Origin of the sequence: Amycolatopsis sp. NPDC004079 (genome assembly GCF_040610415.1) — a bacterium.
Lineage (GTDB): Bacteria > Actinomycetota > Actinomycetes > Mycobacteriales > Pseudonocardiaceae > Amycolatopsis > Amycolatopsis halotolerans.
Window position 1 is genome coordinate 1 of record NZ_JBEXMH010000071.1, and the last position, 44,014, is coordinate 44,014.

A 44,014-nucleotide genomic window follows, 5' to 3' on the forward strand; every position below is an offset into this window, starting at 1 on the left:
GAGGGGCAGTGCACCCGGCCCTGGGGGGCCGTGCGCACTGCCCCTCCACACGCCGACGCGATCCCGCGTTGTGGTTGGGTCAGCGCTTGGCCCGGTAGCGGAGCAGCACGACCGTGTTGTCGAAGGTGCGGGTTTCTACGAACTGCAGTTCTGCGCGGTCGGCACCTTCGGCGAAGGGGCGTTTGTTGCCGCCCAGGATTACTGGGTGGATGCAGACCAGGTATTCGTCGATGAGGCCTCGGCGGCCTAGTTCGGCGGCTAGGGCGTAGCCGCCCATGAGGATTATGTCGCCGGTTGCGGTGGCTTTGTGGTTGGCGACTTCTTCGGTCAGGTCGCCGTTGGTGACTGTGGTGTTCCAGTCTGCCGACGTCAGGGTGCGGGAGAAGACCAGTTTCGGTTTTTCTCGCCAGATCGGGGCGAAGGCCAGGTCGTGGGGGTGGGTTGAGATGGACTCCACGTCGGGCCAGTAGCTTGACATCATTTCCCATACTCGGCGGCCGTAGGCGAACATGGCTGCGCGGTTCGACAGTTCGTTCGCGTAGTCCGAGAGTTCCGGGCCCATGTGGGGCCAGTCGAATTCTCCGGCGGGGCCTTCGATGCAGCCGTCCAGTGAGGTGTGGACGAGGTAGACCAGGTCGGCCATGGCGGGCTCGCTTCCGGTGGTGAGGGGTGGTCACCAGGAGGTCGGAGTCGTCATGGCCGACTGGACATCAGTGCGCGAGAAAGTTTTCAGTATTCGTCGTGGCGGCGCCACCAGCTGCCGGGGGCGTCGTTGCCGCGGGGCTCTTCTTCCCATGCTTCTTGGCGGCCGAACGGGGTGACGTCGAGGTATCGCAGCGTGCTGATGAACTGGTCGCCGCCGCGGCCGTCGGTGAAGTAGGTGCGGTAGACGTCGTCGCCGTCGCGGAGGAAGACGCTTACGCCGAAGCCGCCGTCGATGCCGCAGTCTGCGGGGAAATCCGTGCCCGCGGCGGAAACCCAGGGGATCGTCCAGCCCATCCTGGTCCAGTAGCGTTCGATCTCCGGCGCTGTTGCGGGGGCGACGACCTTGAGGGTTACGTCGCGGGCGTTCAGGTGGGCTGGGTGGCTCATGTTGTCTACTAGCAGCGAGCAGCCGGGGCAGCCTGCTTCGTCGCCGGGGTACAGCATGAAGTGGTAGACGATCAGCTGGCGGCGGTCGTCGAAGAGGTCCAGCAGGGTTTGGGTGCCAGCCGGGCCGGTGAATTCGTACTGCTTCGCGAATGGGGCCATGGGCATTCGGCGGCGTTCGGCGGACAGCCGGTCGGCCGCGCGGGTGTGTTCTTTTTCCTTGCGCAGCAAGGATTCACGGGCGGTGGCCCATTCTTCCGGGGAGACGACGCGGGGGAGTGCGGTGGTCATTTCATTTCCTCCAGAGTATGGGTGAGATCTTCGAAGCTGGATTGCCAGCCGTCGACGTGGCCGTCGCGCTCGGCTGTGTTCGGGAACGGGGCTTGGTGGAACGTCATCGAGGTTTTTCCCGCCAGCTCGGCGAAATCGATGGTCACCAGCGTTTCGCCGACTTCGTCTTCCGGGTGCTGCCAGCGGAACGTGAACACGAGACGGGACGGGGCGGCGACTTCGCGGTAGGTGCCGGACACTCGGCGGTCGACGTCGTGTTCGGTGCTCGTGATCCGGCTGTGCCAGGTGCCGCCGGGGCGTGGGTCGGTGCGGGTTTCGGACGCGACGACGCCGTGCGGGCCGAACCAGGCGGCCAGGTGTGCCGGGTCGGTCCAGGCTTGGAACACCAGTTCTCGCGGGGCGTCGAAGACCCGCACGATGGTCAGTTCGGTCATTCCGTCCCCTCCTGAAGCTGCCGCAGGTGTTCGTCCAAGCGGTCGAAGCCGGTTTCCCAGAAGCGGCGGTACTCCGCGACCCAGCCCGCGACGTCCTCCAGCGGTGCGGCTTCCAGGCGGCACGGGCGCCACTGGCGGGTGCGGCCGCGGCTGATCAGTCCGGCTTGTTCCAGCACTTTCAGGTGCTTGGACACTGCTTGCAGGCTCACCTCGAACGGGGCGGCCAACTCGTTGACGGTGGCCTCGCCGCGAGTCAGTCGGGCGAGGATCGCGCGGCGGGTCGGGTCCGCCAGCGCGGCGAAGGTGGTGCTCAGCTGGTCTGTCGGCATCGGTGCTCAATCGCTTGGTTAATTAACTGATAGGTTGAATATAGCGCGCACGTCAACCCTTGAGAGCCGGGTCACCTTGGGCTCGGGTTTCCAATAGTAGGAAGTCCTAGTAAATTGGGAGGATGAGCGGCAGCGACCTGTACCGTCCCGCGAACCCGGTCCGGTTCGTCACGGCGTCCAGCTTGTTCGACGGCCACGACGCCTCGATCAACATCATGCGCCGGATCCTGCAGTCCCAGGGCGCGGAGGTGGTCCACCTCGGCCACAACCGCTCCGTCGACGAGGTGGCCACGGCCGCGATCGCCGAGGACGTCCAGGGCGTCGCCATCTCCGCTTACCAGGGCGGGCACGTCGAGTACTTCAGCTACCTCGTCGAGCTGCTGAACGAGCGCGGCGCGGGGCACATCAAGGTGTTCGGCGGCGGCGGTGGCGTCATCGTGCGCGAGGAGATCGACCTGCTGCACTCGCGCGGCGTGGCGCGGATCTTCTCGCCGGAAGACGGCTACGAGATGGGCCTGCCGGGCATGATCAACATGATGATCAAGGCGTGCGACAGCGACCTGTCCGCGCAGCCGCCCGCCTCGGTCGACAAGCTGCTGTCCGGCGACGTCCAGGCGCTTGCCCGGGTGATCACCCAGCTGCAGCGCGAAAACCTGCCCGCCGAATGGCTGTCGGCGATCACCGAGGCTGCGGGGCAGAAGCACGTGCCGGTTCTCGGCATCACCGGCACCGGCGGGTCCGGCAAGTCCTCGCTGACCGACGAGCTGATCCGCCGCTTCCGCCTCGACCAGGAAGACAAGCTGCGCATCGCGGTGCTCGCGGTCGACCCGTCGCGGCGCAAGGGCGGCGGCGCGCTGCTCGGCGACCGGATCCGGATGAACTGCCTCGACGGTTCGCCGGTGTACTTCCGCTCGCTCGCCACCCGCACTACCAGTGGGGAGATTCCGGCCGGGCTGAGCGAGTCGATCCTTGCTTGCAAGGCTGCCGGGTTCGACCTGGTGATTGTGGAGACGCCGGGTATCGGCCAGGGCGACGCGGGCATCGTCGACTACGTGGACGAGTCGCTGTACGTGATGACGCCGGAGTTCGGCGCCGCGTCGCAGTTGGAGAAGATCGACATGCTCGACTTCGCCGACGTGGTCGCGATCAACAAGTTCGAGCGTCGCGGCGCCGAGGACGCGCGTCGCGACGTCGCGCGCCAGATGGTGCGCAACCGCGAGGCGTTCGGCTCCGCGCCCGAGGAAATGCCGGTGTACGGCACGAGCGCGGCGAAGTTCAACGACGACGGCGTGACCGCGCTGTACCAGCACCTGCGCGACATGCTCGCCGACCGCGGGCTGTCGGTGTCGGCCGGTACGCTGCCGGCGGTGTCGGGCAAGGTCTCGACGGACGCCAGCACGATCATCCCGGGCAACCGGGCGCGCTACCTCGCCGACATTTCCGAAACCGTGCGCGGATACCACGAGCAGACCGAGAAGCAGGTCGCCGCGGTCCGCAAGCACGAGCACCTGGCCGAGGCCAAGGCCGCGCTGTCCGAAGTGGACGCCAGCACGGACGCGCTGGACGGCCTCATCGCCGCTGCGGAGTCCGATGTGGACGGCGAGTCGACAAAGCTCCTCGAACGGTTCCAGGCGCTCGCCGCGGAGTACCGGCAGGACGAGCTGGTGGTGAAGATCCGGGACAAGGAGCTGCACACCCAGCTGTGGCGGGAAACCCTGTCCGGCAACCGGATCCCGCGCGTCGCGCTGCCGCGCTACACCGAGTCCGGCGAGCTGCTTTCCTTCCTGCGCCGGGAAAACCTGCCCGGCTACTTCCCGTACACCGCGGGCGTGTTCCCGTTCAAGCGCGAGGGCGAGGACCCGGCGCGGATGTTCGCCGGCGAGGGCGACGCGTTCCGCACCAACCGCCGGTTCAAGCTGCTGTCGGCCGATTCCGAGGCCAAGCGGCTGTCGACGGCGTTCGACTCGGTCACGCTGTACGGCCACGACCCGGACACCCGCCCGGACATCTACGGCAAGGTCGGCACCTCCGGCGTCTCCATCGCGACGCTGGACGACATGAAGGCGCTCTACGACGGCTTCGACCTGACCGCGCCGAACACGTCGGTGTCGATGACGATCAACGGCCCCGCGCCGACGATCCTCGCGTTCTTCCTCAACACCGCGATCGACCAGAAGTTCGCCGCGTTCCGCGAGGAGCACGGGCGCGAGCCGTCCGAGGCCGAGGCCGCGCAGGTGCGCGAATGGGCGCTGAAGAACGTCCGCGGCACCGTGCAGGCGGACATCCTCAAGGAAGACCAGGGTCAGAACACCTGCATCTTCTCCACCGAGTTCAGCCTCCGGATGATGGCCGACATCCAGGAATGGTTCATCTCCCACGGGGTGCGCAACTTCTACTCGGTGTCGATTTCCGGCTACCACATCGCCGAGGCCGGGGCGAACCCGATCTCGCAGCTGGCCTTCACCCTCGCCAACGGGTTCACCTACGTGGAGTCGTACCTGGCGCGCGGCATGGACATCGACGATTTCGCGCCGAACCTGTCGTTCTTCTTCTCCAACGGGATGGACGCGGAGTACTCGGTGCTCGGCCGGGTCGCGCGGCGGATCTGGGCCGTGGCGATGCGCGAGCGCTACGGGGCGAACGACCGGTCGCAGAAGCTCAAGTACCACGTGCAGACCTCCGGCCGGTCGCTGCACGCGCAAGAGATGAGCTTCAACGACATCCGCACGACGCTGCAGGCGCTGTGCGCGCTGTACGACAACGCGAACTCCTTGCACACCAACGCGTTCGACGAAGCGATCACCACGCCTTCGGAGTCCTCGGTGCGGCGCGCGATGGCTATCCAGATGATCATCAACAAGGAGTGGGGCCTGTCGAAGAACGAGAACCCGCTGCAGGGTTCGTTCGTGATCGACGAGCTGACCGACCTGGTCGAGGAGGCCGTGCTCACCGAGTTCGACCGGATCTCCGAACGCGGCGGCGTGCTCGGCGCGATGGAGACCGGCTACCAGCGCGGGCGGATCCAGGACGAATCGCTGCTGTACGAACGCAAGAAGCACGACGGTTCGCTGCCGATCATCGGCGTCAACACCTTCCGCAACCCGAAGGCGGGGGAGGACGACGTCGAGGTGGAGCTGGCCCGTGCGACCGAGGACGAGAAGCAGTCCCAGCTTCGTCGGCTCGCCGATTACCAGCACGGGCACCGCGAGGAAGCCCAGCAGGCGCTCAAGGCGCTGCGGGACGCGGCCACCCGCGGCGGCAACCTGTTCGACGTGCTCATGGATGCCGCGCGGGTGTGCTCGCTCGGTCAGATCACCGAGGCGTTCTTCGAGGTCGGCGGCCAGTACCGGCGCAACGTCTGACCCGTCAGGCCCGGGTGGCGGCCAGTCGCCACACCGGGGCGAGGACCCGGCCCTGCTCGTCGACGTCCAACGCGTCGAGCGCGGTCGGGTCCGGCTTTTCCTCCTGGGAGACGGCGGCGACCGCGGCGATGAGGCCTTCGCGACTCATCGCGGTGGTGTAGACGGCGGGTTCGATCACGCTGATCGTCCAGCCGTTGCCGACCGTTTCGCGCAGATTCTGCTCGGTGATCCGGTACGGGATCGGGAAGTTCTCCGGTACCTCGTCGGAGAAGCAGAAGATGTTCAGCTGCGCGCCTGGCTTGGTCGCGCGCACGAGCGCCGCTACGTACGCGTGCCGCTGTTCTTCGTCGAGACAGTGGTAAAGCGCGCTGTCTAGGACTGCGTCGAAGCGGCCTTCGTACCCCTCGAGCCGGGTTGCGTCGGCCTGGGCGAAGGTGATGTCCAGGCCGCGCTTCGCGGCCGTTTCGCGGGCTCGCCCGAGCGCGGTCGGCGCGCCGTCGAGACCGGTCACGCGGTGTCCGCGAGACGCGAGGAACATAGCGTTTTCGCCGAGGCCGCAACCGATGTCGAGCACGTCGCCGTGGAATCCGCCGCCCGCTTCGAGCGCGACCACCGCGGGCTGCGGGCCTGCGATGTCCCACGGGATCTTCTCCCCGATCGGGGTCTTGCCTTGGTACATCTCCTCGAAGTCGACGTCCGTCACGTCCATCCGGAGCCTCCTATTCAACGTGTGATGATTTAACGCTAGCGGACGGGGCCGGTGATCTGTCAACAGCCCGCGGGAATACTTGCCCGTTCCCCGGAGTAGAAGGAGGCATGGATTTCGGCATCTCGACGTTCGTGACCGACGAAGGCATCCGGCCCGACGTGCTCGGCGAGGCGGCGGAGGAGCGCGGTTTCGCGTCCCTCTTCCTCGCGGAGCACTCGCACATCCCGGCGAGCCGCGAAACGCCGTACCCCAGCGGGGGCGAGCTGCCGCGGGTCTACTACCGCACGCTTGACCCGTTCGTGGCATTGACCGCGGCCGCGGTGAACACTTCGAACCTGGTGCTGGGCACCGGCGTCGTGCTGCTGATCCAGCGCGACATCATCCACACCGCGAAGGAGGTGGCGTCGCTCGACCTGATCTCGCGCGGCCGGTTCGCCTTCGGTGTCGGGGCAGGCTGGAACCGGGAGGAGATGGTCAACCACGGCACCGATCCGAAGACCCGGGGCGCGCTGCTGAACGAGCAGATCGCCGCGCTGAAGGCGATCTGGACGCAGGAGCAGGCCGAGTTCCACGGCAAGCACCTCGACTTCGACCCGATCTTCGCGTGGCCGAAGCCGGTGCAGACGCCGCACCCGCCGATCCTGGTCGGCGGCTCGAGCGACGCGGCCCTGAAGCGCCTGATCGAGCACGGCGACGGCTGGATCCCGAACCCCGCGGTGACGCCGGACGTGGTGCGGCGCGTGCGCCAGCAGCTGGCTGAGGCCGGTCGCGGGGACATGCCGTCGACGCTGTTCGGCGGACCGGCTGACGCGGACGCGATCAAGCAGTACGCCGACGCCGGGCTGAACCGGTACGGGTTCATGCTGCCGACGCTGCCGGAGGCGGAAACGCTGGCGCTGCTGGACGAATACGCCCGCCTCGCCGCTGCTTTCCGGGCTGAGTGACGTTCCGTGAAGGGCTCCTTGGGGGAATCTGATTCCCTCAAGGAGCCCTTCACGGAGGTTTAGCGCGGCAGGCCGAGCACGCGTTCGGCGGCGGCGGACAGCAGGACTTGTGTGGTTCCGCCTGCGATGGACAGGCAGCGGGTGAGCAGGAACTCTTGCGCTGCTGGGGTTTCCGCGGTCAGTTCCGGGGCGAGGTCGAGGGCGAATTCGGCGGTTTCCTGTCGGTGCCGTACCCCGAGCAGCTTCGCCACCGACGATTCCGCACCTGGCCCTAGGCCGTCGAGCCGTCGTAGTGTCGCTCGCAGGTCGAGCACCGAGCACGCGCTGCCTTGGCCGATCAACGCGCCGAGCCGGTCGCGGTCCACGTCCGCAGGTGCCGATTCCAGCAGTGCCTCGACGTTCTCGCCCACTGCCGAGCCGCGGCCGAGTGCGACGCGTTCGTTCGCCAGCGTCGTGCGCGCCAGTTTCCAGCCCGCGCCGGGTTCGCCGACGACGTCCGCGTCCGGAACGAAGACGTCGTCCAGGAAGACCTCGTTGAACACGCTCCGCCCGGTGATCTCGCGCAGCGGCCGCGTGGTGATCCCGTCGGCGCGCATGTCGACCAGGAAGTACGTGATTCCCTTGTGCTTCGGCACATCCGGGTCGGTGCGCGCGAGGCAGATCGCCCAATCCGCTTCGTGGGCGAGAGACGTCCACACCTTCTGCCCGGTCAGCAGCCAGCCGCCGTCCGTCCGGCGCGCCACGGTGCGCAGCGACGCGAGATCCGAGCCAGCGCCGGGCTCGGAGAACAGCTGACACCACGTCACCTCGCCGCGCAGCGTCGGCTTGGCGAAGCGTTCGCGCTGGTCGTCGGTGCCGTGCGCGAGAATCGTCGGCACTGCCCAGCCGCCGATCACCATGTCCGGCCGACGGACGTCAGCCGCCGTCAGCGCGGCGTCGATCCGCAGTTGCGTCGCCGCGTCCGCGCCCATGCCGTACGGCTGCGGCCAGTGCGGGGCCAGCAAGCCCGAGTCCGCGAGCGCGTTGCGCCGACTTTCTTCAGGCAGTGCAGCGATTTCCGCGACCAGCCGGGTCACCTCGGCGTCCTCGCCGACGTTCACTCCGAGAGTCCGCCGTTTCCCGGCCAGCGCCAGGTCCGCAGCCCGCTTGCGCCACCGCTGCGAACCGCCGAGCCACTGCCGCAACGCCAACGCGCGACGCAGGTACAGATGCGCCTCGTGCTCCCAGGTGAACCCGATCCCGCCGAGTACCTGGATACAGTCCTTCGCGTTCTCGACGGCAGCGTCCAGCGCCACCGCCGCGGCGCTCGCGACGGCCAGCGGATCCCCGACCGACGAAGCCGCGTCCCAAGCCAGCGCCTCGGCGGCTTCGGTGCGGCACAACATCTCCGCGCAAAGGTGTTTCACTGCCTGGAAAGCGCCGATCACCTGTCCGAACTGCTCCCGGACCTTGGCGTACTCGACGGCCGTCGTCAGGCACCAGCGCGCGACGCCCGCCGCCTCCGCGACCGCGAGCGTCGCCGCGAGATCGCGGACGTCCGGCAGGTCGAGGGCCTCGCCCGGCAGTTCGGGCTTGACGCGGCCCAGTGAGCGGGAAAAGTCGAAGGGGGCCAACGGTTCCACTGCGGTCCCAGGCGGTACCAGGACGTACTGCTCGCCCCGACGCGCGAGCAGCCAGGACCCAGCGTCCGCACCGGGTACGGTCGCCGATTCGTCCAGTTGCACCGCGACCTGGGCGGTTCCGTCGGCGATCTCGGCGGCGAGTTCCTTCGCGTGCTCGGCGAGCAGGAGCCCGGCCAGCGCGGTGCTCAGCAACGGCCCGGGCACCAGCGCTTCCGCCGCGGCGGCGAGCCCGGCCGCGAGATCCGCGACGGTTCCGTCCGCGCCGTTCACCGACGCGGGCAACGCGATGCCGGTGAGGCCCAGCGCGGCGAACCCGTCCGGCAGGCCGGCGCCGACGGTTTCGGCCGCACGCACAGCGGCGACCGGATCGTGTGCCGCCGCCCAGGCCTGCACGGCGGCAGCGAGCGCGGTTTGTTCCTCGGTGAGCGCGACCGGCATCGGTCTCCTCCTCGCGGGGTACAGAGCTACTGGCGAGTGTAGAACGTGTTACAGTTTTTCCGCCAGGTGGTCGAGAGTTGAACCTTTCTCCAGGGCAGGTACGCTTAGCCGGAAACTGGAACGAGTTCCGCAAAGACAGAGGGGAATGCGATGCCGGGGAAGGCGAAGACGCCGGCGGCGAAAACGCGGGCGAACGGCCTCGGCGCGATGGGCGAGGAACTGGGCTCCGCGGCCCAGCGGGACCGCCGCCGCCGCATCATCGACGCGACGCTCTCGCTCGCCTCCAAGGGCGGCTACGACGCGGTGCAGATGCGCGCGGTCGCCGAGAAGGCCGACGTCGCGCTGGGCACGCTGTACCGGTATTTCCCGTCGAAGATTCACCTGCTCGTGTCAGGTCTGGCGCAGCAGTTCGAGGCCGCGCACGAGAAGATCCAGCGCAGCGCGATCCCCGGCGAAACCCCCGCCGAGCGGCTGATGTTCGTCCTGGGCCGCAACACCCGCCTGATGCAGCGCGATCCGCACCTCACCGAGGCGATGGTGCGCGCGTTCATGTTCGCCGACACGTCCGCGGCCGCCGAGGTCGAACTGGTCGGCAGGCTGATGGAGGACATGTTCGCGAGCGCGATGGGCATCGACGACCCGACCGAGGCGGACCGCGACATCTTCCACGTGGTGGCCGACGTCTGGATGGCGAACCTGGTCGCCTGGGTAACCCGGCGCGCCTCGGCCGCGGACGTGGCCAGCCGCCTGGAACTTTCGGTCCACCTGCTGCTGGACAAGTAGCCGTACGTGAGGGGAACCCTGAGGGACTCAGAGTCCCTCAGGGTTCCCCTCACGTACTTTGCGGCCCCCGCCGCCGGCCCAGCCGCTGCCGCCGGTGCGCCCCAATGCCACATTGGGTGCGTCAGACGCACCGAACGCCACATTGGGTGCGTCGCATGCACCCAATGCCACATTGGGGCGCTGGGCCCGCCGCCAACCGCACCGGCGCATCCGGCTGACCGCGCGCCCGCGCGACCCCCGAACGCAATGTCGCCGCCAGGCGACGAGCAGAACTGTCGGACCCACGCGTTACCGTGCCCAGGTGGAGTTCGACCAGACCACCCAAGCCACCTACCTCCCCTCGGATCCCCCGCGAGAGGGAGTTCTGGCGCTGTGGGGCGACGAGATCGAGGGGGACACCCCGATCCAGCTCGTCCTGCCCGGCGGCGGGAAGTTCGCCCGCACCGAGGTAGTGGCGCGGCTGGTGCCGCTGGCGAACGCCATCCCGCGGCTGCTCGTCGTGCCGGACGAGACGAGTCCGGCGCTGGCCGCGTGGTCGGCTGTGGTCAACGCGGGGGTGAATCTCGTGGCGCGCGGGCGGTTGCGTCCGGCGTCCACTCCGAGCGGGCTGGGCACCTGGCGAGTGGGTCCGCTCGACGCCGCCGACGAGGAGCTCCTGCGCGGGCTCGCGGCCGCGTTGCCGCCCGAAGCGCATGCGTTGCCGTTGTCCGGAGTCAAGCGAATCCGGCTGCACTCGCCGGAATCGCTGGTTCGCGCGGTGTGGGACGCGGCGGCGGACGTGCTGGTGCGCAGTCCCGCGGCGGCGGTCGGATCGGGCGGGGCGGCGTTCGCGGAATCGCAGCCCACGCTGCTGGATCCGGACGGCGCGGCCTGGCTCACCGAACTCGAAGCCAGACGTCCGGACGGGGCACAACTGCTGTTGCGGATCGAAGCGACTGACGAGGAATTCGCCGGGGTCCTCGCCGTTCGCTCCACTCTCGAGCCGAGCCTGGTGGTCGAAGCGGCCACGCTCTGGGACGCTCCCGAAGCAGTTCTGCACCGGCTCGGCGACCAGGTGGAAACACAGCTTCTGCTGGGGCTCAGGCGAGGTGCGCGGGCCTGGCCGCCGCTGGGCCGAGTCCTGTCCGAATCGGCGCCGACGACGCTTCCGTTGTCTGACGACGACGTGGTCGACCTGCTCGGCACCGGTGCGCGAGATCTGGGCGGCGCGGGCATCGAAGTCTTGTGGCCCAAGGATCTTTTCGCTGGCGAAGTCCGGGCGAAGGCGAGCGTGACGCAGGCCCCGGCGAGCGAATCCAGTCCGGCGTTCCCGCTCAACGGCCTGCTGGAATTCCGCTGGCGGCTCAGTCTCGGCGGCAGTGAACTCACCGACGAGGAGGTCGCGGCGCTCGCCGAGGCGAAACGTCCGCTGGTCCGGTTGCGCGGCCAGTGGGTGAAGCTCGATCCCGCCCTGCTGGCGCGGATGCGGGCTCGGCGGTCGCGCCTGACGGGCGCCGAAGCGCTGGCCGCCGCGCTCACCGGCGAGTTGGAGGTGGACGGAGAACGAGTCGAGTTCGCTCCGCAGCCAGCGTTGTCCGGGCTCGCCGAACGGCTGCGCGAAAGGGATCCCGCGCCCGTCGAGGAACCGGCGGGACTCACCGCCACGCTGCGTCCGTACCAACGGGCCGGGCTGGGCTGGCTCATCGCCATGACCGAACTCGGTCTTGGCGCCTGTCTCGCCGACGATATGGGGCTAGGCAAGACAATCCAGCTCATCGCACTGCACCTGCACCGACGCGCGCAGGCCGCGGGGCCGACACTCGTGCTGTGCCCGACGTCGCTGCTGGGCAACTGGGAACGAGAGTTCGGCAAGTTCGCGCCGGACGTGCCAGTGCGCCGGTTCCACGGCGGCGGCCGGCATCTCGACGACCTGGCCCCGGACGAGGTCGTGCTCGCCACGTACGGAGTGCTGCGCCGCGACCGGGAGCTGCTGTCCGAAGTGGACTGGGGCATGGTCGCCGCGGACGAGGCGCAGCACGTCAAGAACCCGTTGTCCGCCACGGCGAAAGAACTGCGACAGGTGCCGGCGGCGGCCCGCGTGGCGCTCACCGGCACGCCGGTGGAGAACCGGCTCACCGAACTGTGGTCGCTGCTCGACTGGACCACGCCGGGGCTGCTCGGCCCGCTGGAGAAGTTCCGGCGCACTGTCGCGCGGCCGATCGAACGGGACCGGGACGAGACGGTCACCGGACGGCTGGCCGCGACGGTCCGGCCGTTTCTGTTGCGCCGCCGCAAAACCGACCCGGACATCGCGCCGGAACTGCCGCGCAAGACCGAGACGGACCGGTACGTCCCGCTCACCGCCGAGCAGACCACGCTGTACGAGGCGGTGGTGCGGGAGAACCTCGCGCAGATCCGCGAGGCGCAAGGGGTGCAGCGGCGCGGCCAGGTGCTGAAGCTGCTCACCGAACTCAAGCAGATCTGCAACCACCCGGCGCACTACCTCAAGGAAAGCACCGGGGCGCTGAGCGGACGGTCGGGCAAGCTCGCCGCGTTCGAGGAACTGCTCGACGTCATCCTCGACGAGGGCGAGAGCGTGCTGGTGTTCAGCCAGTACGTGCGGCTGTGCCGGTTGCTGGAGCGGCGGCTCGCCGAGCGCGGCCTGCCGACCGCGCTGCTGTCCGGCGAGGTCGGGCCGAACCAGCGCGACGAGATGGTGGCCGCGTTCCAGTCCGGCGAGGTGCCGGTGTTCCTGTTGTCGCTCAAGGCGGGCGGCGTCGGGCTCAACCTCACCCAGGCCACGCACGTGATCCACTACGACCGCTGGTGGAACCCGGCGGTGGAGGACCAGGCCACCGACCGCGCGTACCGGATCGGCCAGGACCGGCCGGTGCAGGTGCACCGGCTCATCGCGGAGGGCACGCTGGAAGAACGCGTCGCCGCGGTGCTGGAGACCAAGCGCGGGCTGGCCGACGCGGTCGTCGGCGCGGGGGAGGACTGGATCACCGAGCTGTCCGACGACCAGCTCGCCGATCTCGTCCGGCTCGGGAGCGGCTGATGCCGCCGCGGCGGACGTTCGGGCGCCGGTGGTGGGGCCGGGCGTGGGTGGAAGCGCTGGAGCAGCGCGCCAAGCTGGACCCGAACCGGCTGCCGCGCGGGCGGACGTACGCGCGCAAGGGCGTCGTGGACCAGCTGGCGATCAGCGCGGGCGAGATCACCGCGTGGGTGCGGGGAAGCAGGCCGGACCCGTATCGCGTCGCCATCCGGATGCGCGAGTTCAGCGCGGGGGAATGGGACAAGCTGCTCGACGTCGCCGGTCGCCGGCTCGGGCACGCCGCCGCCCTGCTCGACGGGGAACTGCCGGAGGAGCTGGCCGTCCAGTCGCGCGAGGCCGGTGCCGACCTGCTGCCCGGCCCCGGTGATCTTCGGCCGCGCTGTTCCTGTCCGGACAGCGCGAATCCCTGCAAACACGTGGCGGCGGTGTACTACCTGGTCGCCGACGAGGTGGACGCCGATCCGTTCGTGCTGTTCACCCTGCGCGGGCGCGGCCGGGACGAGGTTTTGGCTCAGCTGCGCGAATTGCGGACCCCCAGCGCAGCCCGCCCGGCTCGCGCGCCGGACGTCGGGCTGACGCCGAAAAAGGCATACGCGCGGCGGATCGCCCCGCTGCCGCTGTTGCCCGCTATCCCCGGCGAACCCGGCCCGCCCGCCGTGCTCGACCTCGACCCGCCCGCTCGCACCGGCCTGACGTCCGCCGCGCTCACTGCGCTGGCGGCGGACGCCGCGTCGCTGGCGTTCGGCCTGCTGCACACCCGGGATGCGTTGGCGGACTTGACTTTCGCCGAAGACCTGGCCCGTCGCGCCGCCCGGCCGGGGGCGGACGTGTTCGGGCTGGCCGCCGCCGCCGAGGTCGCGCCGTCGGAGCTGATCGTGTCCGCACAGGCGTGGCGGGAAGCGGGCCGGAGCGGGCTGGCGGCGCTGCGGGACGTGTGGAGTCCAGGCCCCGGCCCGTTGGCGGTAGCGCGGGCGGAACTGGCGGAATTGCCGGGGGAGGTGAAGGTGTGGCGTAACCGGGTGACGGTCGGGCCGGTGCAGCTCCGGTACGGGCAGGACAGCCGGTGGTACCGCTTCGTGCGAGTCGCGGGCCAATGGTGGCCGGACGGGCCTCCGGCCGAGCAGCCGGTCGATCTCGCCTACCCGGCGGAGGGCTGAAGCACGTGCGGTCAGCGAAACGAGACGGTCCGTCTCGTTTCGTGCTACCGTCTGCGGCATGACGAGAACCTGGGTGATCACCGGAGCAAGCCGCGGCCTGGGCCGGGCGCTGGCGATTGCCGCCGCGGAAACGGGCGACCGGGTGCTGGCGACGGTTCGGACGCCGGGGAGCGCGCCGCAGCACCGGAATGTCGTCGAGCACGTGCTCGACGTGCGTAACCGGGCCGCGGCGCGGGAAACCGTGGAACGGGCAGTGGCCGAGTCCGGCCGGCTGGACGTGGTGGTGAACAACGCCGGGTACGGGCTGGTCGGCATGGCCGAGGAGGTAAGCGAGGACGAAGCGCGAGACATCCTGGAGACGAACGTGCTGGGCGCGCTGTGGCTGACCCAAGCGGCGCTGCCCGTGCTCCGTGAACAACGGTCGGGCCACGTCGTGCAGATCTCCTCGGTCGGCGGTGCCGGTTCGGTGCCGGGATTCGGGCTTTACAGCGCGAGCAAATGGGGGCTGGAGGGAATGAGCGAGGCGATCGCGCAAGAGGTCGCGGAGTTCGGCGTGCGGGTGAGCATCGTCGAGCCCGGCGGGATGGACACCGAATGGGCGACCGGCAGTATGCGGTTCGCCACCCCGAACCCGGCGTACGACGGGCTGCGCGAGCGAATGTTCGGCACGACAACCGTTCCGTGGGCCACCACCGGCACCGGCGGCGGCACCCCGCCCGCGGACATCGCCGCTGAAATCCTGCAGCACGTCAACGACCCGGCTGACCAACGACTGCGCGTCCTCGCCGGAGCCGATGCCCCCGCGATGGTCGCGACCGCACTGTCGGGACGGCTGACGGATTACCGTCAGGACAAGCGTTTCTCCGACGCGGAGATCTGACGTGGCCCGCGCCAGCACTCGAGCCCGCGTGCACGCCGCGGTGCTCGCCCTCGCCGCCGAGGCCGGTTTCGGCGGCCTGACCATGGAGGGCATCGCGGCCCGGGCGGGCGCCGGGAAGCAAACGCTGTACCGCACGTGGTCGTCGCCCGCCGCGGTTCTGCTGGATGCGCTGCTGGAGCAAAGCCTCGACGCCTCCGGCGAAGTCGCCATCCCGGACACCGGCGACCTGCGGGCAGACTTGGAGACCTTGGTCCACGGCATGATCGCCGAGTTGACCGATCCCGCGACCGACCGCCTGCTCCGCGCGGTGACCGCCGAGCTGCAGACCGACCCGGCCATCGGCTCCGAAGTCCTGGACCGCCTGCTCGGCCCGCAACTGCGCGCGATCGCGGACCGCCTGGCCCGGGCTGGGGTCGACTGCCCGGCGGACGGCGCGGAACTGTTGCTGGGCCCGGTTTTCCACCGTTGGCTGCTGCGCACCCGGCCGTTCACGGAGGACTGGCCCGCCGCCCACGTGGCGCGGGTGCTGCGCGCGGTTTCGTTCGGCTAGCTTCGCGAACGTGGCAAGAAAGACAGCGCGACCCGACCCGGGCAGCTGGGCGCGGCAACGCCCGTTCATGCTCGACCGCTGCCAAGCCTGGAACGCCGAGCTGGAAGCCCGCTTCCCGGCGCGAAACGTCGTCGTGGAACTGCGCCCGGAGTCAGCGCCGGTGCCGACCACCCCGTGGAACTGGTTCCTCGCCTTCGACATCGACGGCACCGAATTCGAAGCGCTGGTCGTCCCCGACCTCTCGGCAGCCGTCTTCGAAGACAGCACCGGCATCTTCGACGATCACGTCAAGTTCGAAGACATCCCCGCCTACCTCGCCCGCCGGCTGAACCAAACCCGGTCAGCTACCGGCTGACTCAGTCCCCCGAAGCTCCACGCAGCACCCGCCATCGCGCGGCGCGACCCGCGCCGTCGACACCCCGGGCACCTCCAGCCCCTCCACGACCCCGGTCAGGAACCGGTCCGTCATCCCGCACACCAGATCCGGCGCGCGAGCGGCCAGCGGCTGGAACGGGCAGTTGCGCATCCGCAGGCACACCGGCGTCTCGCGGTTCGGCTCGAAACCGTGCCGGGCCAGGACCGTGCTCGTCAGCGTCAGCCCGCGTTCCGTGCCAAGGCGGCCCGGGCGGGAGCGTTCGCGTTCGGCGGCACCAGCCGCGGTGCCGTGCGCTCCGGCCTCGCGCAGGGCGGCGTCCCGGGCCGGTTCCCCGGGGGCCGCTGAGGCGACCGCGTCCACCAGGATCGCGGCCAGTACGTCCGGGTGCCGAGGCGGGATGGTGATCGCGAAGTCGGTCGCGGCGGGCTCGTAGACCTTCGGGGCGCGGCCCACCTTGCGGACGCCGCCGACGGTCTCGTAGCGGGCGCGCAGGAGGCCGGCCGTCACGAGTTTGTCCAGGTGGAACGCCGCCAGCTTGCGCGAGATGCCGACCGCCGAGGCCGCCTCCTCGCGCGTCACCGGGCGGCCGGCGTCGCGGATGAACGCGTACATCCCCCGGCGCAGGTCCTCGTCCAGCGCCGCTACCGCGCGGATGGTCGCCAGGTCACTCGTCACACACCCACGATAACGCCCAGCGAGGTTCTCCGAACCCGCTACCCGGCTTGTTCACCTGGTCACATTGACTCCGCGAGGTGATAAGACCAAGATTTATAGGCGAAACCACGTCCTGCCAGCCCCGACCGCCCGAGGATCGCCCATGCAGTCGTCCGGAACCGCCCTCCGCGTCGTCCACGAGCCCGATCCCGGCCTTGACCTGGCCGCTGCCGAAACCGCGGCGGGGGACTTCCTGCGCGCGCTCGGCGTCAGCCTCGACTCGGAGAGCCTGCGCGGCACCCCGGGCCGGATGGCGCGCGCGTACGCCGAGCTGTTCACGCCCCGCGAATTCGACCTCACCACGTTCCCCAACGACGAGGGCTACGACGAGCTGGTGCTGGCCCGCGACATCCCGGTCCGGTCGGTCTGCGAACACCACCTGCTGCCGTTCATCGGCGTCGCGCACGTCGGGTACCTGCCGGGCGAGCGGATCCTCGGGCTGTCGAAGCTCGCGCGGATCGTCGAGTACTTCGCGTGCCGTCCGCAGGTGCAGGAGCGGCTGACGAAGCAGATCGCGGGCTGGCTCGGCGACCAGCTGTCGCCGAAGGGCGTCGGCGTGGTGATCGAGGCCGAGCACACCTGCATGACCCTGCGCGGCGTGCAGGCGACCGGCTCGTCCACGGTCACGTCCACCCTGATGGGCACGCTCCGCGAGGACGCCCGGTCGCGTCAGGAGTTCTTTTCGCTGACCGGGGTCAACGCCTGAGCGCGAGCCCAGTCGAGGAAGTGCTCGACGCCGCGCACCACATGCGTGCTGCGGATTGACGGGAACACGTCGAACGCGTGCTGCGCGCCGGCGAGTTCCGCGTACGCCACCGGATGGGCGGATTTGGCGCGCAGCCGGGCGACGAACTCCCGCGCCTCCGCGACCGGCACGAGCGAATCGTGCTTGCCGTGGATCACGAAGAACGGCGGCGCGTCCTCTGCGACCCGGTCCATCGGGGACGCCGCGAGGTAGTCGTCCAGCCGGTGCTCCGGCGCGAACACCCGCCGCGCCATCAGGCTTTCCAGCCGGTACCGGCTTTCCTCCTCGCCGGTCGACGCCGCGATGTCGTACACGCCGTAGTGCGGCACGCAGGCCTGCACGCTCGTGTCCGCCTCCTCGAAACCGGGCTGCAGCGCCGGGTCGTTCTGGGTCAGCGCGAGCAGTGCGGCCAGGTGCCCGCCCGCCGAACCGCCGGTGACCGCGACGAACCGGGGGTCGCCGCCGTACTCCGCGATGTGCTCGCGGATCCAGGCGAGCGCTTGCTTGGCGGCGACGATGTGTGCGGGCCAGCGCGACGCGGGGGAGAGCGGGTAGTTGATCGCCACGCAGACCCAGCCGCGCCGGGCGAGGTGGCGCATCAGCGGGAGGCCCTGCTGTTGCTTGTTGCCGATCGTCCACGCGCCGCCGTGGATCTGCAGCAGCACCGGCGCGTCGCGGACGGTTTCGCGCGGACGGTAGACGTCCAGCAGGAATCGTTTGCCGCCAGGGGCGTAAGCGACATTCCGGTCGCGCACGACGTCCGGTTCGTGGATCCGGAACGGCATCAGCAGCCGTCCCCACGGCGTCGAGAAGTCCGACGGGTTCGCGAGCTGCGCGGCGTAGTCCTCGCCGAGTGCTTCGGTGAGCGCGGACTCGACCTCGATGCGCGCCTTCTGCGAGGTCGCGATCAGCGAGGCGAAACCAGCCGCGGACAGCGCCGCCAACGCCAGCCCGGCGCGATCGCTGCGGCGGCGCAACCCGTGGCGCGCGACGTGCTGCACGGTGTCGGCCGCGGTGAGGGCGAGCAGGTGCGGCGCGAGTTCGCCGGTGAGCCAGCCGGCGAAGAACACCGGGATCGAGGTCGGCCGCGGTTTCGGCGGCCGCAGCGCGAGGGCGGCGAGGCCGAGCTGCGCCGCCCGGCGGGTCACGAAGTCCGGTTTCACCTGCCCGATGCTACCTCCGCCGAGCGCCCCGGCCAGGGTTCTGCCTTACGCTGGCAGGCATGCAGCGACTGAGCGGGCTGGACGCGAGCTTCCTCTACCTGGAGACGCCCTCGCAGGTCCTGCACGTCTGCGGCCTGCTGACGCTGGACGGTTCGACCATGCCCGGCGGCTACGCGTTCCCCGAGTTCAAGCGCCGCCTCGCCGAACGCGTCGCGGTGATCCCGGCGTTCCGCCGCAAACTCCACAATCCACTCTGGAACCTGAACCACCCGGTGTGGGTCGAGGACGAGGATTTCGACCTCGACAACCACGTGCACCGGATCGGCCTGCCCGCGCCGGGCGACGACCGCGAGCTCGCCGAGATGTGCGCGCACATCGCCGGGCAGCGGCTCGACCGCGCGCATCCGCTGTGGCAGTGCTACGTCATCGAGGGCCTGTCGGACGGACGCCTGGCGGTGCTGCTGAAAATGCATCACGCGAGCGTCGACGGCGTCGGCGGGGCGAGCTTGATCGGCTACCTCGCCGGGCTCGAACCCGACGCGCCGCTGCCCGAGCTGCCCGCCGGCGAGCGGCACAACGACGGCCTGCCCACCCGGTTGCGGCTGCTGCGCGAGAGTGCCGATTCGCTGCTGCACCGGCCGTTCGAGATCGCCCGCTTGCTGCCGGAGCTGCTGGGGCTGGTGCCGAAGTGGGCGATGAAAACCTTGCGCGGCAAGGGAATGCCGGTGCCGTTCACCGCGCCGCGGACCTCGCTGAACGGGACCATCACCGGACACCGTTCGGTCGCGTTCGCGCAGCTGGACCTTGATGCGGTGAAGCAGGTGAAGGACGCTTTCGGCGTCACCGTGAACGACGTGGTGCTCGCGCTGGTTTCCGGCGCACTGCGGCAATTCCTGCTCGGCCGCGGCGAGCTGCCGGGCGATCCGCTGGTGGCGACCGTTCCGGTGTCGGTGCACGAACGCACGGAACGCGATCACGGCAGCAATCGCGTGTCCGCCTTTTTCGCTTCGCTGCCAACGCATGTGCCCGACCCGGCGGCGCGTGTGTTCTTCCTGGCCGAGGCGAACCGGCGGGCGAAGGACCACCATTACGACATCGACGCGGACATGCTCGCCGACTGGGCTCAATTCTCCCCGGCGACGGTGTTCGGGCTGGGCGTGCGCGCGTATTCGGCGCTGCGACTGGCCGAACGGCATCCGGTGGTGCACAACCTGATCATTTCGAACGTTCCCGGTCCGCCGACGCCGCTGTATTTGCTGGGGGCGCGGATCACCGGGTTGTATCCGCTGGGGCCGGTTTTTCACGGGGCGGGGCTCAACATCACGGTGTTGTCCAATGACGGCAAGGTGGGTGTGGGGTTGCTGGGGGCCAAGGAATTGGTGAAGGATTTGTGGCCGCTGGCGGACGCGTTGCCGGAGGCGCTGGACGAGTTGAGCAAGGCCGCTCCGGCTTAGCGGCGCTTCTTCTTCGCCGTGTAAGGGATGTCGGCGAACTTCAACGTCGCGCGCAGGCTCCGAACCGCTCGGTCCAGCCGCAGCAACGCGACCTGCGAGAGGGTGAACAGCTGGTCCACCTCCCATGCTCGGCCCGCGGCAGCGAGCACGACAGTGTCCGGCGCGCCGCCCAGCGCCCGGCCAGGGTCCAATGTGGACACCTTGTCGGCCAGTTGCGCCAATGCGTCCGGCTCATCGTGCAGAGCCTCCGCGGACACCAGTGCCTGCGTGTAGAGGTGGCTGGCCGCCGTCGCGCGGCCTAGCCATTTGACGTGGATCAGCTCGTCCTCAGGCCCCAGCAAGTCGCACAGCTCGAATCGCGGATGCAGGGGTGTGCTCGCGAAATCCTTGTCCAGGCACAGATACCCCGGCGCAAGCGCGGCGACCCGCTGGCAATACCGGTGTTCGTCGTCAGGCTGACCGCTCGGCTTCCACGTGATGTCCGGCCAGATGTGCTTGCGTGCCAGCAGATCGCGTACCTGATCCCGCATCTGCGCCACGTAAGTCTCGCCGATCCGGTACCAGCGCGCCTGATGGAAGACGTACCGCGTGTGCTCGAGAGTCGTCTCGAACACCAGCCAGCGAGCGGCGGGCAGTGGCGCTCCGGTGGGTTCCGCGCCCGCCTCGTCGGCGCAGGTCGTGATGCGGCCCGCGCGCAGGGCTTTCAGCCGCCGCTCAACGGGAATCGCCGCGAGGCGCGTGGTCAGGTGGTCCAGTTCCAGGCGGCCGGGCACGTGGATCGGGCCGCCGGGGCCGAGAGCGGCGATGCGGAACGAAATGGCGTTCTCCGCGTCGTTCGCGGCGCTCGACGGCCACGCCAGGCCGAGTGCGTCGCTGCCGCCGAGTGCTTCGGCGAGTTGCCGTTCCAGCTCGGGCACGAGCGGGTGGTGCCGGTCCATCGGGCGGGTCTGGGCGATGAAGCGCAGTGCGGAATCCGCGTCCGGTTCGGCGACGACGGCACCGACGGCGTCGAGATCGGCCAGGAACGCTTCGGGATCCTTGGCCAGCGGTGCCCACAGCGAGGTGCCGACGCGGATACGGTAGCGCTTGCCGGTCACCCGGCCGTAGGTGAGGTCGGTCAGGTCCGCTGAACCGGCGAGCCGGTGGACGAGATCGCCGTAGGGTTCGAGCCGGAACGCGGACAGTTCGCCGCCGCCCGGGATCGAGATTTGCGTGGCCCGCGCGGAAACGTCCAGCGCGGCGCTCGCGACGAGCCCGAGGTCGAACGGGTCGAGACGGCGGATTCCGAAGCGCAGCCCGAAACCCTGCTCGACGTGTTCGTCGTTGAGCACGAGATGTCCCGCGCCCCAGGTGACCGCGTAGGTCCACGGCGGGCGCGGCACGAGGAGCACGGCGAACGGCAGCGTCGAGGGCAGGTCGAGCGGGCCGCCGCCGAGGGCTTCGGCGTGCTGCAGCCATTGCGGGGCCTCGGTGCGGAACGCGCCCGCGACCAGCCGGGCGCGCGTGCCGGGCAGCTCGACCGGGCGGTCGGCGCTGATCTGCTCGGGGGACAACGGGGTCAGCAGGTCGGTTTCCGCCGCGGAACCGTCGAGGCGGAAGAGGGACGCCGGGCGGCTGGGGGCAGGCATGACCACCACCGGAGGACGGAATTCGAGGACGTCCGTTCAGCCTAGGCGGCGCAGCGGTCCAGCTGGTTAATTACGGAGCGCGAATAGCGTGCGAAATGGTGAAATTCCGCTGAATCACCCATTCACGGGACGCGGGCACGGCTGATGATAGGGTTTCCTTTCGGGATGCGCCACAGCAGGTTTTTCGAGGCCATTCAACGGGTAGGTAATCCCGTGATGGCCGTTTACTGGACGCGGAATTGCGGTTTCGATAAATCATCCGGATTCTGCGAAAGAACCTGTTCGCTGGGCACGGCTGCGCTGTCCGGGGCGGTATCCCCGCGTTTCGGTGACCCACGGTGAGCGATTCGGCGGACGAGCCCCGCGGCGAATGGGCTAGCCGGGTCGGCGGCCCGCCGAGGGACGGTTCGCGCTGCCGCGCGTGCCCGACTACCCTGGCTGAGTCGTTTCCGATCGGCCCGCCTGCGGGGGCAGCATGATGACAGTCCCGATGTTCGCACACGGCGACCGTCTCACGCGTCGGGACCTGGAGACGATCTCGGATGAACGCCGCCGGTACGAGCTGGTGGACGGGACGCTTCTGGTGAGCCCGTCCCCGCGTCCGCTGCACCAGCGGGTGGTCGCGCGCCTTCTCGCCGCGCTCACCCCGGTGTGCCCTGCCGACTGCGAGGTCCTCCCCGCGCCGGTGGACGTGGTGCTCGACGAGTTCACCGTGATGATCCCGGACGTCGTGGTCGGGCGGCGCGAAACCTTCACCGAACGCGCGCTGGTCGGCGTCCCGGTGCTGGCGGTCGAGGTGGTGTCGCCGTCGAGCAGGCACATCGACCGGTTCCTGAAGCCCGCCCGGCTCGCGCTCGCGGGCTGCCCGTACTACTGGGTGATCGAGCCGAACGAGCCGACGCTGAGCTGCTTCCGGCTGGCGGACGGCGAGTATGTGCTCGACGGCGAGGCGACGGGCGACGACGTGGTGCGGCTGGAGGTGCCGTACCGGCTGGAGCTTCGGCCGGCGGACCTGGTTTCGACGTACTGAGGCGGTCGTGCGTGGCAATCGCGGTTCTCACCGGGATCGCCGCGCACGAGACGCAACCCTAAGCCGAATCCGCGATCCGCTCCTGCCCCGAGACAGCCGCCTGCACCGAAGTGCAAGCCGCCATCAACGCCGCGACAAACTGATCCGCCGCGAACACGCACGCGGTATGCCCAGCCGGAATCTCATAAGTCGCCGCCCCCGGAATCCGCCGCGCCAGGCTCCGCTGATGTGCGGGCGCGATGAACCCGTCCCGCGAAGTCACCACAACCGCCGCGGGCAGGTCGAGCGTGTGCAGCCACGGGGTCGAATCGAAGCGCCCGATCTCGTCCAAGGCCACCGCGATCGCCCACGGGCTCGTCGAGCGGAACTCCTCCAGCGCCCATCGGTGGTCCTCCAGCCGGGCGAGGCGTTCGCGGCGGGGTTCGCCCGGGACCAGGCCGATGCGGGCCTGGTCGCGCAGCAGGTGCAGGGTGCGGCCGAACAGGTCCAGCGCCACGCGTTGCCGGATGCCCCGGCGGAAGTTGCTCGCCGTCGAGCACAGCACCAGGCCGGTGACGCGGTCCGGGTAGCGGTGGGCGGTCAACTGCCCGACCATGCCGCCCATCGAGTAGCCCGCGACCAGGAACTCGTCGATCCCCAGCGCGTCCGCGACCGCCGCCACGTCGTCCGCGCAGTCGTCGAGGCTGAACTCGTGGGTGCGGATGCCCTGGCCGTGCCAGCGCTGGTCGAACACGACGACCCGGTGGTTCTTGGACAGCCGCTCCAGCGCGGGGTACCAGGTGAGCAGGCCGGTGCACGCCACCGAGTGCAGCAGGATCACCGCGGGCGCGTGCCGCGGGCCGACGTCCACCACGACGGTCTGGCCGCGGCCGGGCAGGGACAGCGGCTTCGGGTCGGGCACGCCCGCGGTGGGCGGGATGGTCGCGAGCTTCCTCGTTGCCTGCCAGCCGACGTCGCCCAACGCTGATTTGAGAACTTGTTCCGCACCCACGTCGGCGTGCCGCCCCTCTCCGCTCCGCGGTCGATCTGCTGCCCGGACCCCGGTCCTGGGGGTTGCCGAGCCAGCCCATACCGGCTAAAAATAGAACGTGTTCCACCTAGGTGGAGGGAGACCGGAGTGGACTTCACCCCCGACGATACGCAGGGCGAGATCAGCTCGCTCGCCGCGCAAGTGCTCGGGAAGGCCGACGAGCCCGCCGACCAGTGGCGAGCGCTGGCCGACGCGGGCCTGCTCGCGCTGCCCTTGCCCGCCGACCTCGGCGGAGACGGGCTCGGCGTCGACCACGTCGCCCCGGTGCTCACCGAGGTGGGCCGGGCCGCGGCGGCCGTGCCCGCGTACGCGGTGCTGGCGCTCGGCATCCTGCCGATCGAGGCGCTCGGCACCCCGGAGCAGCGTGCGGAGTTCCTGCCGCCCGCAGCGGCGGGGGAGAGCATTCTCACTGCCGCCTTGCACGAGCCGTCCGCACCGCTGACCTCCATCCCCGGGACCAGCGGTGCGGCGGCGGACGGCGCTTGGGCGGTGACCGGCGTCAAGACACACGTCCCGTACGCCGCTGAGGCGACACGGATTCTCACGCCGATCGCGCTGCCGGGAGGTACCGGCGTCGCGCTCGTGGATCCGCGAGCTGACGGTGTCGAAGTGCTGCCCGCGTACAACGCGGCCGGGACGCCCGAATACACGGTGCGATTCGATGGCGCGAAGGTGAGCGAAGCCGATTTCCTGCGTGACCGCACGGCGGGACATGCGTTGCAGACGCTGCACCGCTACGCGTTGGCAGGCGCGCTCGCGCTAGGCGACGGATTGCTCGCCGGAGCGTTGGCGTTGACCGCCAAACATGTCGGCGAGCGCACGCAGTTCGGCCGTCCACTTGCGACTTTCCAGGCGGTGGCCCAGCAAATCGCGGACGTCTACGTCGCTTCCCGCACCGTGCATCTGGCCGCGCTGTCGGCGGTCTGGCGGCTGGCGTCCGGATTGGACGCGGACACCGAGCTGGACATCGCGGCCTACTGGCTGACCGAGGAAGCGCCGTCCGCGCTGGCGATCTGTCATCACTTGCACGGCGGCGTCGGCGTCGACCGCACCTATCCGCTGCATCGGTATTCCTCGGCGGTGAAGGACCTCGGCCGCGCGGTCGGGGGAGCGGCGCACCGGCTCGGCCGACTGGGCGAACGAGTGGCGGGATGAGCATGCACATCGAACTGACGGCCGCGCAACAAGAACTGCGGGCGCAGCTGCGCGAGTACTTCGCGGGCCTGCTGACCGCCGACGAGCGCCGGGCGTTGCTGCGCGAGCGGCACGGCCAGGTGTACCGCGACGTCGTGCGCCGGATGGGCCGCGACGGGAAGCTCGGCGTGGGCTGGCCCAAGGAGTACGGCGGCGGCGGTTTCGGCGAGATCGAGCAGCACATCTTCGTGGACGAAGCCGCTCGCGCGGATGTCCAGCTGCCATCGGTGACGCTGCAGACGGTCGGGCCGACGTTGCAGGCCTTCGGTACTGAGGAACAGAAAGCGATGTTCCTGCCGAAGATCCTGGCTGGAGAAGTGCATTTCGCCATCGGCTACACCGAACCGGAGGCCGGAACGGACCTCGCCTCGCTGCGCACGCGTGCGGTGCGCGACGGCGACGATTACGTGATCAACGGCCAGAAAACCTTCACCACCGGCGGCCACGACGCGGACTACGTGTGGCTCGCCGTGCGCACCGACCCGGACGCGCCGAAGCACAAGGGCATCTCGATCCTCATCGTCGACACCCGCGACCCCGGCTATTCGTGGACGCCGATCATCACCTGCGACGGCGCGCACCACGTCAACGCGACGTTCTACGAGAACGTCCGCGTGCCGGCGAACATGCTGGTGGGCGAGGAGAACCGCGGCTGGCGGCTGATCACCACGCAGCTCAACCACGAGCGCGTGATGCTCGGCCCGGCCGGGCGCATCGGCGGCCTGCACGACCGCGTGTGGGCGTGGGCGGCGGCGCGCCGGACCCCGGACGGCGCGGCGCTGCTCGACCTTCCGGACGTGCGCGCGGTGCTGGCCGAGACGTTCGCGGTCGCGCGGGTCAACGAACTGCTGAACTGGCAGGTCGCGGCGGCCGCGGCGCACGGGTCGGTCGAGATCGCCGACGCCTCGGCGACGAAAGTGTTCGCCTCCGAGCGAATCCAGCGGATCGGGAGGCTGCTGGAGGAACTGGTCGGGCGGCACGGCGACCTCGCCGACCCGGACACCGCCGAACTCGCCGAATGGCTCGACGTGCTGGCGAAACGGAACCTGGTGCTGACGTTCGGCGGAGGCGTCAGCGAGATCCAGCGCGAATTGATCGCCTCCGCCGGACTGAAACTGCCGAGGGTGCCGCGATGACGATCGAGGAAGCCGCCGCGAAAATCGCCGCACAGGGCGAAAGCGCACTGAGGTACGCGCGTGATCCGGTGAACCAGGCGATGGTGCACAACTGGGTCGAGGCGATCGGCGACGCCAATCCGGTCTACACCGACGAGGAGTTCGCCGAGACCAGTGTCCACAAGGGACTCGTCGCGCCGCCGGCGATGGCGCAGGTGTGGACGATGCCGGGGCTGCACGGCGTGCGCGGCGACGACGACCCGCTCGGCGCGATCCTGCAGGTGCTCGACGACGCCGGGTACACGTCCATTGTGGCCACCAACTCCGAGCAGACCTATCACCGGTATCTCCGGCCCGGCGAACACGTTTCGACCACGAACGTGCTGGAGGACGTCACCGGCCCGAAGCGCACCGGGCTCGGCGAGGGCTGGTTCGTGACCACCCGGACGAATTGGTACGTCGACGGGGAACTGGTGGCGGACATGGTGTTCCGCGTGCTGAAGTTCCGCCCGCGCGAACCGGAGCCGCCGCCGTCGCCGGTGCTGCGGCCGGTGATCAGCCACGACACCCAGTTCTTCTGGGACGGTCTGCGCGAGGGCGAACTGCGCATCCAGCGCTGGGGCGAGGTGCTGCGGCATCCGCCGGGCCCGATGCCGCCGGACGGATCGCTCGACACGACGCCGGATTACGTCGTCGCCAGCGGGCGCGGAACGGTCTACAGCTTCGTCGTGCACCACCATCCGGCGGTTCCGGGCAAGCGGCTGCCGTTCGTGGTCGCGCTCGTGGAACTGGAGGAGGGCGTGCGAGTGATGGCCGAACTGCTGGACGCCGAACCGGACGAAGTCCACATCGGACTTCCGGTGACCGCCGCGTTCGTGCGCGTCGACGACGACCTGACCCTGCCCGCGTGGAAGGTGGCGCGATGACTGCCGCAGTCGGGACCGAACTGCCGCCGATGGTGCTCGAGGCGACGCCGACGTTCGTGATCAGCACGGCATTGGCGACCCGGGATTTCCAGGACGTGCACCACGACCGGGACGCCGCGGTCGCGCGCGGGTCGAAGGACATCTTCCTCAACATCCTTACCGACACCGGCCTGGTGCAGCGGTACGTGAGCGAATGGGCCGGCCCGCGGGCGCTCATCCGCTCGATCAAGATCCGGCTCGGCGTGCCGTGCTACGCCGGGGACACGCTCGCCTTTTCCGGCCGGGTCACCGCCCGCGACGGCAACGACGTCGAGCTCGAAGTGTCCGCTGTGGACAGTCTAGGTGCGCACGTGACCGGCACGGTTTCGCTGACGCTGCCGGAGGAGGACGCATGACGTTCACCGGGACCACCGCCATCGCCGGGATCGGCGCGACGGAGTTCTCCAAGGATTCCGGACGCAGCGAACTGCGGCTGGCGGCCGAATGCGTGAGCCACGCACTGGCCGACGCCGGACTGAAACCGTCCGATGTGGACGGCATGGTGTCGTTCACCATGGACGGCAACGCGGAAATCGCGCTCGCCCGCGAACTGGGCATCCCGGAGCTGACGTTCTTCAGCCGCGTCCATTACGGCGGCGGCGCGGCGGCGGCGACCGTGCAGCAGGCGGCCATGGCGGTCTCCAGCGGGATCGCCGACGTCGTGGTCGCGTACCGGGCGTTCAACGAGCGCTCCGGCATGCGGTTCGGTCGTGTGTCGGCGGCCGCGGCCCAGCAGGTGAATACGTCCGGTGTGGACAATGCGTTCCACTACCCGATGGGCATCGCGACCCCGGCCGCGACGGTGGCCATGGTCGCGCAACGGTATCTGCACGAATACGGGGCCACCAGCGAGGATTTCGGGAAGATCGCGGTCATCGACCGGGCGCACGCGGCGACCAATCCGAACGCCTGGTTCCACGGCCGCCCGATCACGCTGGAGGAGCATCAAGCTTCGCGCTGGGTCGCGGAACCGTTGCACCTGCTCGATTGCTGCCAGGAAAGCGACGGCGGCGTCGCGCTGGTGATCACCAGTCTCGAACGTGCGCGCGACCTTCGGCAGAAGCCGGTGACGGTGGCCGCGGCGGCGCAGGGGAGCGGGCCGGACCAGTACGTGATGACCAGCTACTACCGCGACGACCTCGCCGCGCTGCCGGAAATGGGCGTGGTCGGACGGCAGCTGTGGGGCCAGTCCGGGATCGGACCGTCCGATGTGGACGTCGCGGTGCTGTACGACCACTTCACCCCGTATGTCCTGATGCAGCTGGAGGAACTGGGGTTCTGCGGTCGCGGCGAGGCGAAGGACTTCATCGCGGGCGACACGCTGACCCTCGACGGGAAGCTGCCGCTCAACCCGCACGGCGGCCAGCTCGGCGAGGCCTACATCCACGGCATGAACGGCATCGCCGAGGCGGTCCGGCAGTTGCGCGGCACAGCGGCGAATCAGGTGTCGAACGCTGCTACCGCGGTGGTCACGGCCGGAACCGGCGTCCCGACGAGTGGGCTGGTCTTGACTCAGGCTCGCTGAGGAGACTTCGGTTCATAGCGCATCGCCACCGCTCCGGAGGAGAACTCCTTCCGGTCCACGAGCTTCAGGTCGAGGTGCTCCGGCAGCCCGGCGAACAAGGTCGGCCCGCGTCCCGCGATCCGGGGGTGCACGATGAACTCGTACTCGTCGATCAGCCCCATCGCGGCCAACGCGAGCGGCAGCCGCAAGCCGCCGGTGTACAACCCCTTGCCGGGCTGGTCTTTGAGCCGCAGCACCGCTTCCCGCAGATCGCCGCGCACGAGTTCGGCGTTCCAGTCGACGCGCTCGAGCTTGCTGGACACGACGTACTTCTTGGCCGCGTCGATCGTCCGGCCGAACGGCTCCATCCAGTCCGGCCGTTCGGCGGACTGCCCGGACGGCCGCCACGCCGCCTCCATCATTTCGTAGATCACGCGGCCGAAGAGGAGAGCGTCGGCGCGGGCGATGATTTCGGTCGAATGCCGGTGCATCTCCTCGTCCGGCGCGATGCCGGCGAGGTGGTCGCAGCAGCCGTCCAGCGTGACGTTGATGGAGTACCGAAGCGGGCGCATCGGCCGAATATAGCGGCCTGAGCTGGGCTTGTCGGCCCGCGCATAGTCCTTGTGGGTCAACGCGGATCACCTCATTGCTGGCTGGTGCCTCCGGCCTCGCGCGTGTCACGGTGGTAAGGCCCGTGTGACGCAGCGTGTCCGGAGGAGTGAGGTGCCGAGGTGAGTGTGCCGCTGGCCTGGCTGTTCACCGCGCTGTTCGCGTTGCTGGCGCTGCCGTGCGTGCTGCGGCTGGTGAAGCTCGACTACGTCAGCCTCGGCCATCGAGTGCGCAACGGCGACCTCGCCGAACTGCTGCTGGTGGTGGCGATGGTCGCGATGCTGTCCCCGGTCGGCGGTCCGATCCCGGCCGCGGGCTGGCAGGCCGTGCTGGTGCTGACTGCGGGCTGGTTCGCTTTCTCCGCCTGGCGAGGGCGCGCCGAGGGACACAGCTGCGCGCACCACGCGCTGTCGGCGGTGGCGATGCTGTACATGGTCACCGCGATGCCGCACGGCGGCATGGTGCACGGGCCGTGGATGACGATGTCCACAATGGACGCCAGGCTGGCGTGGCCGGTGGTCGCGCTCGGCGCGGCGGCCTACTTCGCGGTGGACGCGGTCCGCTCGGGCGTGGTGGCGATGCGGTCGCGCGGCACGACGGTGCCGGGACACGCGTCGCGCACGCTGTGCCGTGCGGCGATGGGCGCGGGCATGGGAGTCATGCTTCTCGCCGCAGTCTGACTCAACCCGGCGGGAATCGGCGCGGCTGCTCGAATCGGGTGCCTCAGCCAGCGTGAATCAGCCCGGCGAACCAGCCAGTGCGAATCAAACCCGGCGGAATCAGCCTCGGTGGATTAGTCCCGGCGGATTAGTCCGGCGGAATTAGCCCAGCCGCTGAGCTTCGCCGTTCCGGCGGGGATTCTTGCACGCGGAGGGCGCTCGGGCAGCTTTGGCAGGGCGTCAGCAGGCATGGGTGTCATGCTGCTCGCCGCCGTGCGAATCAAACCCGGCGGGATCAGCCAGCGTGAATCAGCTCGGCCAGCGAACCCCGGCGAGTCAGCCCGGCGGGCGAGCCCCGGCGAGTCAGCTCGGCCGACGAACCCCGGCGAGTCAGCCTGGCGGGCGAGCCCCGGCGAATCAGCCGAGCCGCTGGACTTCGCCGTCCGGCGGCAGTTCCGCCAGCGTCGGCAGCGTGTCCGCCGGATGCGCGGCGACCCACTCGCGAGCGGCGGCCACGTCCCGGCCCAGCGCGTCGATCAGCTCCTGCGCGGAACCGAACCCCTGCTGCTCCCGCAGGTGCTTGCCGAGCCAGACGGTGAGGCGTTCGCCGTACAGGTCGCCCTCGAAGTCGAGCAGGAAGGCCTCGACCAGCCGGTAGCCGTCGGCCCCGTAGTAGGTCGGGCGGCGGCCCACGGACACCGCGGCGGCCACGCGCGTGCCGTCCGCGCGCTCCGCCCAGCCGGCCCACACCCCGTCGCCGAGTTCGCCGCGCTGGTCGCGCAGCGCGATGTTCGCGGTGGGGAAGCCCAGCTCACGGCCGCGCTTGTCGCCCGGCTCGACTGGCCCGCGCACCACGAAGAAGGTGCCGTCTCGCTCGTCCGCCATGGGACAACCGTATAACGGTCCCGACGGTCAGCGGGGCGTGAGCACTGTGTCGGCCAGCACAGGCGCGTCGCCGCGTTCCGGCGCGGTGGTCGTGACCAGCAGACGTCCGGTTTCGCGCCACACGCGCACGCGCAGGTTTTCGCCGGGGAACACGACGCCGGCGAACTTCGTCCCGAATGCCGAGACGCGCTCGGGATCGCCGTCGAGGAACGCGTCGACCACGGCCTTCGCGACCACGCCGTACGTGCACAGCCCGTGCAGGATCGGCCGGTCGAACCCGGCGGCCTCGGCGAACGCCGGGTCGGCGTGGAGCGGGTTGCGGTCGCCGCACAGCCGGTACAAAAGCGCCTGCTGCGGCAGGGTCGGCACGTCGAGCACGGCGTCCGGTTCGCGGTCGGGCCACTCGATCTTGTCCGACGGCCCGCGTTCGCCGCCGAAGCCGCCCTCGCCGCGGGCGAAGATGCTGGACCGGGCTGTCCACAATGGAGCGCCGGACTCGTCGGCGACCTCGGTCTCCTGCACCAGCACCGCGGCCTTGCCCTTGTCGAAGACGTCGGCGATCCGGGTCCGCGCGACCGCCTTGCCCTCGACCGGGATCGGCCGGTGCAGTTCGATCTCCTGCTTGCCGTGCAGCACTTTCGCCAGGTCGACGTCGACGCCGGGGAACTTCAGCGCGGGCGGCTCGAAGGTGCGCAGATTCGCCGCGACGGTGGCGAAAGTGGGCAGCACGCGCAGGTCGCGCTCGTAGGTGTAGCGCAGTTCGCGCTCGGCCACCGGATCCGCGCCCGCGCCGACGGCCAGGTGATACAGCAGCACGTCGGACGGCGTCCAAGCGAAATTGACCTCGCCGAGATCGGCTCCGATCGCGACCGCGGGGTCGATGGGCACGGGTTCTCCACTCACTCGTAGCTGACGGACACCTCGTCGGTCAACGGTACCGACTGGCAGGCCAGCACGATCCCGTCGGCGATGTCGTCGGCGTCCAGCACCTCGTTGTTCAGCATTTTCACCTCGCCGGAGACGATGCGGCACGCGCACGCGCTGCACTGGCCCTCGCGGCAGGAATACGGCGCGTCGAGACCCTCGGCGAGCAGGTGGTCGAGCAGCTTCCGCTGGCGCGGCCAGGTGACCTGCCGGGTTTCGCCGTCGAGGTCGACGGTGAGCGCGGTGGTCTCGCCGCCTTCGTCCGCTGTGTCGTCTACGGGGTCCGGCTCGCTCTCGAAGGGATTCCCCGTAAGCGAGTGGAACTTCTCCACGTGCACGCGTTCCCGTGGCGCGCCGAGTTCGCGCAACGCGTCCTGTGCGGCGGCCATGAACGGAGCCGGGCCGCAGAGGAACGCTTCATGCTCCGCGTAAGGCTTGGCGAGCGCCCGCAACGCGGTGACAGTCGGCAGGCCCTGCAGGCTTTCCAGCCAATGCACCACAGTGAGCCGGTCGTCGAACCGCTCGGCCAGTTCACGCAGTTCCGCGGCGAAGATCACCGACTGCTCGTCGCGGTTCGCGTAAACCAGCACCACCTGGCCGTCGCCCTTTTCCAGCGCGGACTTGAGAATCGACATCACCGGCGTGATCCCGCTGCCCGCGGCGAACAACAGGAAGTCAGAGTCCAAAGAGGATGGACAGAACACGCCGGACGGCCGCAGCACCTCGATCGTCGCGCCCGCCCGAAGCTCGTCGCAAACCCAATTCGAGCCGTAGCCGTCGACGGTTCGCTTCACTGTGACCTGGACCCGGCCCTCGTGCGGCGCACTCGAAAGCGAGTAACACCGCGCGACGGAACCCGTTTGGTCGCTGGGAATCCGCAGGGTGAGGAATTGCCCGGGGGAGTAGGCGAACCGCTCGAGATGCTCGTCCGGAACCGCGAACACAATGGACCGGGCGTCCGCGGTTTCCTCGATCACCTCGGCGACGGTGAGCGTGACGACGTCAGTCATTGCGCACCTGCCCGAAATTGCCGTCCCGCACCGCGGTGTCGATGCTGTCCGCGAGTTTCTCGCAGGTGTCCAGCAACGCGGTGGTACCGCCGGAAGCGGCGTGCGCGGCGAACACCGGGCAGCTGGTCGCGGCGTCGGTGGTCCACTGGATGCTGGTGTGCTTCAGGCTGTTTTTCTTGACCAGCACACAGGTTCCGCAGCTGCGGCACTCGTGCGGCCGCAGCCCGGAGGTGAGGAATTCGGTGGCTTCGGCCGTCACACCCCAGCCTCCTCCGACTGAGCCGCCGCCTCGGCCTCCGCCCGCTGGCGCGCGAGATTCTCCTGCACCTCGGCGGCCCACACCTCGTTCGCCTTCGTGGTGTCCACTTCGAACTCGAACCGGCGCGTCATGTCCTCGGTGACGTCCGCGGCGTCCACGTAGAACTGGTCGTACCAGCGGCGCAGCTGGTAGACCGGGCCGTCCTCCTCGCACAGCAGCGGATTGTCGATCTTGGTCTTGTTCTTCCAGATCTCCACGTCCTGCAGGAATCCGACGCCGATGCCCTTCGCGAGCTTCCCGGCGATCTTGTCCGCGTGCTCGTCGGAAATGCCGGGCATCTTCTTGACCATGATGCCCCACTGCAGCACGAACGACGTCGGCGAAACCGGGTAGTGGCAGTTGATCAGCACGTTCTCGATTTCGAAGCCCTGGAAGGAGTTCACGAGCCAGTTGATCATGTAGGAGGGGCCGAAATACGACGCCTCCGAGCGGAGCAGGTTCTCCTCGCCGCCGTAATTGGACGCCATGCCCATGTCCGGGCGGCCCTTGGTGTTGAGGTACTGGGTCGCGATGTGGCCCTCGAACACGTTCTTGAAATACGTCGGGAAGGCGTAGTGGATGTAGAAGAAGTGCGCCATGTCCACCACGTTGTCGATGATCTCGCGGCAGTTGGCGTTCTCGATGAGGATCGAGTCCCAGGTCCAGTTGCTCCACTCGTCGCTGAACGCGCCCTCGACGCGCGGGATCACGACGTTCTCCGGCGGCGGGTTGCCCTCCGGGTCGTGCCAGACGAACAGCTGCTTGTTCTCCTCCAGCACCTGCCACGCCCGCGTGCGCGCCCGCAGCGGGACCCGCTTGGCGTAGGGGATCGACTTGCACTTGCCGTTGCCGCCCCAGCGCCAGTCGTGGAACGGGCAGGCGATCTCGTCGCCCTTGACCGAACCCTGCGTCAGGTCGCCGCCCATGTGCCGGCAGTACCCGTCGAGCACGTTCAGCTTCCCGGCGGTGTCCGCGAACACGACGAGCTTCGTGCCGAACGCCTGCACCGCGTGCGGCTTGCCGTCGCGGAAGCTGTCTGCGAGCCCGAGGCAGTGCCAGCCGCGGGCGTACCGCGCCGGGGGCGCCCCGGCGTCGATCGTGCGGATCTCGGATCCATCGGTCTTCGGCGTCACTGCCTGCCTCCCGTGCCGGTCTGATCTTCGTTCGCCAGCGCCTGTGCCGCAAGGTAGCCGAACACCATCGCCGGGCCGATGGTCGCGCCCGGTCCGGCGTAGGTCCGGCCCATCACCGGCGCGCCGGTGTTGCCCGCCGCGTAGAGGCCGGGCACGACTGTGCCGTCCTCTCGCAGGACGCGGGCGTTTTCGTCAATCCGCAGCCCGCCCTTGGTGCCCAGGTCGCCGGGCACCACGCGGACCGCGTAGTACGGGGCCTTGGCGAGTTCGCCGAGGCTCGGGTTGGGGCGGTTGCGCGGGTCGCCGTAGTAGTGGTCGTAGGCGCTGAGCCCGCGCTGGAAGTCGTCGTCGACGCCCTTGCGCGCGAAGCCGTTGAACCGCGTGACGGTCTGCTCCAGGGCATCGGCGGGCACGTCGATCTTCTCGGCGAGCCCGGCCAGCGTCGCGGACTTCGCCACGATCCCGGCCTTGTACCAGCGCCCGGGCAGCGGCTGCCGCGGGCCGAGGCCGGTGAACAGGTAGCGGTCGCGGTAGCGCTGGTCGAACACCAGCCACGCGGGGACGTGCTTGCCGGGGCCGTCGCCGTCGCCGTACATCGCGTGCACGGCCTCGACGTACGGCGCGGATTCGTTGACGAACCGCGTGCCGCCGGCGTCGACCATCAGGCAGCCGGGCCGCGAACGTTCGGCGAGCGCGAACCACGGACCGCCGGTGAGCGGGAACGACGGTCCCCACCAGGCGTCGTCCATGAGGTCGGTCGCCGCGCCGAGCTTGAGCCCGGCGTTGATGCCGTCGCCGGTGTTCGCCTCCGCGCCGACGGTCCATTCGGTGCCGATCGGCGCGCGCTGGTATTTGGTGCGCATCTCTTCGTTGTGCTCGAAGCCGCCGCAGGCCAGCACCACTCCGCGACGCGCGCGGAACAGCGTCTCTTCGCCGTCGCGACGCGCCACGATGCCGGTGACGACGTCGTTTTCCACCTGCAGATCGACCAGCGGAGTGTCCAGCAGAACTTCGACGCCCGCGTCCCGCAGGCCCTTCCGCAGCCCGGCCGCAAGCGCTTGCCCCATGGACAGCGGCTGCTGTCCGCGGACCCGCCCGACCAGCCATTTCATCCCGAGCGACAGCATCCGGGCGAACCCGCGCGGATGCCGGGCGATCAGGCTCAGCCAGCGGTAGTCCGACTGGGTGATCGGCACGCCGAGCGGCGGCGCGCTGTACGGCGGTTCGAGCTGCGCGAGGTCCGCGCCGAGCAGCTTGCCGTCGAGCGCCTTCGGCTCCACGGACCGGCCGCCGGGACGTCCGCCGGGCGCCTCGGGGTGGTAGTCGCTGTACCCGGGAACCCACTGGAACTCCAGCGGCGTGTTCCGCGTGACGAACTCCAGTACCTCGGGACCGTGGTCGAGGAAGGTCGTGCGCAACCGCTCCGGCACGACGTCGCCGACGATCGATTCCAGGTACTGCCTCGCGCGTTCGGGCGGTTCTTCGATGCCCGCGGCCCGCAGCGCGTGGTTGCCGGGCAGCCAGACGCCCCCGCCGGAGCGGGCGGTCGAACCGCCGAAGCAGGCTGCCTTTTCCAGCACCACCACGGAAAGGCCGCGATGGGCGGCGGCGAGCGCGGCGGTCATCCCGGCGGCGCCGCTGCCGGCCACCACCACGTCGTACTCGTCCGACATGCCACCTCACATGCAACGTGTTATCGGATAAAGCTGGCCTGCTCGGGGCCACTTCCGTCACCATAGACGAGAACGTGTTCCAGTTCTAGGGTGGCGGACTATGGACGAGCTCGGGGCGGACGTCGTGATCATCGGAGCCGGCGCGGCCGGCGTGTGCGCGGCCATCGAAGCGGCCGACGCGGGCGCCGAGGTGCTGCTGGTCGACCGGTTCTCCGGCGGCGGGGCCAGTCGCGTGAGCGGCGGCGTGGTCTACGCCGGGGGAGGGACGCCGCAGCAGCGCGCGGCGGGCGTCGACGACAGCGTGGACGCGATGTACGCGTACCTGCGGATGGAAACCGGCGACGTCGTGTCGGAACGGACGTTGCGGCGGTTCTGCGAGGAAAGCGTCGACATGGTGTCGTGGCTGGAGCGGCAAGGCGTGCCGTTCGAGGGCAGCATGTGCGACTACAAGACGTCGTATCCCAGCAACAAGCATTACCTGTACTACTCCGGCAGCGAACTGTCCGGCGGCTTCCGCGACGTGGCGAAACCCGCGCCGCGCGGACACCGGGTCAAGGGGCCGGGCACGTCCGGGAAGCTGCTGATGAAGCAGTTGCTGGCGGCGGCTCGCGAGCGCGGGGTGCAGGTGCTGCCGCAGACGCAGGCGACGAACCTGATCACTGACGACTCCGGCACGGTCACCGGAGTGCTCACGCGCAGTCTGCGGGACGCGCCTTCGTGGGTGCGGGCGCGGCATGCGCGGCTCGCGGATTGGGCGGCCAAGCCGGGCATTTACGTGCCTCCGCTGCGTCGGTCGCTGCATCAGCGGGTGGAGCGGATTGAGCGTAAGCACGCGCGTGAGCTGCGGATTAGTGCGCGGCGGGGCGTGGTGCTGGCGGCGGGCGGGTTCATCGTGAACCGGGCGATGGTGCGCGAGCACGCGCCCGCGTATCGCGGCGGGCTGGATCTCGGGACCTCCGCCGACGACGGTTCCGGCATCCAGATGGGGGTCGAGGTCGGCGGGCGCACCGCGGAGCTGGACCGGGTGTCGGCGTGGCGGTTTCTGACGCCGCCGTCGGCGTTTCTCGGCGGGCTGCTGGTCGGCGCGGACGGTCGGCGGATCATCGACGAATCCCGGTACGGCGCGGCGATCGGCGAACGGATGATCGCCGAGCACGGCGGACGAGGCTGGCTGCTGGTCGACGAACCGATCGTCGCCGAAGCCCGGCGGGACGGGCGAAAACAAGGCCAATGGTTCGCGACGCTTCAGCTGCGCTATCTGCTGGGCAAGGGCCGGGTGACCGCGGGGACTCTCGAAGAAGTGGCCGCGCGCGCCGGAATCGACCCGGCTGGGCTCGCGGCGACTTACGCCGAGTACCAGCGCGGTCCGGACCCGGCGGGCAAACCGGCGGACTTCGCGCGGCCGCTGGACACGCCGCCGTACTCGCTGATCGACGTGTCGGTGAAGCCCAATCTCGGCTACCCGTGTCCGATGCTGACGCTGGGCGGCCTGGTGGTCGACGAGGACACCGGCGCGGTGGCCGGCGTACGCGGTCTTTACGCCGCCGGGCGCACCGCGGTGGGAATCTGTTCCAGGTCGTATGTGAGCGGTCTTTCGCTGGCTGACTGCGTTTTTTCCGGCCGCCGGGCAGGGTTGCACGGCGCGCGCGGGACAGACCGCGTCGACAAAAACGAGAACGTGTTCTAGTCTTGAGCGTGTCGAGCGAGAGAGGACGGCCGATGAGCGAGCTGGCTGCCGTGATCGCGGGGGTGCGCGACCTTCTTCCCGTGCTGCGGGAACGCGCACAGGAGACCGAGGACGCCCGTCGGATCCCCGCCGAATCAGTGAAAGCGCTGCAGGAGACCGGATTTTTCCGCCTGCTGCAACCGAAACCGTACGGCGGCTTGGAAGCCGACCCGGTCACCTTCTACACCGCGGTCAAGCTCATCGCGAGCGCCTGCGGGTCCACCGGCTGGGTCGCGTCGATTCTCGGCGTGCACCCGTGGCACGTCGCGTTGTTCGACGCGCAAGCCCAGGAGGACGTGTGGGGCGAAGGCGGTGAGGGTCGCGACGTGCGGATTTCTTCGTCGTACGCGCCGATGGGCAAGGCGACCGTCGTCGAGGGCGGCTACCGGCTGTCCGGGCGGTGGAGCTTCTCGTCCGGAAGCGACCACTGCACGTGGGTGCTGCTGGGCGGGCCCGCGTTCGCCGACGGCAAGCCGGTGGACTTCTGCACGTATCTCGTGCCGATCTCGGACTACTCCATTGTGGACGTCTGGGACACGGTCGGGCTGCGCGGCACCGGGTCCAACGACATCGTCGTCGAGGACGTGTTCGTGCCCAAGCACCGCGCGCTGAGCTTCATGGCGACGTCGAAGTGCAAGACCCCGGGCCAGGAAGTCAACCCGGGCCCGCTGTACCGGCTGCCGTACGGCTCCGTGCACCCGAGCACCATCACCGCGCCGATCATCGGGATGGCGCAGGGCGCGTACGACGCGCACGTGGAGCACCAGGGCAAGCGGGTGCGGGCGGCGTACGCGGGCGAACAGTCCAAAGAGGACCCGTTCTCGAAGGTGCGGATCGCGGAAGCGAGCAGCGAGATCGACGCGGCCTGGCTGCAGCTGACGCACAACATCGACGAGCTGTACCAGCTGGCCCGCAAGGGCGAGAAGCTGCCGTTCAGCACGCGGTTGCGGGTGCGCCGGGACCAGGTGCGCGGCACCGAGCGGGCGATCTCCGCGATCGACCGGCTTTTCGAGAACTCCGGCGGCCGCGCGCTGCAGCGGGGCACGCCGATTCAGCGCTTCTGGCGCGACGCGCACGCGGGCCGGGTGCACGCGGCGAATGACGCGGAACGCGCGTACGTCATGTTCGGCACCGGCGAGTTCGGCTTGCCCGTCGAGAATGCGATGGTCTGATGGCACCCGAAGGTTCCTATGTAGACACTGCGGGCGGTATTCGCCTGCACTACCACGAATCCGGCGCGGAGAACGCCGAGACGGTGCTGCTTCTGCACGGCGGCGGCCCCGGTGCCTCGGCGTGGAGCAACTTCGGCCGGAACCTGCCGGTGTTCGGAAAGTCTTACCGGACACTGGCGATCGACCAGCCGGGCTTCGGCCGGTCCGACAAGCCGACTGAGCACCCGCAGTACTTCCGGCACAGTTCGGACGCGGTCGTCGGCCTGATGGACCAGCTCGGCATCGAGAAAGCGCACATCGTCGGCAACTCGCTCGGCGCGGGCGCGGCGGTCCGGCTCGCGCTGAACCATCCCGGACGCGCGGGACGGCTGGTGCTGATGGGCGCGGGCGGGCTGAGCGTCAACCTGTTCGCCCCGGACCCGACCGAAGGCGTGCGGCTGCTGTCCCGGTTCGCCGGGGATCCGACCCGGGAGCGGATGGAAGCGTTCCTCCGGATCATGGTGCACGACCAGGCTTTGGTGACCGACGAGCTGATCGACGAACGCTTCGAGATCGCGCGTTCGCCGGAGTCGCTCGCCGCGATGCGGGCGATGGGCAAATCGTTCAGCCTGCCGGATTCTTTCGAGGAAGGCATGTTGTGGCGCGAGGCTTACCGCCTGCGCCAGCGGGTCTTGCTCGTGTGGGGCCGGGAGGACCGGGTCAACCCGCTCGACGGCGCAATGCTTGCGCTGAAGACGATTCCGCGTGCGCAACTGCACGTGTTCGGCGGCTGCGGCCACTGGGCGCAGCTGGAGAAGTTCGACGAGTTCAACCGACTCGCCCTCGACTTCCTCGGGAGTTCGTGATGGCTATCCGTTCGCTGGGATATCTGCGCATCGAAGCCACGGACATGGACGCCTGGCGCGTCTACGGGCTGAAGGTGCTCGGCATGGTGGAGGGTTCGGGCACCGACCCGAACGCGCTCTACCTGCGCATGGACGATTTCCCGGCGCGATTGGTGATCGTGCCGGGGGAGAAGGACCGCTTGTCGGTAGCGGGCTGGGAAGCGGCCAACGCCGCCGAACTGGACGAGGTCCGCACCCGGCTCGACGCGGCTTCGGTGCCGTACAAGGAAGGCACGCCCGACGAGCTGGCCGACCGCCGCGTCGCGGAGATGATCAGCTTCACCGATCCGTCGGGCAACACCCTGGAGGTGTTCCACGGGGTCGCGCTGCAGCACCGGCGGGTGGTCAGCCCGTACGGTCACCGCTTCGTGACCGGCGAGCAGGGTCTCGGCCACGTGGTTTTGTCGACCCACGACGACGAGGCGGCGCTGCGGTTCTACCGGGACGTGCTGGGCTTCCGGCTCCGCGACTCGATGCGCCTGCCGCCGCAGATGGTGGGCCGTCCGGCCGACGGCGACCCGGCGTGGCTGCGGTTCTTCGGCTGCAACCCGCGGCACCACAGCCTGGCGTTCCTGCCGATGCCGACGCCGAGCGGGATCGTGCACCTGATGGTGGAGGTCGAGGAGACCGACGACGTCGGGTTGTGCCTGGACCGCGCGAAGCGCAAGAACGTCCCGATGTCGGCGACGCTGGGCCGGCACGTTAACGACCTGATGCTGTCGTTCTACATGAAGACCCCCGGCGGCTTCGACGTCGAGTTCGGCTGCGAAGGCCGTCAGGTCGAGGACGAGGACTGGATCGCCCGCGAGAGCACCGCGGTTTCGTTGTGGGGCCACGATTTCTCGGTGGGATCGCAATGACAGCCGCGGTTCCGGAGGCAGTGCCGGACCGGTTCCGCGAGGTGCTGGGCCATTTCTGCACCGGCGTGACGGTGGTGACCGGATACGTCGAGGGCTCTCCGACCTTGGCCGATTACGCCAGTTCGCCCGCGCCGACCGGACCGGTGGGCTTCGCCTGCCAGTCCTTCGCGGCGTTGTCGCTGGACCCGCCGCTGGTGCTGTTCTGCGTCGCCCGGACGTCGCGGACCTGGCCCGCGCTGGCCGCGGCGGGCACGTTCGCGGTGAACGTGCTCGCCGAAGACCAGCAAGCGGTCTGCGCCGAGTTCGGCCGCCGCGGCGGCGACAAGTTCTCCGGAGTCTCCTGGCAGCCCGCCCCCTCGGGCGCGCCGCTGCTGGACGGAGCCCTGACCTGGGTGGACTGCGAAGTGCAGGCCGTCCACCCGGCGGGGGACCACTACGTAGTGGTCGGCCGGGTGACCGCGCTGGGCGAGACGTCCGACGCCCGCCCGCTGCTGTTCCACCGCGGCCGCTACACAGTCACCGAACCGGTGCCGGACGCGCTCACCGCGCTCATGCCCTGGCCCCGCCCGGACGACTGGCTCTGACGCTTCGGGCGGGTGATCGCGTCACTTCCAGCGGAAGTGCACGAACACCCGCCCGAAGTTGTCTTTGTCCTTCTCGACGCGGTGGTAGAGCGCCTTGACGTCCTTGCGCTCCAGGAACCGCAGCACGTGCTTCTTCAGCTGCCCGGACCCCTTGCCCGGAATGATCTCCACGAGCGGCGCCTTCTTCGCGACCGCCTCGTCGATGACCGCGCGCAACGCCTTGTCGATCTCTCCGCCGCGGTTGTAGATGTCGTGAAGATCGAGCTTGAGCTTCATTCCTCATTCCTACCCCACGTCCTGCGTGGCGACGCCGGTTCGAGGCACGCGAGCGCGGCCCGGCGCACGCGGGCGGTGCGGCCGAGCAATCCCAGCACCGTCAAGGCGTCCGGGGGACCGCCGCCCTGGACCACGCGGAGCTGGGTCTGTTCGGAGGCCCGCAGCAGGTCGTCGGCACGCCAGTTGGGTCCGCTCGTGACGGCGTGGACCAGTGCGGCCGGGTCCCGGAGCTGGCGGAGCCGTCCGTCAGCCCAGGGTCTGCCACCATCCGTCCACGGGCGGCGGGGCGGACGCGTCGATCCGCTGCCCCGGCTTCGGGATCGCGAGCGGGAGGTCGTTGGCCTTGGCCTCCCGCCACACCCGGTCCGCGGGATCCGACCAGGAGTGCATGGCGAGGGTGAACGTCGCCCAGTGCACCGGGACCAGCAGCCCGCCGCGCACGTCCAGGTGCGCGGCGACGCCCTCCTCCGGCGTCATGTGGATGTCCGGCCAGTGCGGGGCATACGCGCCGACCTGGACGAGGGTCGCGTCGAACGGGCCGTACTTCGCGCCGATCCCGGCGAAACCGGCGAAATACCCGGTGTCGCCGCTGTAGAAGACGCGATGCTCCGCACCGGCGATCACCCACGACGCCCACAGCGTGCTGTCGTTCGCGAGGCCGCGGCCGGAGAAATGCTGCGCGGGCGTGGCGACGAACCGGATCCCGGCCACGAAAGCGTCCTCGTGCCAGTCGAGTTCGATGATCCGCGCGGCCGGGACGTGCCACCGTTCGAGGTGCGCGCCGACGCCGAGCGGAACCAGAAACGGCGCGTCGGTCAGCGCGATCAACGCGCGGACGGTGGGCAGGTCCAGATGGTCGTAGTGGTCGTGGGAGATCACGATCGCGTCCAGCCGGCCCAGTTCGCGCAACGAAACCGGGGGAGCGTGCAGCCGCCGCGGCCCGGCGAAGGCGACGGGCGAAACCCGCTCGCCCCACACCGGATCGCACAGCACCCGCGCACCGTCGATCTCCACCAGCGTGGACGCGTGTCCGTACCAGGTAAGGAAAAGACCCTCGGCCGAGGTGGCAGGCGCGGAGATCAGCGGGACCGCACCGCCCGGACGACGACGGGTGCGGTCCTCGCCGAACAGGAACTCGCGCACGAGCGCTCCGGGGGAGGAGGGCGTCGCGCGAGTCGTGGCGCCGTTGTGGAACACGCCGTCGGAGTACTGCGGAGACTGGCGCATCCGCTCGGCACGTGCTCCGGCCGCCTTCGCGCCGAAGGCCGCCGGAGTCAGTGCTTGGAACGTCATGCCGCCAAGTCTACGAAGCCTTCCTGAGAGGGGCCCCAGCTTCGTGCAGGTGCTTCAAGGTCTGCCGGTACGACGACACCAGACCCGTCCGCAGGTACGAGATGCCGATCTCCGCGCAATACGCCTCCACCATCGGCTGAGCCCGGCGCAGATGCACCGACGGCATGCTCGGGAACAGGTGATGCTCGATCTGGTGGTTGAGGCCGCCGAGCAGGACGTCGATCACCGGCCCGCCCGCGACGTTGCGCGAGGTAAGCACCTGCTTGCGCAGGAAGTCCAGATCCGTCTTGCCGGTCAGCGTCGGCATGCCCTTGTGGTTCGGCGCGAAGATCGAACCCATGTAGACGCCCCACAGCCCCTGGTGAACCGCGAAAAACAGCAGCGCCAGACCCGGCGGGAGGACGATGAACAGCGCGGCGAGGTAGACCGCGATATGGGTGAACAGCAACGCCGCCTCGAGCCCGCGACGGCGCAGACCCGGGCGAGCGACCGCGCGGATGCCGGAGAAGTGCAGGTTGAGGCCTTCGAGCGTGAGCAGCGGGAAGAACAGGAACGCCTGGTGCCGGCCGATGAACCGGGGCACCCCGCGAGCCTCGCGAGCCTGCCGCTGAGACCAGACGAGAACGTCCGGGTCGACGTCCGGGTCCAATTCCTCGTGATTCGGGTTCGCGTGGTGCCGGGTGTGCTTGTCCATCCACCACCCGTAACTCATCCCGATGCCGAGATTCCCGGCCAGCCGCCCGGCGATCTCCGCCGGACGACGCGTCCGGAACACCTGGCGATGCGCCAGATCGTGCGAAAGCAGGGCGATCTGCCCGAACATGAAAGCCTGGAACGCGGCCACAGCCAGCTGCCACCACGAGTCGCCGAGCAGCGCGAACGCGACCCAGCCTCCCGCGAACAGCACGGTCACGAGCGCGATTCGGGCGGTGTAGTAGCCGGGACGCCGGTCAAGCAGACCGGCGTCGGAAATCCGGCGGCAGAGCCGGGCGAAGTCGCTTCCCGGCCGTGGGGGCGAGGGGAGGACGAGCTTGTCGGTGGTCACGGGGGGAGTATTGCGGCGCGGCGCCCCGGCGGGAAACCTGCAGACCCGACGGATCGTGCTGGGGTTGTCCCCACCATGCGTCTGTGCCTTCTCGAAGGTGTGCTGTTCACCGGGGTGGAGGGGGGTTGAGCTGGGGGTTTGTCCGGGGGTGGTGGGGGAGGTGGGGTAGGGCTGGTGCGAAAAAAATTTCCATCCTTCGGCGGAGTCGGGGGTGTCGGGGGGGGGTGGGTGGTCTGGGGGATGGGTGGGTGTTCGGGTGCCTGGGTGGTTGGGCTGGGTGGGTGACCAGGTGGTTGGGCTGGGTGGGTGACCGGGTGGTCGGGGCTGAGTAGGGGGGCTGGCTCGGCAAGCTGTGTTTGATGGCGCCGACTTCGTCGTCGCGGGCGGGATCGCCTTTAAGTCGGCGTGCGGAGGGGCAGTGCGCACGGCCCTGGGGGGCCGCG

At 69.6% G+C, this 44,014-nt stretch carries 42 protein-coding genes; 22 read left to right on the forward strand and 20 right to left on the reverse strand.

Annotation, left to right across the window (positions count from 1 at the left end):
- Window positions 1–79: 79 nt before the first annotated feature.
- The 4 genes from ABZX37_RS41625 to ABZX37_RS41640 all read right to left on the reverse strand — a co-directional run bounded on the left by ABZX37_RS41625 (window position 80) and on the right by ABZX37_RS41640 (window position 2,143).
- Window positions 80–643, reverse strand: a complete 564-nt coding sequence (locus tag ABZX37_RS41625; protein ID WP_354749269.1) for a dihydrofolate reductase family protein — start codon at window positions 641–643, stop codon at window positions 80–82.
- Window positions 644–729: 86 nt separating this feature from the next.
- A complete protein-coding gene (locus tag ABZX37_RS41630) occupies window positions 730–1,380 on the reverse strand; it encodes a DUF899 domain-containing protein (protein WP_354749271.1) in 651 nt (216 codons plus the stop codon).
- A complete protein-coding gene (locus ABZX37_RS41635; protein ID WP_354749273.1) occupies window positions 1,377–1,814 on the reverse strand; it encodes an SRPBCC domain-containing protein in 438 nt (145 codons plus the stop codon). Before ABZX37_RS41635 ends, ABZX37_RS41630 begins: the two co-directional genes overlap by 4 nt.
- Window positions 1,811–2,143: a metalloregulator ArsR/SmtB family transcription factor gene (locus ABZX37_RS41640; RefSeq protein WP_354749275.1), complete on the reverse strand. Its 333-nt coding sequence runs from the start codon at window positions 2,141–2,143 to the stop codon at window positions 1,811–1,813. The genes ABZX37_RS41635 and ABZX37_RS41640 overlap by 4 nt, the downstream gene beginning before the upstream one ends.
- A 122-nt stretch (window positions 2,144–2,265) precedes the next feature.
- Here ABZX37_RS41640 and icmF point away from each other — a divergent pair, with 122 nt between their 5' ends.
- Window positions 2,266–5,505 (forward strand): fused isobutyryl-CoA mutase/GTPase IcmF, encoded by a 3,240-nt coding sequence (icmF, locus tag ABZX37_RS41645; RefSeq protein WP_354749277.1) that lies wholly within the window; start codon window positions 2,266–2,268, stop codon window positions 5,503–5,505.
- A 4-nt stretch (window positions 5,506–5,509) separates the two neighbouring features.
- Here the strand turns inward: icmF and ABZX37_RS41650 are convergent, their stop codons facing one another.
- A complete protein-coding gene (locus ABZX37_RS41650; RefSeq protein ID WP_354749279.1) occupies window positions 5,510–6,214 on the reverse strand; it encodes a class I SAM-dependent methyltransferase in 705 nt (234 codons plus the stop codon).
- 107 nt (window positions 6,215–6,321) lie between these two features.
- On the opposite strand from ABZX37_RS41650, the gene ABZX37_RS41655 reads away from it, so the two are divergent.
- On the forward strand, window positions 6,322–7,158 hold the full coding sequence (locus ABZX37_RS41655) for an LLM class F420-dependent oxidoreductase (RefSeq protein ID WP_354749281.1): 837 nt from the start codon (window positions 6,322–6,324) through the stop codon (window positions 7,156–7,158).
- A 59-nt stretch (window positions 7,159–7,217) separates the two neighbouring features.
- Here ABZX37_RS41655 and ABZX37_RS41660 read toward each other — a convergent pair whose 3' ends face one another.
- Entirely contained in the window at window positions 7,218–9,218 is a 2,001-nt protein-coding gene (locus ABZX37_RS41660; protein ID WP_354749283.1) for an acyl-CoA dehydrogenase family protein, read from the reverse strand.
- Between the two features lie 150 nt (window positions 9,219–9,368).
- Here ABZX37_RS41660 and kstR point away from each other — a divergent pair, with 150 nt between their 5' ends.
- From kstR to ABZX37_RS41690, 6 genes are all read left to right on the forward strand, one after another.
- Entirely contained in the window at window positions 9,369–10,001 is a 633-nt protein-coding gene (gene kstR / locus ABZX37_RS41665) for a cholesterol catabolism transcriptional regulator KstR (RefSeq protein WP_037809922.1), read from the forward strand.
- 301 nt (window positions 10,002–10,302) lie between these two features.
- Window positions 10,303–13,038, forward strand: a complete 2,736-nt coding sequence (locus tag ABZX37_RS41670) for a DEAD/DEAH box helicase (RefSeq protein WP_354749285.1) — start codon at window positions 10,303–10,305, stop codon at window positions 13,036–13,038.
- Entirely contained in the window at window positions 13,038–14,192 is a 1,155-nt protein-coding gene (locus ABZX37_RS41675; RefSeq protein WP_354749287.1) for an SWIM zinc finger family protein, read from the forward strand. The genes ABZX37_RS41670 and ABZX37_RS41675 overlap by 1 nt, the downstream gene beginning before the upstream one ends.
- Before the next feature lie 58 nt (window positions 14,193–14,250).
- A complete protein-coding gene (locus tag ABZX37_RS41680) occupies window positions 14,251–15,072 on the forward strand; it encodes an SDR family NAD(P)-dependent oxidoreductase (protein ID WP_354749289.1) in 822 nt (273 codons plus the stop codon).
- Window position 15,073: 1 nt separating this feature from the next.
- Entirely contained in the window at window positions 15,074–15,622 is a 549-nt protein-coding gene (locus ABZX37_RS41685) for a TetR/AcrR family transcriptional regulator C-terminal ligand-binding domain-containing protein (protein ID WP_354749291.1), read from the forward strand.
- 10 nt (window positions 15,623–15,632) lie between these two features.
- Window positions 15,633–15,977, forward strand: a complete 345-nt coding sequence (locus tag ABZX37_RS41690; protein ID WP_354749293.1) for a hypothetical protein — start codon at window positions 15,633–15,635, stop codon at window positions 15,975–15,977.
- Here the strand turns inward: ABZX37_RS41690 and ABZX37_RS41695 are convergent.
- On the reverse strand, window positions 15,963–16,673 hold the full coding sequence (locus ABZX37_RS41695; protein ID WP_354749295.1) for a transcriptional regulator: 711 nt from the start codon (window positions 16,671–16,673) through the stop codon (window positions 15,963–15,965). The two genes, ABZX37_RS41690 and ABZX37_RS41695, sit on opposite strands and share 15 nt — an antisense overlap.
- Window positions 16,674–16,815: 142 nt before the next feature.
- Between ABZX37_RS41695 and folE the strand changes: the two genes are divergently transcribed.
- Entirely contained in the window at window positions 16,816–17,418 is a 603-nt protein-coding gene (gene folE / locus ABZX37_RS41700; RefSeq protein ID WP_354749297.1) for a GTP cyclohydrolase I FolE, read from the forward strand.
- Here the strand turns inward: folE and ABZX37_RS41705 are convergent.
- Window positions 17,382–18,620 carry an alpha/beta hydrolase gene (locus ABZX37_RS41705; RefSeq protein ID WP_354749298.1) on the reverse strand — a complete coding sequence of 413 codons (1,239 nt, stop codon included), beginning with the start codon at window positions 18,618–18,620 and terminating at the stop codon, window positions 17,382–17,384. The two genes, folE and ABZX37_RS41705, sit on opposite strands and share 37 nt — an antisense overlap.
- A 59-nt stretch (window positions 18,621–18,679) precedes the next feature.
- On the opposite strand from ABZX37_RS41705, the gene ABZX37_RS41710 reads away from it, so the two are divergent.
- Complete coding sequence (locus tag ABZX37_RS41710) at window positions 18,680–20,074, forward strand: wax ester/triacylglycerol synthase family O-acyltransferase (RefSeq protein WP_354749300.1); 1,395 nt, start codon at window positions 18,680–18,682, stop codon at window positions 20,072–20,074.
- On the opposite strand, the gene ABZX37_RS41715 is transcribed toward ABZX37_RS41710, so the two are convergent.
- Complete coding sequence (locus ABZX37_RS41715) at window positions 20,071–21,702, reverse strand: TIGR04141 family sporadically distributed protein (RefSeq protein ID WP_354749302.1); 1,632 nt, start codon at window positions 21,700–21,702, stop codon at window positions 20,071–20,073. The two genes, ABZX37_RS41710 and ABZX37_RS41715, sit on opposite strands and share 4 nt — an antisense overlap.
- Before the next feature lie 490 nt (window positions 21,703–22,192).
- Here ABZX37_RS41715 and ABZX37_RS41720 point away from each other — a divergent pair, with 490 nt between their 5' ends.
- A complete protein-coding gene (locus ABZX37_RS41720; protein WP_354749338.1) occupies window positions 22,193–22,732 on the forward strand; it encodes a Uma2 family endonuclease in 540 nt (179 codons plus the stop codon).
- A gap of 58 nt (window positions 22,733–22,790) precedes the next feature.
- Here ABZX37_RS41720 and ABZX37_RS41725 read toward each other — a convergent pair whose 3' ends face one another.
- Entirely contained in the window at window positions 22,791–23,723 is a 933-nt protein-coding gene (locus ABZX37_RS41725) for an alpha/beta hydrolase (protein ID WP_354749304.1), read from the reverse strand.
- Window positions 23,724–23,849: 126 nt separating this feature from the next.
- On the opposite strand from ABZX37_RS41725, the gene ABZX37_RS41730 reads away from it, so the two are divergent.
- From ABZX37_RS41730 to ABZX37_RS41750, 5 genes are read left to right on the forward strand one after another with little or no spacing between them, the layout of a single operon-like run.
- A complete protein-coding gene (locus tag ABZX37_RS41730; protein WP_354749306.1) occupies window positions 23,850–24,917 on the forward strand; it encodes an acyl-CoA dehydrogenase family protein in 1,068 nt (355 codons plus the stop codon).
- A 2-nt stretch (window positions 24,918–24,919) separates the two neighbouring features.
- Window positions 24,920–26,092: an acyl-CoA dehydrogenase family protein gene (locus ABZX37_RS41735; RefSeq protein WP_344268519.1), complete on the forward strand. Its 1,173-nt coding sequence runs from the start codon at window positions 24,920–24,922 to the stop codon at window positions 26,090–26,092.
- The gene (locus ABZX37_RS41740; RefSeq protein WP_354749308.1) at window positions 26,089–26,997 is read left to right on the forward strand and encodes an OB-fold domain-containing protein; all 909 of its coding nucleotides are present in this window, start codon (window positions 26,089–26,091) and stop codon (window positions 26,995–26,997) included. The genes ABZX37_RS41735 and ABZX37_RS41740 overlap by 4 nt, the downstream gene beginning before the upstream one ends.
- On the forward strand, window positions 26,994–27,392 hold the full coding sequence (locus ABZX37_RS41745; protein ID WP_354749309.1) for a MaoC family dehydratase: 399 nt from the start codon (window positions 26,994–26,996) through the stop codon (window positions 27,390–27,392). The genes ABZX37_RS41740 and ABZX37_RS41745 overlap by 4 nt, the downstream gene beginning before the upstream one ends.
- A complete protein-coding gene (locus ABZX37_RS41750) occupies window positions 27,389–28,561 on the forward strand; it encodes a lipid-transfer protein (protein ID WP_354749311.1) in 1,173 nt (390 codons plus the stop codon). Before ABZX37_RS41745 ends, ABZX37_RS41750 begins: the two co-directional genes overlap by 4 nt.
- Here ABZX37_RS41750 and ABZX37_RS41755 read toward each other — a convergent pair.
- Complete coding sequence (locus ABZX37_RS41755; RefSeq protein WP_354749313.1) at window positions 28,549–29,112, reverse strand: dihydrofolate reductase family protein; 564 nt, start codon at window positions 29,110–29,112, stop codon at window positions 28,549–28,551. The genes ABZX37_RS41750 and ABZX37_RS41755 overlap by 13 nt on opposite strands.
- A gap of 159 nt (window positions 29,113–29,271) precedes the next feature.
- Here ABZX37_RS41755 and ABZX37_RS41760 point away from each other — a divergent pair, with 159 nt between their 5' ends.
- Complete coding sequence (locus ABZX37_RS41760; RefSeq protein ID WP_354749315.1) at window positions 29,272–29,829, forward strand: DUF5134 domain-containing protein; 558 nt, start codon at window positions 29,272–29,274, stop codon at window positions 29,827–29,829.
- A gap of 396 nt (window positions 29,830–30,225) precedes the next feature.
- Here ABZX37_RS41760 and ABZX37_RS41765 read toward each other — a convergent pair whose 3' ends face one another.
- The 6 genes from ABZX37_RS41765 to kstD are packed head-to-tail and all read right to left on the reverse strand — an operon-like array spanning window position 30,226 to window position 35,731.
- On the reverse strand, window positions 30,226–30,693 hold the full coding sequence (locus tag ABZX37_RS41765; RefSeq protein ID WP_354749317.1) for a riboflavin kinase: 468 nt from the start codon (window positions 30,691–30,693) through the stop codon (window positions 30,226–30,228).
- A 27-nt stretch (window positions 30,694–30,720) separates the two neighbouring features.
- Window positions 30,721–31,581, reverse strand: coding sequence for a MaoC/PaaZ C-terminal domain-containing protein (locus ABZX37_RS41770; protein WP_354749319.1), 861 nt, complete (start codon window positions 31,579–31,581; stop codon window positions 30,721–30,723).
- An 11-nt stretch (window positions 31,582–31,592) separates the two neighbouring features.
- Complete coding sequence (locus ABZX37_RS41775; RefSeq protein WP_354749321.1) at window positions 31,593–32,627, reverse strand: ferredoxin--NADP reductase; 1,035 nt, start codon at window positions 32,625–32,627, stop codon at window positions 31,593–31,595.
- A complete protein-coding gene (locus ABZX37_RS41780) occupies window positions 32,620–32,886 on the reverse strand; it encodes a hypothetical protein (RefSeq protein WP_344267724.1) in 267 nt (88 codons plus the stop codon). The genes ABZX37_RS41775 and ABZX37_RS41780 overlap by 8 nt, the downstream gene beginning before the upstream one ends.
- On the reverse strand, window positions 32,883–34,058 hold the full coding sequence (locus ABZX37_RS41785) for a Rieske 2Fe-2S domain-containing protein (protein WP_354749323.1): 1,176 nt from the start codon (window positions 34,056–34,058) through the stop codon (window positions 32,883–32,885). Before ABZX37_RS41785 ends, ABZX37_RS41780 begins: the two co-directional genes overlap by 4 nt.
- Window positions 34,055–35,731: a 3-oxosteroid 1-dehydrogenase gene (gene kstD / locus ABZX37_RS41790; protein WP_354749325.1), complete on the reverse strand. Its 1,677-nt coding sequence runs from the start codon at window positions 35,729–35,731 to the stop codon at window positions 34,055–34,057. The genes ABZX37_RS41785 and kstD overlap by 4 nt, the downstream gene beginning before the upstream one ends.
- 100 nt (window positions 35,732–35,831) lie before the next feature.
- Between kstD and ABZX37_RS41795 the strand changes: the two genes are divergently transcribed.
- The 5 genes from ABZX37_RS41795 to hsaB are packed head-to-tail and all read left to right on the forward strand — an operon-like array spanning window position 35,832 to window position 40,957.
- Complete coding sequence (locus ABZX37_RS41795; RefSeq protein ID WP_354749327.1) at window positions 35,832–37,418, forward strand: FAD-binding protein; 1,587 nt, start codon at window positions 35,832–35,834, stop codon at window positions 37,416–37,418.
- A 32-nt stretch (window positions 37,419–37,450) separates the two neighbouring features.
- The gene (gene hsaA / locus ABZX37_RS41800; RefSeq protein WP_354749329.1) at window positions 37,451–38,629 is read left to right on the forward strand and encodes a 3-hydroxy-9,10-secoandrosta-1,3,5(10)-triene-9,17-dione monooxygenase oxygenase subunit; all 1,179 of its coding nucleotides are present in this window, start codon (window positions 37,451–37,453) and stop codon (window positions 38,627–38,629) included.
- Window positions 38,629–39,474, forward strand: coding sequence for a 4,5:9,10-diseco-3-hydroxy-5,9,17-trioxoandrosta-1(10),2-diene-4-oate hydrolase (gene hsaD / locus ABZX37_RS41805; protein WP_354749331.1), 846 nt, complete (start codon window positions 38,629–38,631; stop codon window positions 39,472–39,474). Before hsaA ends, hsaD begins: the two co-directional genes overlap by 1 nt.
- Complete coding sequence (hsaC, locus tag ABZX37_RS41810) at window positions 39,474–40,373, forward strand: iron-dependent extradiol dioxygenase HsaC (protein ID WP_354749333.1); 900 nt, start codon at window positions 39,474–39,476, stop codon at window positions 40,371–40,373. The genes hsaD and hsaC overlap by 1 nt, the downstream gene beginning before the upstream one ends.
- On the forward strand, window positions 40,370–40,957 hold the full coding sequence (gene hsaB, locus ABZX37_RS41815) for a 3-hydroxy-9,10-secoandrosta-1,3,5(10)-triene-9,17-dione monooxygenase reductase subunit (RefSeq protein ID WP_354749335.1): 588 nt from the start codon (window positions 40,370–40,372) through the stop codon (window positions 40,955–40,957). The genes hsaC and hsaB overlap by 4 nt, the downstream gene beginning before the upstream one ends.
- 21 nt (window positions 40,958–40,978) lie before the next feature.
- On the opposite strand, the gene ABZX37_RS41820 is transcribed toward hsaB, so the two are convergent.
- The 3 genes from ABZX37_RS41820 to ABZX37_RS41830 form a co-directional block, all read right to left on the reverse strand.
- On the reverse strand, window positions 40,979–41,233 hold the full coding sequence (locus ABZX37_RS41820) for a Smr/MutS family protein (protein WP_116206099.1): 255 nt from the start codon (window positions 41,231–41,233) through the stop codon (window positions 40,979–40,981).
- Between the two features lie 246 nt (window positions 41,234–41,479).
- Window positions 41,480–42,526 (reverse strand): MBL fold metallo-hydrolase, encoded by a 1,047-nt coding sequence (locus ABZX37_RS41825; protein ID WP_354749336.1) that lies wholly within the window; start codon window positions 42,524–42,526, stop codon window positions 41,480–41,482.
- A 10-nt stretch (window positions 42,527–42,536) separates the two neighbouring features.
- Window positions 42,537–43,571: an acyl-CoA desaturase gene (locus tag ABZX37_RS41830; RefSeq protein WP_354749337.1), complete on the reverse strand. Its 1,035-nt coding sequence runs from the start codon at window positions 43,569–43,571 to the stop codon at window positions 42,537–42,539.
- Between the last annotated feature and the right edge of the window lie 443 nt (window positions 43,572–44,014).

Coding starts and splice junctions, on each gene's coding strand:
- ABZX37_RS41625 (WP_354749269.1), bottom strand. CDS start 643: ATGGCCGACCTGGTCTACCTCGTCCACACCTCACTGGACGGCTGCATC.
- ABZX37_RS41630 (WP_354749271.1), bottom strand. CDS start 1,380: ATGACCACCGCACTCCCCCGCGTCGTCTCCCCGGAAGAATGGGCCACC.
- ABZX37_RS41635 (WP_354749273.1), bottom strand. CDS start 1,814: ATGACCGAACTGACCATCGTGCGGGTCTTCGACGCCCCGCGAGAACTG.
- ABZX37_RS41640 (WP_354749275.1), bottom strand. CDS start 2,143: ATGCCGACAGACCAGCTGAGCACCACCTTCGCCGCGCTGGCGGACCCG.
- icmF (WP_354749277.1), top strand. CDS start 2,266: ATGAGCGGCAGCGACCTGTACCGTCCCGCGAACCCGGTCCGGTTCGTC.
- ABZX37_RS41650 (WP_354749279.1), bottom strand. CDS start 6,214: ATGGACGTGACGGACGTCGACTTCGAGGAGATGTACCAAGGCAAGACC.
- ABZX37_RS41655 (WP_354749281.1), top strand. CDS start 6,322: ATGGATTTCGGCATCTCGACGTTCGTGACCGACGAAGGCATCCGGCCC.
- ABZX37_RS41660 (WP_354749283.1), bottom strand. CDS start 9,218: ATGCCGGTCGCGCTCACCGAGGAACAAACCGCGCTCGCTGCCGCCGTG.
- kstR (WP_037809922.1), top strand. CDS start 9,369: ATGCCGGGGAAGGCGAAGACGCCGGCGGCGAAAACGCGGGCGAACGGC.
- ABZX37_RS41675 (WP_354749287.1), top strand. CDS start 13,038: ATGCCGCCGCGGCGGACGTTCGGGCGCCGGTGGTGGGGCCGGGCGTGG.
- ABZX37_RS41680 (WP_354749289.1), top strand. CDS start 14,251: ATGACGAGAACCTGGGTGATCACCGGAGCAAGCCGCGGCCTGGGCCGG.
- folE (WP_354749297.1), top strand. CDS start 16,816: ATGCAGTCGTCCGGAACCGCCCTCCGCGTCGTCCACGAGCCCGATCCC.
- ABZX37_RS41710 (WP_354749300.1), top strand. CDS start 18,680: ATGCAGCGACTGAGCGGGCTGGACGCGAGCTTCCTCTACCTGGAGACG.
- ABZX37_RS41715 (WP_354749302.1), bottom strand. CDS start 21,702: ATGCCTGCCCCCAGCCGCCCGGCGTCCCTCTTCCGCCTCGACGGTTCC.
- ABZX37_RS41720 (WP_354749338.1), top strand. CDS start 22,193: ATGTTCGCACACGGCGACCGTCTCACGCGTCGGGACCTGGAGACGATC.
- ABZX37_RS41735 (WP_344268519.1), top strand. CDS start 24,920: ATGCACATCGAACTGACGGCCGCGCAACAAGAACTGCGGGCGCAGCTG.
- ABZX37_RS41740 (WP_354749308.1), top strand. CDS start 26,089: ATGACGATCGAGGAAGCCGCCGCGAAAATCGCCGCACAGGGCGAAAGC.
- ABZX37_RS41745 (WP_354749309.1), top strand. CDS start 26,994: ATGACTGCCGCAGTCGGGACCGAACTGCCGCCGATGGTGCTCGAGGCG.
- ABZX37_RS41750 (WP_354749311.1), top strand. CDS start 27,389: ATGACGTTCACCGGGACCACCGCCATCGCCGGGATCGGCGCGACGGAG.
- ABZX37_RS41755 (WP_354749313.1), bottom strand. CDS start 29,112: ATGCGCCCGCTTCGGTACTCCATCAACGTCACGCTGGACGGCTGCTGC.
- ABZX37_RS41765 (WP_354749317.1), bottom strand. CDS start 30,693: ATGGCGGACGAGCGAGACGGCACCTTCTTCGTGGTGCGCGGGCCAGTC.
- ABZX37_RS41775 (WP_354749321.1), bottom strand. CDS start 32,627: ATGACTGACGTCGTCACGCTCACCGTCGCCGAGGTGATCGAGGAAACC.
- kstD (WP_354749325.1), bottom strand. CDS start 35,731: ATGTCGGACGAGTACGACGTGGTGGTGGCCGGCAGCGGCGCCGCCGGG.
- ABZX37_RS41795 (WP_354749327.1), top strand. CDS start 35,832: ATGGACGAGCTCGGGGCGGACGTCGTGATCATCGGAGCCGGCGCGGCC.
- hsaA (WP_354749329.1), top strand. CDS start 37,451: ATGAGCGAGCTGGCTGCCGTGATCGCGGGGGTGCGCGACCTTCTTCCC.
- hsaD (WP_354749331.1), top strand. CDS start 38,629: ATGGCACCCGAAGGTTCCTATGTAGACACTGCGGGCGGTATTCGCCTG.
- hsaC (WP_354749333.1), top strand. CDS start 39,474: ATGGCTATCCGTTCGCTGGGATATCTGCGCATCGAAGCCACGGACATG.
- hsaB (WP_354749335.1), top strand. CDS start 40,370: ATGACAGCCGCGGTTCCGGAGGCAGTGCCGGACCGGTTCCGCGAGGTG.
- ABZX37_RS41820 (WP_116206099.1), bottom strand. CDS start 41,233: ATGAAGCTCAAGCTCGATCTTCACGACATCTACAACCGCGGCGGAGAG.
- ABZX37_RS41825 (WP_354749336.1), bottom strand. CDS start 42,526: ATGACGTTCCAAGCACTGACTCCGGCGGCCTTCGGCGCGAAGGCGGCC.